48 protein-coding genes and 1 riboswitch are annotated in these 56,198 nt (G+C 42.5%); of the genes, 31 read left to right on the forward strand and 17 right to left on the reverse strand.

The window, feature by feature from the left end:
- The first annotated feature begins 230 nt into the window (after positions 1-230).
- Positions 231-656, forward strand: coding sequence for a BLUF domain-containing protein (locus tag ABMY41_RS12040; protein ID WP_289096877.1), 426 nt, complete (start codon positions 231-233; stop codon positions 654-656).
- 15 nt (positions 657-671) lie between these two features.
- On the opposite strand, the gene ABMY41_RS12045 is transcribed toward ABMY41_RS12040, so the two are convergent.
- Positions 672-1,763 carry an MBL fold metallo-hydrolase gene (locus tag ABMY41_RS12045; RefSeq protein WP_289096876.1) on the reverse strand — a complete coding sequence of 364 codons (1,092 nt, stop codon included), beginning with the start codon at positions 1,761-1,763 and terminating at the stop codon, positions 672-674.
- 133 nt (positions 1,764-1,896) lie between these two features.
- Positions 1,897-2,553, reverse strand: a complete 657-nt coding sequence (locus ABMY41_RS12050; protein ID WP_054563456.1) for a DUF2959 domain-containing protein — start codon at positions 2,551-2,553, stop codon at positions 1,897-1,899.
- A gap of 86 nt (positions 2,554-2,639) precedes the next feature.
- Between ABMY41_RS12050 and ABMY41_RS12055 the strand changes: the two genes are divergently transcribed.
- The 3 genes from ABMY41_RS12055 to dtd are packed head-to-tail and all read left to right on the forward strand — an operon-like array spanning position 2,640 to position 4,916.
- Positions 2,640-3,512: a virulence factor BrkB family protein gene (locus tag ABMY41_RS12055; protein WP_349274789.1), complete on the forward strand. Its 873-nt coding sequence runs from the start codon at positions 2,640-2,642 to the stop codon at positions 3,510-3,512.
- Between the two features lie 25 nt (positions 3,513-3,537).
- Positions 3,538-4,491: an alpha/beta fold hydrolase gene (locus ABMY41_RS12060; protein ID WP_175083062.1), complete on the forward strand. Its 954-nt coding sequence runs from the start codon at positions 3,538-3,540 to the stop codon at positions 4,489-4,491.
- On the forward strand, positions 4,479-4,916 hold the full coding sequence (gene dtd / locus ABMY41_RS12065) for a D-aminoacyl-tRNA deacylase (RefSeq protein ID WP_349274791.1): 438 nt from the start codon (positions 4,479-4,481) through the stop codon (positions 4,914-4,916). The genes ABMY41_RS12060 and dtd overlap by 13 nt, the downstream gene beginning before the upstream one ends.
- A 7-nt stretch (positions 4,917-4,923) precedes the next feature.
- Here the strand turns inward: dtd and ABMY41_RS12070 are convergent, their stop codons facing one another.
- Entirely contained in the window at positions 4,924-5,613 is a 690-nt protein-coding gene (locus ABMY41_RS12070; protein ID WP_349274793.1) for an SAM-dependent methyltransferase, read from the reverse strand.
- Positions 5,614-5,841: 228 nt separating this feature from the next.
- On the opposite strand from ABMY41_RS12070, the gene ABMY41_RS12075 reads away from it, so the two are divergent.
- On the forward strand, positions 5,842-6,735 hold the full coding sequence (locus tag ABMY41_RS12075; RefSeq protein ID WP_054563461.1) for a bifunctional GNAT family N-acetyltransferase/hotdog fold thioesterase: 894 nt from the start codon (positions 5,842-5,844) through the stop codon (positions 6,733-6,735).
- A gap of 48 nt (positions 6,736-6,783) precedes the next feature.
- On the opposite strand, the gene ABMY41_RS12080 is transcribed toward ABMY41_RS12075, so the two are convergent.
- The 5 genes from ABMY41_RS12080 to dapA all read right to left on the reverse strand — a co-directional run bounded on the left by ABMY41_RS12080 (position 6,784) and on the right by dapA (position 11,976).
- Positions 6,784-7,821: a phospholipase A gene (locus ABMY41_RS12080; RefSeq protein ID WP_349274795.1), complete on the reverse strand. Its 1,038-nt coding sequence runs from the start codon at positions 7,819-7,821 to the stop codon at positions 6,784-6,786.
- 186 nt (positions 7,822-8,007) lie between these two features.
- Positions 8,008-9,126, reverse strand: a complete 1,119-nt coding sequence (locus tag ABMY41_RS12085; RefSeq protein ID WP_349274797.1) for a succinylglutamate desuccinylase/aspartoacylase family protein — start codon at positions 9,124-9,126, stop codon at positions 8,008-8,010.
- Between the two features lie 5 nt (positions 9,127-9,131).
- A complete protein-coding gene (locus ABMY41_RS12090) occupies positions 9,132-10,337 on the reverse strand; it encodes a PLP-dependent decarboxylase (RefSeq protein ID WP_349274799.1) in 1,206 nt (401 codons plus the stop codon).
- Entirely contained in the window at positions 10,337-11,077 is a 741-nt protein-coding gene (locus ABMY41_RS12095; RefSeq protein ID WP_054552405.1) for a 2,3,4,5-tetrahydropyridine-2,6-dicarboxylate N-succinyltransferase, read from the reverse strand. Before ABMY41_RS12095 ends, ABMY41_RS12090 begins: the two co-directional genes overlap by 1 nt.
- Positions 11,078-11,091: 14 nt before the next feature.
- Positions 11,092-11,976 carry a 4-hydroxy-tetrahydrodipicolinate synthase gene (gene dapA / locus ABMY41_RS12100; RefSeq protein ID WP_175083060.1) on the reverse strand — a complete coding sequence of 295 codons (885 nt, stop codon included), beginning with the start codon at positions 11,974-11,976 and terminating at the stop codon, positions 11,092-11,094.
- A gap of 137 nt (positions 11,977-12,113) precedes the next feature.
- Positions 12,114-12,310: riboswitch (Lysine riboswitch) on the reverse strand.
- Between the two features lie 183 nt (positions 12,311-12,493).
- Between dapA and ABMY41_RS12105 the strand changes: the two genes are divergently transcribed.
- The 7 genes from ABMY41_RS12105 to ABMY41_RS12135 all read left to right on the forward strand — a co-directional run bounded on the left by ABMY41_RS12105 (position 12,494) and on the right by ABMY41_RS12135 (position 22,487).
- Positions 12,494-13,189: a DNA-3-methyladenine glycosylase I gene (locus tag ABMY41_RS12105; RefSeq protein ID WP_289096872.1), complete on the forward strand. Its 696-nt coding sequence runs from the start codon at positions 12,494-12,496 to the stop codon at positions 13,187-13,189.
- 8 nt (positions 13,190-13,197) lie between these two features.
- Positions 13,198-14,610: a protein adenylyltransferase SelO family protein gene (locus tag ABMY41_RS12110; protein WP_289096871.1), complete on the forward strand. Its 1,413-nt coding sequence runs from the start codon at positions 13,198-13,200 to the stop codon at positions 14,608-14,610.
- Between the two features lie 329 nt (positions 14,611-14,939).
- Positions 14,940-15,998: an OmpA family protein gene (locus ABMY41_RS12115; RefSeq protein ID WP_289096870.1), complete on the forward strand. Its 1,059-nt coding sequence runs from the start codon at positions 14,940-14,942 to the stop codon at positions 15,996-15,998.
- Between the two features lie 450 nt (positions 15,999-16,448).
- Complete coding sequence (locus ABMY41_RS12120; RefSeq protein ID WP_287241689.1) at positions 16,449-17,519, forward strand: OmpA family protein; 1,071 nt, start codon at positions 16,449-16,451, stop codon at positions 17,517-17,519.
- Between the two features lie 294 nt (positions 17,520-17,813).
- Positions 17,814-20,411, forward strand: coding sequence for a bifunctional aconitate hydratase 2/2-methylisocitrate dehydratase (acnB, locus tag ABMY41_RS12125; protein ID WP_289096869.1), 2,598 nt, complete (start codon positions 17,814-17,816; stop codon positions 20,409-20,411).
- Between the two features lie 195 nt (positions 20,412-20,606).
- A complete protein-coding gene (locus tag ABMY41_RS12130; RefSeq protein ID WP_289096868.1) occupies positions 20,607-21,239 on the forward strand; it encodes a 2OG-Fe dioxygenase family protein in 633 nt (210 codons plus the stop codon).
- 9 nt (positions 21,240-21,248) lie between these two features.
- Positions 21,249-22,487 (forward strand): cysteine desulfurase-like protein, encoded by a 1,239-nt coding sequence (locus ABMY41_RS12135; RefSeq protein WP_287241691.1) that lies wholly within the window; start codon positions 21,249-21,251, stop codon positions 22,485-22,487.
- A gap of 123 nt (positions 22,488-22,610) precedes the next feature.
- On the opposite strand, the gene ABMY41_RS12140 is transcribed toward ABMY41_RS12135, so the two are convergent.
- Positions 22,611-24,653 carry a glycoside hydrolase family 97 protein gene (locus tag ABMY41_RS12140; protein ID WP_349274803.1) on the reverse strand — a complete coding sequence of 681 codons (2,043 nt, stop codon included), beginning with the start codon at positions 24,651-24,653 and terminating at the stop codon, positions 22,611-22,613.
- A gap of 160 nt (positions 24,654-24,813) precedes the next feature.
- Here ABMY41_RS12140 and ABMY41_RS12145 point away from each other — a divergent pair, with 160 nt between their 5' ends.
- From ABMY41_RS12145 to ABMY41_RS12155, 3 genes are all read left to right on the forward strand, one after another.
- Positions 24,814-25,431: a methylamine utilization protein gene (locus ABMY41_RS12145; RefSeq protein ID WP_287241695.1), complete on the forward strand. Its 618-nt coding sequence runs from the start codon at positions 24,814-24,816 to the stop codon at positions 25,429-25,431.
- The gene (locus tag ABMY41_RS12150) at positions 25,418-26,647 is read left to right on the forward strand and encodes a hypothetical protein (RefSeq protein ID WP_175082994.1); all 1,230 of its coding nucleotides are present in this window, start codon (positions 25,418-25,420) and stop codon (positions 26,645-26,647) included. Before ABMY41_RS12145 ends, ABMY41_RS12150 begins: the two co-directional genes overlap by 14 nt.
- A gap of 74 nt (positions 26,648-26,721) precedes the next feature.
- Positions 26,722-28,323 carry a methyl-accepting chemotaxis protein gene (locus ABMY41_RS12155; protein WP_175082993.1) on the forward strand — a complete coding sequence of 534 codons (1,602 nt, stop codon included), beginning with the start codon at positions 26,722-26,724 and terminating at the stop codon, positions 28,321-28,323.
- Between the two features lie 56 nt (positions 28,324-28,379).
- Here ABMY41_RS12155 and speE read toward each other — a convergent pair whose 3' ends face one another.
- Positions 28,380-29,243, reverse strand: coding sequence for a polyamine aminopropyltransferase (speE, locus tag ABMY41_RS12160; protein WP_055198615.1), 864 nt, complete (start codon positions 29,241-29,243; stop codon positions 28,380-28,382).
- Between the two features lie 198 nt (positions 29,244-29,441).
- Here speE and speA point away from each other — a divergent pair, with 198 nt between their 5' ends.
- Genes speA through ABMY41_RS12180 form a run of 4 tightly spaced genes read left to right on the forward strand, consistent with a single transcriptional unit; the run spans position 29,442 to position 34,421 of the window.
- The gene (speA, locus tag ABMY41_RS12165) at positions 29,442-31,322 is read left to right on the forward strand and encodes a biosynthetic arginine decarboxylase (RefSeq protein WP_175078909.1); all 1,881 of its coding nucleotides are present in this window, start codon (positions 29,442-29,444) and stop codon (positions 31,320-31,322) included.
- 21 nt (positions 31,323-31,343) lie between these two features.
- Positions 31,344-32,222, forward strand: a complete 879-nt coding sequence (locus tag ABMY41_RS12170; RefSeq protein ID WP_251604055.1) for an acyltransferase — start codon at positions 31,344-31,346, stop codon at positions 32,220-32,222.
- A gap of 28 nt (positions 32,223-32,250) precedes the next feature.
- Complete coding sequence (locus ABMY41_RS12175; RefSeq protein WP_175082991.1) at positions 32,251-33,174, forward strand: acetyltransferase; 924 nt, start codon at positions 32,251-32,253, stop codon at positions 33,172-33,174.
- Positions 33,171-34,421, forward strand: a complete 1,251-nt coding sequence (locus ABMY41_RS12180) for a mechanosensitive ion channel domain-containing protein (protein WP_349274807.1) — start codon at positions 33,171-33,173, stop codon at positions 34,419-34,421. The genes ABMY41_RS12175 and ABMY41_RS12180 overlap by 4 nt, the downstream gene beginning before the upstream one ends.
- On the opposite strand, the gene chrA is transcribed toward ABMY41_RS12180, so the two are convergent.
- Positions 34,418-35,554: a chromate efflux transporter gene (chrA, locus tag ABMY41_RS12185; RefSeq protein ID WP_349274809.1), complete on the reverse strand. Its 1,137-nt coding sequence runs from the start codon at positions 35,552-35,554 to the stop codon at positions 34,418-34,420. The genes ABMY41_RS12180 and chrA overlap by 4 nt on opposite strands.
- 33 nt (positions 35,555-35,587) lie before the next feature.
- Between chrA and ABMY41_RS12190 the strand changes: the two genes are divergently transcribed.
- Both ABMY41_RS12190 and ABMY41_RS12195 read left to right on the forward strand, forming a co-directional pair.
- On the forward strand, positions 35,588-36,457 hold the full coding sequence (locus tag ABMY41_RS12190) for a transporter substrate-binding domain-containing protein (RefSeq protein ID WP_349274811.1): 870 nt from the start codon (positions 35,588-35,590) through the stop codon (positions 36,455-36,457).
- Positions 36,458-36,537: 80 nt separating this feature from the next.
- Positions 36,538-37,170, forward strand: a complete 633-nt coding sequence (locus ABMY41_RS12195; protein WP_054562840.1) for an OmpA family protein — start codon at positions 36,538-36,540, stop codon at positions 37,168-37,170.
- A 61-nt stretch (positions 37,171-37,231) separates the two neighbouring features.
- Here ABMY41_RS12195 and ABMY41_RS12200 read toward each other — a convergent pair whose 3' ends face one another.
- A complete protein-coding gene (locus tag ABMY41_RS12200; RefSeq protein ID WP_349274813.1) occupies positions 37,232-39,004 on the reverse strand; it encodes an ABC transporter transmembrane domain-containing protein in 1,773 nt (590 codons plus the stop codon).
- 77 nt (positions 39,005-39,081) lie between these two features.
- On the opposite strand from ABMY41_RS12200, the gene ABMY41_RS12205 reads away from it, so the two are divergent.
- The 6 genes from ABMY41_RS12205 to ABMY41_RS12230 all read left to right on the forward strand — a co-directional run bounded on the left by ABMY41_RS12205 (position 39,082) and on the right by ABMY41_RS12230 (position 48,335).
- Positions 39,082-39,486, forward strand: coding sequence for a DUF3224 domain-containing protein (locus ABMY41_RS12205; RefSeq protein ID WP_175082987.1), 405 nt, complete (start codon positions 39,082-39,084; stop codon positions 39,484-39,486).
- A 1-nt stretch (position 39,487) separates the two neighbouring features.
- Positions 39,488-39,667, forward strand: a complete 180-nt coding sequence (locus ABMY41_RS12210) for a DUF4177 domain-containing protein (protein ID WP_054554414.1) — start codon at positions 39,488-39,490, stop codon at positions 39,665-39,667.
- The gene (locus tag ABMY41_RS12215; RefSeq protein WP_175082986.1) at positions 39,667-40,284 is read left to right on the forward strand and encodes a LysE family translocator; all 618 of its coding nucleotides are present in this window, start codon (positions 39,667-39,669) and stop codon (positions 40,282-40,284) included. The genes ABMY41_RS12210 and ABMY41_RS12215 overlap by 1 nt, the downstream gene beginning before the upstream one ends.
- Positions 40,285-40,471: 187 nt before the next feature.
- Positions 40,472-43,366, forward strand: a complete 2,895-nt coding sequence (locus tag ABMY41_RS12220) for a TonB-dependent receptor (protein ID WP_349274816.1) — start codon at positions 40,472-40,474, stop codon at positions 43,364-43,366.
- Between the two features lie 22 nt (positions 43,367-43,388).
- Positions 43,389-47,693: an alpha-1,6-glucosidase domain-containing protein gene (locus tag ABMY41_RS12225; protein ID WP_349274818.1), complete on the forward strand. Its 4,305-nt coding sequence runs from the start codon at positions 43,389-43,391 to the stop codon at positions 47,691-47,693.
- Positions 47,694-47,792: 99 nt separating this feature from the next.
- Positions 47,793-48,335 (forward strand): PH domain-containing protein, encoded by a 543-nt coding sequence (locus tag ABMY41_RS12230; RefSeq protein WP_289096861.1) that lies wholly within the window; start codon positions 47,793-47,795, stop codon positions 48,333-48,335.
- On the opposite strand, the gene ABMY41_RS12235 is transcribed toward ABMY41_RS12230, so the two are convergent.
- Both ABMY41_RS12235 and ABMY41_RS12240 read right to left on the reverse strand, forming a co-directional pair.
- A complete protein-coding gene (locus tag ABMY41_RS12235) occupies positions 48,332-48,676 on the reverse strand; it encodes a rhodanese-like domain-containing protein (RefSeq protein WP_054562833.1) in 345 nt (114 codons plus the stop codon). The genes ABMY41_RS12230 and ABMY41_RS12235 overlap by 4 nt on opposite strands.
- Position 48,677: 1 nt before the next feature.
- Complete coding sequence (locus tag ABMY41_RS12240; protein ID WP_054562832.1) at positions 48,678-48,866, reverse strand: DUF2892 domain-containing protein; 189 nt, start codon at positions 48,864-48,866, stop codon at positions 48,678-48,680.
- Between the two features lie 133 nt (positions 48,867-48,999).
- On the opposite strand from ABMY41_RS12240, the gene ABMY41_RS12245 reads away from it, so the two are divergent.
- Genes ABMY41_RS12245 through ABMY41_RS12255 form a run of 3 tightly spaced genes read left to right on the forward strand, consistent with a single transcriptional unit; the run spans position 49,000 to position 53,648 of the window.
- On the forward strand, positions 49,000-49,302 hold the full coding sequence (locus ABMY41_RS12245) for a metalloregulator ArsR/SmtB family transcription factor (protein ID WP_062564815.1): 303 nt from the start codon (positions 49,000-49,002) through the stop codon (positions 49,300-49,302).
- A gap of 7 nt (positions 49,303-49,309) precedes the next feature.
- A complete protein-coding gene (locus ABMY41_RS12250) occupies positions 49,310-52,597 on the forward strand; it encodes an efflux RND transporter permease subunit (RefSeq protein WP_349274820.1) in 3,288 nt (1,095 codons plus the stop codon).
- Positions 52,587-53,648, forward strand: coding sequence for an efflux RND transporter periplasmic adaptor subunit (locus ABMY41_RS12255; protein WP_349274822.1), 1,062 nt, complete (start codon positions 52,587-52,589; stop codon positions 53,646-53,648). The genes ABMY41_RS12250 and ABMY41_RS12255 overlap by 11 nt, the downstream gene beginning before the upstream one ends.
- On the opposite strand, the gene ABMY41_RS12260 is transcribed toward ABMY41_RS12255, so the two are convergent.
- The 3 genes from ABMY41_RS12260 to ABMY41_RS12270 are packed head-to-tail and all read right to left on the reverse strand — an operon-like array spanning position 53,641 to position 55,573.
- Positions 53,641-54,318: a nitroreductase family protein gene (locus ABMY41_RS12260; RefSeq protein WP_055198623.1), complete on the reverse strand. Its 678-nt coding sequence runs from the start codon at positions 54,316-54,318 to the stop codon at positions 53,641-53,643. The genes ABMY41_RS12255 and ABMY41_RS12260 overlap by 8 nt on opposite strands.
- Before the next feature lie 29 nt (positions 54,319-54,347).
- On the reverse strand, positions 54,348-54,722 hold the full coding sequence (locus tag ABMY41_RS12265) for a DUF5329 domain-containing protein (protein WP_349274824.1): 375 nt from the start codon (positions 54,720-54,722) through the stop codon (positions 54,348-54,350).
- On the reverse strand, positions 54,719-55,573 hold the full coding sequence (locus ABMY41_RS12270; RefSeq protein ID WP_289096858.1) for an endonuclease/exonuclease/phosphatase family protein: 855 nt from the start codon (positions 55,571-55,573) through the stop codon (positions 54,719-54,721). Before ABMY41_RS12270 ends, ABMY41_RS12265 begins: the two co-directional genes overlap by 4 nt.
- Before the next feature lie 175 nt (positions 55,574-55,748).
- Between ABMY41_RS12270 and ABMY41_RS12275 the strand changes: the two genes are divergently transcribed.
- Entirely contained in the window at positions 55,749-56,063 is a 315-nt protein-coding gene (locus ABMY41_RS12275; protein ID WP_289096857.1) for a Bor family protein, read from the forward strand.
- Positions 56,064-56,198: the final 135 nt, after the last annotated feature.

The raw sequence follows: 56,198 nt of genomic DNA on the forward strand, positions 1-56,198 counted from the left end.
AATACAGTGGATTAAGCCATTCAGGTCTCGGGGTAGCTCCCCATAATAAGGCCGAATATACGTGAACTTGCTATTATCAAATTACACTTTGAATTTTCTTGCCTTACAGGGGGAGTCCATATACGCAACTCGCAACTCGCAACTCGCAACTCGCAACTCGCAACTCGCAACTTTTTACTAACTCCCCTATCTGTACTATCTTTTCTAAACCTACCTTGCAGGAGAGTAAGATGTATTTAGTTAGACTGATTTACACAAGTGAAATTAGCGATGGGTTTGGGCCCAATGACATCGAAGATATTCTCGAGAAAGCTAAGCAGAATAATGCAGAAAGTAATGTAACTGGGCTACTTTGTTTTAATAGCACCCACTTTATGCAATGCCTTGAGGGGTCACGAAAAGCGGTGAATGAAACTTATCATCGTATTCTTAATGACAAGAGACATCGCAATATAATTATGCTGAACTATTGTGAAATTTATGAAAGAGAGTTTGAAAACTGGTCTATGGGTTACATTCCTTACACTAAACAAGTGACCCCTATTAACCTTAAATACTCAGGTACCAGCGAATTTAATCCATTAGCCATGTCTGCAGGAAGCGCCCATAAACTTATGTTGGCTTTACGGGACTCATTGCTCAAACATACTATGTAGGGCTTGTAAGTGTCACTACAGTGACACTTGCTCACCTTCATTCAATATGTAAAGAGGGACTTGGCTGCTCATCTGTTTTTGCATATGCAGTAATCTTAATAATGCAGAGTGGCTTGAATGGTCACCCATTTGCCAGCTTGAGTTGCCATAACCCCACGGGATCATCACTTTACAGCTTAGCTCCTCCGCGGCGTTTAAGCTGTCTTCTGGCGTTGTATGAACATAGCGATACCACTTACCGTTTTCTTCATGGTAATATGAAGCGATAGGCATTAAACATACATCAATCTCGCCGTATTTTTGATTAATATCTTGAAAGTGTTTTGAGTAACCGGTATCACCAGCAAAAAATAAGGTTTTACCGTTTTGCTCAAGTAACCAACCATTCCATAAATCTTTATTGTGGTCGTCGTAAATGAAAGGCACCATTATACGACTGCTAAAATGATGAGCTGGCAGCGCATGAATCGTTAAATCATTAATTTGTGTACTTGCGTACCACGCCAATTCGGAAATATTAAAGCCACCCGTCGGGAAGTTATCTGCAAAGCCTAATGGCACTAAGTAGCGGGGGGCATTGCCAATCTCTTCTATATCCGCCTTGTTAAAATGGTCATAGTGAATGTGTGAGTACATTACTGCATCTAAGCCATTAAGTTCAGCTTGTGATGGCCAAAAACCAGGTTTGCGATACATGCCGCCAGCAAGCTTAAAGGCAAAGTCTACGGGCGAATCAAACTGATCTTTAACAGGGTCAAACAACAGCTGCTCACCATTTGGTGATTGAATATAAAACCCAGCATGACCTAACCAGCGCACCGTAAAACCTGAGTTGATTGCAGGCACATGTTGTTCTGCGTGAAACTCGCATTGTGAGTTGCTGTCATCGCACACAAGGAGTTCTGATGCTTCATAGCAATTGTCAGTGCAGGTTGTTGGGTATTCTTTATCACCCGGATAAAGGTTGTGGTAGCGACCTTCGTACTCACCCTCGGTTTTTAACGGAGTTATAGTGCCTTCACCGGCAATAACATTAACAGTGTTTGAATTACTGCATGCACTTAAAAGTGCTGCTGCAATAAGTGTTGAGAGTGTTTTTAAATGCATACCATGCTTACTTTTTATTCTTTGCAGTGAGTTTAGCAAAATAAAATTTAAGATAAATCATTAAAAAGTAACAAGAGGTTACATAAAAAAGCCTACGTTTTAGTAGGCTTTTGTTATTAATAGCTTGAGCTGATTAGCCCGCTTTGTTCATTTGCTCAATGAACTTATTAGAGTCTTCGATAGATTTGTTCATGTCGTCCATTAACACTTTTATATCGCGTTTTAGGCTTGTGAACTCACCTTTGATAGCCGTTACAGCTTGTGCGTTTAGATTATGTTTTAAGTACAAAACATTATCATGAAGTGATGATAATACTGGCTCCATTTTGCTTTCTGCGCTGCGCATTGAGCGAAGTAGTTGATCAAATTGGCGCTTAGTTGCATTGAGCTTTTTGCTGCTTTCACGTTTAAGAGAGGCGCTTTTGTATTGCTCTAGCTCATCGGCCCACTCATCAAATAGCGCTTCAGCTACATCTTCTACTTTATTGATATTGCTTGTTACGTCGTTTGCTGCCGCTAAGCTCGACTCGTAATCATCATTCAGTTGATTGTAGGCATCTTGTAGTTCACCACCATCAAAATTGATAAGCGTGGTTAATCTGTCTAATGCTGATTGAAACTCTTCTTGTGACTCTTGCTGTGCTTCTTTTGTTTCTTCTACGCGGTCTACTAAAATGTCGCGCTTATGCACACCGACAGACTCCATGGCTGAGTAGTAAGCTGACTGACAGCCTGATAATGCCATTGTTACTGCAAATAGTGGTGCACTTAAAAGTGTCAGTTTTTTCATTGAGAATCCTTTTTAGGTACCTTTCATTTCAAATTATGTGGTGGATTGCTATGATTATCAAAACATTTTAGCAGAAATTAGATTCTATGGATGAGAAGCTCAGTCGATATAAGTTGCAATTAAGCATTTTTTTAAAGCAACAACCTACTTGGTGGATGCAGTATCTTAATCGTTGTATTGACGATCAAATCACTGTTAATGCTGGGTACTTGGCTTATGTGACCTTATTATCAATCGTGCCTTTAGTGGCGGTTGGTGTGGCTATTTTTTCTGCTTTCCCAGGATTCGAAAGCACGTTAGTGACCATAGAAAATTTCTTGTTTACTAATCTTGTGCCGACCTCTACAGATGTAATTAAAGAGCATATCAGTGCTTTTGCCGGTAATGCGAATAAAATGACTGCCGTTGGTGTGGGTTTTTTAGCTGCAGTATCTTTGTTACTTATTCGCAATGTCGATGCTACATTAAATCGAATTTGGCGTATTAAGAAAAAGCGTCCAATGATGATTTCGTTTGCCGTTTATTGGATGGTGCTTAGTTTAGGCCCTGTGTTATTAGGGGCTAGTATTGGTGTTACTTCATACATAGTGTCGTTAGTGTCGTTTGCCGATCAAGGTATCCCCGGCTTTAGCGGCTTTTTATTGAAATTATTACCTTACATAATTTCAATGATTGGCTTCATTATGCTCTATACTTTAGTTCCTAACACACGAGTTCCATTTAGAGCGGCAATTCCGGGCGCTTTGTTTGCAGCTATGTTGTTTGAGCTGACAAAAAAAGGCTTTGCTTTGTACATCAGCCACTTCCCATCATACGAAGTTATTTATGGGGCGTTGGCGACAATCCCTATTTTATTTGTATGGGTGTATTTGTCGTGGATTGTCGTATTACTCGGTGCAGAATTTACTGTATGTATCAGCCCTGAGAATATCGAGGACACGCCTGATATAGAGGTTTAAATTCACTGCACCTAAGGAGAGCGAGGTGCAGTTACATCCACAATATGTTGCCAACCGTGATTATCACTTGAGTGTTGGCGATGGTCATCAAATCCATGTGCAAGAATATGGTGCGTCTACAGGGATTGCTGTGGTGTTATGCCATGGCGGGCCTGGTGCGGGTCTATGCCCTGAAAACTGCCGCTTTTTCGACTTAGAACGTTTTCGGGTGATCATGTTCAGTCAGCGCGGTTGCGGTCACTCAACCCCCCATGATAGTTCAACCAATACAACCTCAGAATTAGTCGCCGATCTCGAGTATTTACGCCAGCAACTGGGTATTGAAAAGTGGCTGGTGTGTGGTGAGTCATGGGGTGCCACTTTGGCACTTGTCTATGCTATTCATCACCAAGAGCATGTTGCAGGGCTTATTTTACGGGCTAGCTTTTTAGCATGTAACAGTGACTTCGAGTGGCTTTACACAACAAAAGGAGCCGGCGCGCATTTTTACCCTGAGTGCTTTAATGAATTTGCACATGATTACACTGATTGGCGTGCCTTACTCGACTTTTATCAGCAGCAACTAAACAATGATGATCAAATTAAAGCCAGTAAATTTGCCAAGTTATGGTGTCATTGGGAGCAGGTGCTATGTCATGGTGAGCCTTTGACAAACTGGAGTTTACAGGAGCCCCATGTCGGGTTAAATCAAGCAAAGTTAATGGTGCATTATTTTCGTCATCACTGTTTCATTGAAGAAGGCTTTATCGCAGAAAATGCACATCTGCTGACTCATTTACCTATTTGGTTTATTCATGGCCGCGCCGATTTGATTTGTCGATATAGTGCCGTACAGCAGCTTGCTGAACGGTTAAATGCACAATTATTGATTTTAGATGGCATTGGGCACAGCAGTGATAATCAGGTATATTTGGCGGCAATGCGACGTGCCGCAGATTTAATGTATATCAAGTTATCGAGGGATCAATGCAAGGCTTAATTCAAAGAGTAAAACAAGCAAAAGTAGAAGTGGCAGGCGAAGTGGTTGGTGAAATTTCACAAGGTATTTTGCTGCTATTAGGTGTTGAAAAACAGGACACCGAGCAAAGCGCCCAGAAGCTTTTACACAAAGTCAGCAATTACCGCATTTTTACCGATGAACAAGGAAAGATGAATTTAAGTTTGAATGATATCAAGGGCGAGCTGTTAGTTGTTTCGCAGTTTACCTTAGCAGCCGACACTAAAAAGGGTATGCGTCCAAGCTTTTCAAGTGCTGGCACGCCAGAACAAGCCAATACAATCTATGAGTATTTTATTGCAGAGGCTAAAAAAGCGGGCTTAACAGTGGCTACAGGGCAGTTTGGTGCTGATATGCAAGTAAGCCTATGTAACGATGGTCCCGTTACTTTTAATTTATCTGTTTAGCAGACAACTACTTTTTGATCATCACGATGTGATTCACGTAGTCGGGGATTTTTACAATGCTTGGGCGCTTGCCAAACTCGGTGATTAGCAGGTGCTCAAGTTGTTTTAGTTGCGATGGGTGATTAGATAAAAAATTAATGAACAACAAGCCATCTTTTGCCATCGCTGCTCTTAGTTTGGTGTAAAACTGGTGCTTGTATAAAAATAATGGCGCATCTACCTCACTGAAGAAATCTAGGATAATCCAATTGTATTCGTTGTTTTGCTCTAATACTTGCTGCGCATCAAAACAGTGCAGATTATTGGCATGATCGCCACCAAAATAGCGTTTATAGCAGTGAATTATGTCGGGGTTTTTATCAACCGATGTCAGTTGGCTGTCAGGGTAGGTGTGCTGTAAGTAATTACGAATAGCACCACCGCCTAGCCCTAGTTCTAAAATCTTTTTAGGTTCCTCTAAGTCTTGCCAAAGCTTTGCAAGATATTGTAAATGCGGGAAAAGTAATCTGGCAGGTCGGCGTTTTTCAATGACTGATTGCAGAGTTTCGTTGATCAGTAACCAGCGTAATTGGTTAAGTTGCCTAACTTGAATACTGTAATTGCCTTGTTTATGCCAATAGATGAGTTGCCCTAATCGGTGGCAGTCCTCAATAAAACTATGTTTTACTGCGCCACTGGGTTCAAGAAAATGTTCCATATTTCGGGCCTTTAGCTATTTGTTTACTAAAATAATACAATTATTTCAGCATAGACCAGCAGGCTTAAAGTGCAATTGTGCATTAGTTTTTACAGCTCAGAATAATAATTTAGGCTGGGTCACCAAAGTATTATTCCAACTTGTTAGAAGATCGCGTATCGTAATTCGCATTCCAAAGGCCACGACAGAAAAACAACAGACAGTGGCTGAATTATCACAGGAGTTTTTATGTTTAAAGTGACCACCCCACAAAGCAGCGAAGATTGGCAAGCGTACTATTCATTACGTTGGCAGGTTTTAAGAGCACCCTGGGGCGAGCCGCGTGGTTCTGAGCAAGATGACTTAGAACAAGACGCTGAGCACCGCTTTATCAAAAATAATGACGGCGAAGTATTAGGTGTAGCCCGCCTGCATTTTAACAATCATCAGCAAGCGCAAGTTCGTTATATGGCGGTCGCTGAAGGTAATCGTAACCAGCATATTGGTAGCCGTTTATTACATGAATTAGAAAAAATCGCATGGACTCAAGATGCTGACGAGCTGGTATTGTTTGCTCGTGAGCGAGCTCTTGATTTCTATAAACGTCATGGCTACGAATTAAAAGAAAAAGCGCACCTTGCCTATGACGATGTACAGCATTGGAAAATGGTAAAACAAAAGCCCTCTGAGCCGGGTTGGTTCCGTCATCCAAACTGGACACAAGTACTGCAAAACACGTGGCGTGAGTCGATCCCAATCAGTGATGCGATGGGCATTAAAGTTGAAAGCTATACCGATTGGCAGTTTACTACCCGCGCTGATTTAGATGCAAACTTAAACCTTCATAACACTATGTTTGCGGGTTCAATTTATAGTTTAGCAACCTTAACAGGGTGGGGCGCAACTTACCTAGCGCTGAAAGAAGCAGGTCTTGAAGGAAATATCGTGTTAGCTGATGCCAACATTAAATACCTTAAACCACTCAATAACGACCCTCGTGGTAGTGTTGAGCTGGCTGGTTGTAAAGGCAAATTAGCTGATTTAGAAGACAGTGGTAAAGCAAGCTACCATGTGCCAGTAAATGTATACGATGGCGATGTGTTAGTAGCAGAATTTGAAGGTCACTTCATCGTTAAAAAATAACGACTATTTAGAGCGAGCTAACTAAAGCTCGCTCTTCATCTATTGAAGTTAAAGCAAGTCAGTTAACAGAATACCCACACCAAAACGTTCAATATCGGCGTTGTAATCAATCAAGCTCTCACCATAACCATTAAAATATTGTGCGTAGCCACGTAATCGGCCCCAAAGAGGGAAAGACCAATCTAATTGGATTGCACCACGGTTATCTGAATTTAAGTTATTACGGGTCATAAAGCTAAATTCATGCTCGTTGTAACGGTATGCACCCGAAAGCTCAAAGTAACCCATGTATTTGTAGATATCTGGATTATCATCGCCACGGGCTTCTAGCTCATCGTCTTTTTTATCTTCAGGAATGCGATACCAAGGCTTAAAGCTAAAAACAAAGCCATCTTTTTCCCATAGGAAATCGGCATAGATACGGTTCCATGAACGTGAGTTAGGCTGGCTTCGGCCATTCGATTGGTGTGAGGCACCAATTGCAATTGCCATTTCATCACCCCAAAGCACATGCTCAGGATCAAGGTAGTTCACCCAGAAGATCTCTGGTTCGTAGTTTGTTTCACGAAACGGTGATGAAATATCTTTGTTATAAAACTGCCAAAACGATTGCATGGTAAACGCAAAGAATACGCCCTGATCTTTATCTGAAAAGCCTTCGAAAATAGGCACTTTAATTGAAAGTTGATATTTCACTTCAAGGTTATCAAGTGGCTCGCCATCAGTTTGCTCTGCAAGATCTTTTAAACCATCAAAAGGACGTTCATTCGGGTTAGATACGTATGAAAGCGGTAATATGTAGTTACGCTTATGTGGGGTGATCACATTACGGTTTTTCTTGCTCACTTCTTCACGGGCTTTACGCTTATCTAAAGCGGTGAGCTTTTTACTCTCGTCTAAGTCTGAGCATTTTTTACGAAGTTCTTCGAGTGTTTGTTTACCGTCACCGCCAATCGCTTCGTTCAAAATACACTGCTTTACGAGTTCTAGCGCGTCATCTTGTTCGTTAGTTTGTGGTTGTTCAGTTTGAGCAAATACAGGTACAGAAAATAAGCCAGCTGCTGCCAGCCAAATGCGCCATCCCATTGCAGTTCCCTTTCAGTAGACTTGTAAGTAGGTATAATTATAACGATTTTTACATAAGTAACCGTGAACTTGTACTGAATTGTTGAAATTTTAGGTAAATAGAGAGCCCCAAGCTAAGCTTGGAGCCCTGCTGTAACGGCCTAAGGGCATAAGCCGTTGACTCTCACGCAATGAGAAAGGATGAGCTTATAGCTCAAATACGTTGGTAAAAAACTTATAAAGTTCGGTACCTTGATTCACGCTTGCTGAAGCAAAATGCAAAATAGCAATGGCGTCTTTATCAAAACTTAATGTTTGTAGAGGCTGCTCAGAAAGGTAGCGCTCCATTCTTAAAATGCGGGCGATAGGCTCACCAGCTTTAATATGGCCACCCAGTGGGGCAAGATACTCGACCATGCCACCCATAGGTGCGTAGTAAGCTACATAATCTTCAAGCATGCAGGCATAACGTGTCATCGCTTTTGGATGATACGCAGCATCAACTAATACCTCTTTTTGATTGAGGTAACTTAAAATGCTATTTGCATCTTCAAAAGCCGCACTTAAATCGATTTTTTCTTGGCTACCAAGTTCAACAGTGAATGCTTCTACTTGGACAGCAAATTCACGGCCTTGTTTGGCAAGCTCTTCAGATAGTGACCACCATGGGCAGAAACTCGCTTCATCCATCGCGCCATCAAAATCACTTGGGATCAGTAACACATGCTCAATGTTGAAGTAGCTTGCGCTGTCTTTGGCGTATTCAGGGCAATATAAGTGCTTACTCGAGATAGGCCCCGTGTGAAGGTCTAAAACGATATCAGCCTGGTGGGCAAGCTTTTGCAAGTTAAGAGCAATGCGCTTACCCGTTGTTAGGCTGTAATCAGGACCCGTTAATTGACTGTCGATGTCAGCAACGAGTGCCTGTTTAAATGCAGCTTTAAGGGTCGCATCATCACTGTCTTTATGCTGTTCAGCAATCTGTGACGGTAACGCTTTATTAAAGCGGTACATGCGGTTCCAATTGGTGCCAGTAATTGGATCGAAGCGACCTAAAGTAAACTCACCTGATTTTTGGTTGCAACCAATAGGGTTAGCATAAGGAACTAGGGTAATATCGCCACGCAGCTTGAGTGATTTTAGCTGCTCAAGCAATTGATAAATTACTGCATTACCTTGTACTTCAGCACCATGCATATTGGCTTGTATATACACGTTAGGTCCTGTGCCATCGCCTTTTAAGCGATATACAGGAATTGCCAGTGGTAGGCCGTTGGCTATCTCGCCAACCACAATATTCTCTTGGCTGATTAACTCTTTGCTCATGGCGATTACCTTAAATAATAGCTGGCATCTTCAGCGCTACGGATACACTCAATATTGCCTTGTTCAAGGGTGTATTCAGCCGCTAATTCGTGGCATAAAAAGTACGGCATACTTTCGGTAAAGCCGTACGCACCACATTGGCTGAATACCAACCAGTCTTGCTCATTTAAATCGCTCGCTAATTGGTGCTCACCTAAGCAATCAAGGGCGGTGCAAAGAGGTCCGTATAAAGTCATTGCCGCAGGCTCAGCCGTCGATTCGCGAAGTAAGGCTGCAGGAAAATTTTGGCTTGTTACAGCAGGGCGAAGTAAATGGTTAATACCGCCTGATAAAATCACTTGTTGTTGATTGTAATTCTCTTTGCGCTCAACAACCGGCGTTGCGTAATGGCCGCATTCGCCCACCGCATAGCGGCCAAGTTCCATCCAAAGCTCTTTGACACCAGCATCTACTTTAATAGCCGCCAGAGTCTCGATAAGTGCAGACCAATCGAGTCGGTTAGCATCTTGCGTATAGGGAATACCTAAGCCACCCCCTAAATCGAGAATATTAAGGTTAATATTTATTGAGCTTGCTAGCTGTTGTAATGGCGCAATCATCGCACGCCATAGCTCGGCGAGCTTGTCAGTACTTAGCATATTGCCCCATTGGAAAATATGCAGACCATCAAAGCTAAGAGCTGGGTAATCACTTACAGTGAGTGCTTGCCACTCATCACAGCCCAAACCAAAAGGAGTAAGGCTATCGCCACCAAGAGGGTTCTTTTCGCTGTCTGGCCAACGAAGTTGTACGCGCAATAGAACTTGCAGCTGACAATTTGCTTTTGTTGCTTGTTCGTTTAACCAGCGAACTTGGTTAACGCTCTCGGCCACAAAAGTACGTACGCCGCGAGCAATGAAATGTGAAATTTGTGCAGGGCTCTTTGCAGGCCCTGTGTTGAGCACGCGCTCGCTATCGATGCCTTGAGCAAGTACTTGCTCAAGTTCACCTTTACTTGCAACATCAAAGTTAAACCCTGCGCTGTCTAAACATTGAATAATGCGAGACAGTGGGTTGGCCTTTACGGCATACCAAAGCTTCACATCGGTTTGCGCAGTCAGTTGATTTAAATGTGCAGTTAATTTATCTAAATCATAGATAAAAAATGGCGTATCAAGATGTGTTGAAACTTGTTCAACCGCTTGCTTGATGGGCGTGCTCAAAAAGCTCATTAACGTAAAACCTCTTCTAACAGTAATGATGCATCGCTTTGTTCATCACGGTATTTCACGATCAATGCACAAGACATGCTTAGACCTTGCTCGCGAGCCCATGCATTTGAAGCAGGGCGAGAGCCTGGGATCACAATCGCGTTTTCTGGGATGGCTTCACCTTTGTCTAGCTGGCGTTCGTTAACGCAATCGTAGACAGGAATAGTTGCAGATAAACGAACACCTGGCGCAAGTACAGCACCTTTTTTCACAACCACACCTTCAACAATAACGCAGCCTGCGCCGATGAATGCGTCATCTTCAATAACCACAGGGCTAGCACCAATTGGCTCTAGTACACCACCTAATTGTACTGCAGCACTTAGGTGAACATTTTTACCCACTTGTGCGCATGAACCCACTAATGCGTGGCTATCGACCATAGTACCTTCGTCGATGAACGCACCAATATTCACATATGCTGGTGGCATGATAATGGTGCCTTTGGCAACGTGTGCGCCACGGCGAACACTGCTACCACCTGGTACCATACGCACGCCTGCATCTGCTGCAAAGCCTTGTGGTGCTAAGTTGTGCTTATCAACAAAACCACCAGGGAACTCAGTATTAGTGCCGTTTTTAAAGGCTTCTAAAATGCCTTGTTTAACTTCAACATTGGCGTGCCAGTTGCCGTTCTCGTCTTGTGTTGCTGCGCGAACTGCGCCTGATTCTAAGTTGTTTAATAATTCTAACCAGCTCATGATAAAACCTGTTTTTAGTTCCAAGATAAAATTGTGTTGTTTGCGTGGGTGATGCTGTCTGTTTGCTCAAGCTCTAAATGCGTAAGCGGCGGACGTAAATGCGGGGTGTTTATTTTACCTTGCAGGTGCATCAGTACTTTTACGGGGATTGGGTTTGCCACAGCGAATAAACTTTGGATTGCTTGCGACCAATCGGTGAATAGATTTGGGTATTGACCACTTAAACTACGTTTAACAAACTCATGGGTTTGACTCGGCCAAGCATTCGCGGCAACCGAAACTAAACCTTTTGCACCAGCTTGAGCAAAATATGGCATAAGTGCATCATCGCCACTGAAAATAGCCAGTGTTGGTGATGCCGTTCTAAAGCCTTCAAATTTGCTAATGTCGCCACTGGCTTCTTTTAAAGCCCAAAGATTTCTGTGCTCAGCAAGGTTTTTGATCACCTGTGGTGAAATCTCAACTGCGCTGCGCCCTGGTACGTTATACAACATACAAGGGTGGTTACTTGCGTCTAATAGGCTTTCAAACCAATGTGTTTGCCCAACAACCCCAGGTTTTGCATACAGAGGTGAACCTAACAGGTAGCCATGAATAGGTAGTTGGTTGCAGTATTCAACCCAAGCAACTTGTTGCTTAAGGTTCATGCCGCCCACAGCAACCATGAGTGGTACACTCGGTGCTAATTGGCAAACATGCTCAACAATGGCTTGTTGCTCTTTGAGTGAAAGCGCCAGTCCTTCACCGGTACTGCCAAGCAATAAAATGCCGTTATTTGCATCTTGCTGCTCCGCGACCAGTTGTTCAAGGGCCGTGTAATCGACCTCGCCAGATTCAGAAAATGGCGTGACAAGCGCTGTCCACAATGGATAGTCGTTTAAATCAAAATTGTTGATCATCTCTCACGAACTTATAAGGTATTCGAAGAGTTTATGCGGGAACATTTGAATGGAGCCGCATGTCGTCGTTCGAACAAGGTATAATTCGAAGAGCGAATGGGCTTAAAATAATAAAGACGCGACGGCCTTATTATACTAAGACCAGAAGCTCTCCACCAAACTAATCAATAGCGCTATGCTATTGTTGGTGACAGTCGCTGGGATTCAGCCCAGTCGCCCGAAATAAGCACCTCACAAACGGTGTTATTTCTCGGCGTTAATTCCCCTCACGTATGATCAACAGAGTCTGTGCTCTTCCCATACGCTACCTGAATAACGCACCTCTTCCAGCCCTTTATGCTCGCTTTAAAGGTTAAAGCCAACATAGTTAAATAGGGTATTGGCGGCGATTAAAGCATTTTAGCCATCTAGGTGTCAAGGCGAAGGATTTGTTTTTTAGTGACCGATTTTGCAACATGGTTACGTATAAGCGTGTTTTTACGTACACTTAGCGTTAACCAAATAAATTGGAAAAATGATGGAAAAATTTAACGATATTTATCAGCGAGCCGTATCTCGAAAAGGCAGCGAAGAAATGCTGCATGCATTGTTATCAAACCCGCTCGATGATACTGATATTGCCAAAATGCATGACGATTTATGGTTAGAAGAGTTTACGCGTAAAGTCTTTCAAAGCGGTTTTTATTGGTCTGTTATCAATAATAAATGGGCTGGTTTTCGTGATGTGTTTTGGGATTTCAGCGTAGAAAAGTTGTTGATGATGCCGCCAGATATGCTTGAGCAAAAAGCCAGTGATGAGCGAATTGTTCGTAATTTTAAAAAAGTACAAACGATCCCAGAAAATGCGTACATGATCCACGAAGTTGCCGAGAAACATGGCAGTTTTAGCCAATTTATTGCAGATTGGCCAACTGACAATATTATTGGTTTGTGGGCCTATCTTAAAAAGCATGGTGCGCGTCTAGGGGGAAATACTGGCCCTTACGCTTTGCGAGCGCTTGGTAAAGATACCTTTTTGCTTTCTCGCGATGTAGAAGCCTACTTGCGTGCCCATGAGTTGATTGATGGCGGCTTACAAACTAAAAAGTCATTACAAGCAGCACAAGATTTTTTCAATGAATTACAACAGCAAAGCGGTTACAGCCTGCAGGCTCTAAGCCAACTAGTGGCCTATGGTGTAGGCGATAATCGTGTAGGTATAGCGACATCTTAAGGACAGTTATGAAACTGCAAACCCGATACACAGATATTAGTGAACTGCTTGCTATTAAAGATATGCCGAGTGCCGTTGCTAAGCCGCAATTACTGCTATTTAATGACAAGCTCGCTGATAATTTTGCGATTAATCACGACAGCGAATTTTTAGCTAAATTACTATCTGGTTCAACAATAGATAAAGATGTTGCACCGGTTGCACTTGGTTACTCAGGTCATCAATTTGGTCATTTTTCACCGCGTCTTGGTGATGGCAGAGCACATTTGCTTGGTGCTATTGCAGATCAAAATGGCATATTGTGGGATTTACAGTTAAAAGGTGCAGGAGCAACGGTATTCTCACGTGGTGGTGATGGTCGCTGTGCAATTGGTCCGGCTGTACGTGAGTACATCATGAGTGAGGCACTTCATGCGCTTGGTATCGCGACTACGCGTTGTTTAGCTGTAGTTACAACTGGCGAAACGGTATATCGCCAGCCACCTCGCCCGGGTGCAGTTGTCACTCGTTTAGCTAAGAGTCATATCCGTGTTGGCTCATTTCAATACTTAGCTACACAAGGTGATATAGAAGGGTTAGAAAAGCTAGTCGACTACGCAATAAATTGCCACTTTCCTGACATTAGCAGTACGGGTGAGCGGCGTTATATTGAATTTTTAACCGCCGTGTTAGATAAGCAAATAGAGCTCGTTATCAGCTGGATGAGAATTGGCTTTATACATGGCGTTATGAATACAGATAATACCTTGATTAGCGGTGAAACCATTGACTATGGCCCCTGCGCGATGATGAATCAGTTTGACTTAGACACTGTGTTTAGTTCGATTGACCATCAAGGGCGCTATGCATTTGGTAATCAGCCGAACATTGCCAATTGGAATATTGCGCGATTAGCTGAAAGCTTAATTCCTTTATTTGCTGATCAAGATGCTGCCGTTGAGCAACTCTCATCGGTTGTGAATGGTTTTGCTGCTAAATTTAATGATGCATTTAATGCTATGTGGCAGCAGAAATTAGGATTAGCAGGTCAGCAAGAAGGCGATCACGCTTTAGTTTCAGAGTTACTGGGTTTAATGAAACAACATCAACTTGATTATACCAATACTTTCAATGCGCTTACTGAATCTTTAGTGAAAGACTTTGTGATTGATTCTAGTCTTAAAGAATGGGTTTTAAGGTGGAGGGTAAGAATATCTGCTGAAAGTTACAGCACAATGCGAGCTGTTAATCCTGCAGTCATTCCACGCAATCATAATATTGAACAAATAATAGCTGAATTTGAAAAAACAGGTGATAGCTTATTGTTAAGTGATTTTTTTGAAGCTATTTCAAAGCCATACACGTACAGTAAAGAGCATCAACGTTGGTATGAGCCGCCAAATGACGGTGACAAAAACTATCAAACCTTCTGCGGTACATAAGTGAAAGTTACATCGTTGAAAGAAAACGAGTTATTTATCGCTTTTGAATGTTCGTAGATTGAGCAGAATAATCAGTGATGGTATCATTGATTTTAGGTAAATTATTGCTTTAAGTAGTGTTCTACTACTATTTTGGTGGTTTGAAGGCTTCTTATCAGAGTAAGTTACCACTAGACAGAGTTGCTTTTATTGAGTGTAAAATCTTAATAAAAATTAAATGTAGCCGCCTATAAAATGCCATTAAGTTAGTTTTTTTAGCTGCTATATAGTTTTAAGTACTCAAAATACATTAGCTTTAATAGCTTTATTGTGAAAATGGGAAGGAAATAATGAAACTAAAATCACTTACTATTGCAATAGCACTTGCTGCAACTAGTACAACAGGCTTCGCTGCTGAAAAAGAAGGTTTTTATATCGGCGCATTCGGCGATTACTATGACAACTCTTGGGAAAATGTTCGTGACTACGCGCCAGGCGGTCTTGATGTTGATGATTCAACAGGCTGGGGTCTAGAATTAGGTTACCGCTTCAGCGATTATTGGAGTGCTCGCTTAGAGTATGCTGATATGGATTTTGACTGGAAAGCTGAACTAAACGACGGTACGTCTGTGAGCGGCTCAGAAAGTGGCAAGCGTTACGGTATCGATGCCTTGTACCATTTAGGCGGCGGTCCATTCTACGGTATTTTCGGTCTTAAAAATCTGGATGCGGTTGATGAAGATCTAATGTTCGCAAACGTAGGTGCTGGTTACCAACACTACTTCACAGATAACTTTGCGTTTAACGCTGAAACATCTTTATATCAAGGTCTTGATCGTGGTTACACAGATGTTGGTGCGAAGCTAGGTATTAGCTATATCTTTGGCGACCAGAGTGCTCCAGCTGCTGTAGAACCAGCGCCTGTGGTTGCAGCTCCAACTGACAGTGATAATGACGGTGTAATGGATGCAGATGATCAATGTGCAAACACACCGATGACAGATGCTGTTGATAGCAAAGGTTGTACTCTTTATGAAGAAAAAGAGGCAACAATCACATTACTTGTTACGTTCCCGCATGATGTTGCAGAAGTACCAAACAAATACTTCAGCGACATTGCTGATGTTGCAGCATTTATGAAAGAAAATGAAGGCACTTCAGTTGTACTTGAAGGTCATGCATCAGCAGTTGGTGACGCAGACTACAATATGATGCTTTCTGAAAAACGTGCGAAAGATGTTGCTGAAGAGCTAGTTAAAGACGGTATTTCTTCAGATAGAATCTCTACAGTTGGCTACGGTGAAGAGCGTTTGAAAAACGAAGCGTATACACTTGAAGCGCATGCACAAAATCGTCGCGTAGAAGCTCAAATCACAAGTATTGAGAAAGTTAAAGTAATGCGTAAGTAAGTTATGATATTCAAGGTAGCAATACCTTAAGTAATGAATAACATATAACGAGGTCGGACTAATTTTATTAGTCCGACCTTTTTTTTAATAAAAATCAATATTTACTTTCTACAGAAACACGTTAACCTTAGTTTGTACCAATTTCGGCTGTAATAGTCATCGTATCTTGATATGAATCACCTAATCAAAGATCAAAATATTGTAGTATGGTACTTAATTACCTTGTTGAATTATCATTAGGTAATATAATTATTTTTAATGATGTGTAATTTGCACCAGTCCGACATGGATTATTAAGTTGCTTCATGTTGTAGTGTTCGGTTGATGCTACGGAACTATAAAAATTTACTAGTTGTTGGGTTTATTAAGTTTGGATTAATTAGTCATCATCTATCTTGACTGAGTGTAGGCTGCACAGCCTTTAGTTACTTAAATGGAAGGGAATGAAACATGAAACTAAAATCACTTACTATTGCTTTAGCGCTTGCTGCAACAAGTGCTTCAGGTATCGCTGCTGAAAAACAAGGTTTTTATATTGGTGCGTTTGGCGACTACTATGATAATTCTTGGGAAAATGTTCGTGACTACGCGCCAGGTGGTCTTGATGTTGATGATTCAACAGGCTGGGGTCTAGAGTTAGGTTACCGCTTCAGTGATTACTGGAGTGCGCGTTTAGAATACGCTGATATGGATTTTGACTGGAAAGCTGAATTAAACGACGGTACTTCTGTGAGCGGCTCAGAAAGTGGTAAGCGTTATGGTATCGATGGCCTATACCACTTTGGTGGTGGCCCATTTTACGGTATTTTTGGTTTGAAAAACCTTGATGCCGTTGATGAAGATCTAATGTTCGCCAACGTAGGTGCTGGTTACCAACACTACTTTACTGATAATTTTGCATTTAATGCTGAAACGTCTTTATATCAAGGTCTTGACCGTGGTTACACAGATGTTGGCGCTAAATTAGGCTTAAGCTACATCTTTGGTGCACAAAGCTCAGCTTCTGAGCCAGTTGAACCAGCTCCAACAGTTGTTCCTGTTCCAGTTGAGCCAGTAGACAGCGATGGTGATAACATCCCTGATGCTGATGACCAATGTGCAAACACACCAATGACTGATGCTGTTGACGGCACAGGCTGTACGCTTTATGAAGATCGTGAAGTTACTAAGAGCCTACTAATTACGTTCCCTAATAATACATCTAAAGTATCTCAACAATACCTAGATGATATTGACCGCGCTGCTGCGTTCTTAAAAGAGCACCCAGGTACAGACGTAGTACTTGAGGGCCACTCTTCATCAGTTGGTAAAGCTGATTACAACAAGTGGTTATCTAAGAAACGTGCTGATGCGGTAGCTAAGAAACTAATTGAAGATGGCATTGATCCAATGCGTTTAACTACTGTTGGTATGGGTGAAGAGCGCCTTAAAAACCCTGCAAATACGCCAGAAGCTCACGCTGAAAACCGTCGTGTAGAAGCGAAAGTAACTGTAATTGAGCGTGTAAAAGTAGAGCGTTAATCTAACTCTTTACGCAAATTTGAAAACCCAGCCTAGTGCTGGGTTTTTCTTATCTAAGCACTAGGCATTGGTTAGATAGGAATGATTCTTAATAAATATTCATTTGAATAGCGTTTTTTTCTAGTACTATTCATGTTATTTATAGTGAATATTAAACTCCTTACTTACAGCATGGATTTTCATCTATACTTAAAAGCTTTATAATTAACCGTCAGAATACTATAAGTGCTGGGTCTTAATTGGTATTTAGCTTAATACTACCGAGTACTTTCACGTCACCAAGAGGGCAATATTGTGCTACAAGAATATCGTAAACACGTAGAAGAACGTGCCGCGTTAGGTATCGTACCAGCGCCATTAGATGCTCAGCAAACGGCTGATCTTATTGAATTAATCAAAAACCCACCGGCAGGCGAAGAAGAGTTTATCGTTGATCTTCTAGTTAACCGCGTACCGCCGGGTGTTGATGATGCTGCTTACATCAAAGCAGGTTTCTTAGCTGCAGTTGCAAAAGGTGAAGCGAGCTCTCCACTTGTATCAAAAGAAAAAGCAGCTGAGCTACTTGGTACTATGCTAGGTGGTTACAACATCGCACCTATGATTGATCTTCTAGATGACGAAGCGTTGGCGCCGATCGTTGTTAAAGGTTTATCAAACACATTATTAATGTTCGATGCTTTCTATGATGTAGAAGAAAAAGCGAAAGCAGGTAACGAATTTGCTAAGCAAGTAATCGAATCGTGGGCAAATGCAGAATGGTTTGTAAACAAGCCTGCAGTTGCTGAAAAAATCTCAGTTACCGTATTCAAAGTAACTGGCGAAACAAATACAGATGACCTTTCTCCTGCACCAGATGCATGGTCTCGCCCTGATATTCCACTACACGCTTTGGCAATGCTGAAGAACGAACGTGATGGTATCAATCCTGAAAAACCAGGTGAAGTTGGTCCAATCTCACAACTAGAAGAGCTTAAAACGAAAGGTTTACCTCTTGCATACGTTGGTGATGTAGTTGGTACGGGTTCTTCTCGTAAATCTGCAACTAACTCTGTACTTTGGTTCATGGGTGATGATATTCCTCACGTACCAAACAAACGCGTTGGTGGTGTATGTTTAGGCGGTAAAATCGCTCCTATCTTCTTCAATACAATGGAAGACTCTGGTGCATTACCAATCGAACTTCCTGTTGATGAGTTAAACATGGGTGACCAAATCGATATCTTCCCATACGAAGGTGTTGTTAAGCGTCACGGTACTGATGAAGTAATCTCTACTTTCTCTCTTAAATCAGACGTAATTCTTGATGAAGTGCGTGCTGGTGGTCGTATTCCACTAATCATCGGTCGTGGTTTAACTGATAAAGCGCGTGCATCACTAGGTATGGAAGCTGAAGATATCTTCCGCAAGCCTGCTCTTGTAACTGATTCTGGTAAAGGCTTCACATTAGCTCAGAAGATGGTTGGTAAAGCATGTAACATGCCTGGCGTACGTCCTGGCCAATACTGTGAGCCGAAAATGACAACTGTTGGTTCGCAAGATACAACAGGTCCTATGACGCGTGACGAACTTAAAGATCTAGCATGTTTAGGCTTCTCTGCAGATTTAACAATGCAGTCTTTCTGTCATACATCAGCTTATCCTAAGCCAATCGACGTAAACACTCACCACACACTTCCTGATTTCATCATGAACCGTGGCGGTGTATCACTCCGTCCAGGTGACGGTGTAATCCACTCATGGTTAAACCGTATGTTATTACCAGATACAGTAGGTACTGGTGGTGACTCGCATACTCGTTTCCCTCTAGGTATTTCATTCCCAGCGGGTTCAGGTGCGGTAGCATTCGCAGCAGCAACTGGTGTAATGCCTCTTGATATGCCTGAGTCAATCTTAGTACGTTTCAAAGGTGAAATGCAGCCAGGTATCACATTACGTGATCTAGTACATGCTATCCCGTACTACGGTATTAAAGAAGGTCTTCTTACTGTTGAAAAGAAAGGTAAGATCAACGAATTCTCTGGTCGTGTACTAGAAATCGAAGGTGTTGAGCACCTAACAGTTGAGCAAGCTTTCGAGCTTTCTGATGCGTCAGCTGAGCGTTCAGCGGCAGGTTGTACAGTTAAACTTTCTAAAGAGTCTATCGCTGAATACCTAGAGTCAAACATCGTAATGCTTAAATGGATGATCTCTGAAGGTTACGGTGATGTTCGTACTATTGAGCGTCGTATCAATGCAATGCAAGAGTGGTTAGCTAACCCTGAACTTATGGAAGCTGACGCTGATGCAGAGTACAAGCATGTAATCGAGATCGATCTTGCAGACATCAAAGAGCCAATTCTTTGTGCTCCAAATGACCCTGATGATGCACGTCTTCTTTCAGACGTAACAGGCGAGAAAATCGACGAAGTATTCATCGGTTCTTGTATGACTAACATCGGTCACTTCCGTGCTGCAGGTAAACTACTAGATGGTTTCAGTGGTCGTATCCCAACTCAACTTTGGGTTGCACCACCAACGAAGATGGATAAAGACCAGCTTACTGACGAAGGTTACTACGGTATTTTTGGTCGCGTAGGTGCGCGTATTGAAACTCCAGGGTGTTCACTATGTATGGGTAACCAAGCACGTGTTGCTGATAAAGCAACTGTTGTATCTACCTCTACGCGTAACTTCCCTAACCGTCTAGGTACTGGCGCTAACGTATTCTTAGCATCAGCAGAGCTTGCAGCAGTAGCGGCAATCTTAGGTAAACTTCCTACACCTGCTGAGTACCAAGAGTATTCAGATAAGATCAATGCAACTGCAGCTGATACTTATCGTTACCTGAACTTCCACCGTATGCCTCAATACACTAAAAAGGCAGACCAAGTAATCGTTCAGCAAGCTGTTTAATTTTAGATAAATTAAATGACAAGAAAGCCCGCATGTAGCGGGCTTTTTATTTTAGATAAAAAATCTAAAATATTTCTCTATTCGATCTTAAAACTACATAAACCATCAATGCTGTTTACATAATAACGCAAAAATTTCCCACCAATTGCATTAAAATCCTCGCCAATATTCTCAACGTATTAAGGCGAGATCTAAATGACTACATTAAACAACCAGAACCTTCTACAACTTCGTTTTGTAAGCCAAGCGCAAATTGACGCAGTTAAGCCCTCTTTTGCTAACCTACCTGCTAATCCATACGCAGATGGTGAATTTCGTAAGCGTCGTTATTCAGTAATCAAAGTTGTTGATGGTGAATTAAAACTACAACCAACAAAAGCATTTGTGCAAGATGACTCAATCAATACCTTCCAAGGTAATGTTGAGCGTACCTACGAAAATCTAGAAGATAGCTTATTAGCGACTGATGGTATGAAGCAAATCGTTAATCAGTTCCGCGATATGACGGGTATAAGCGATGATCGCGTTATTGAAATTCACCAATTCAGAATGCTTGCGATCGACAGTGACACTCCAGCTGCACCTGAAGGTGTTCACCAAGATGGTTTTGATCACGTATGTGTATGTGGTGTATCACACGAAAACTTAGAAGGTGGTGAGCTACTTGTCTATGAACACCAACAAGCTGAGCCATGTTTCAAGATGGAAATTAAAGACGGCATGTTCGCACTGATTAATGACCGTGAAGTATGGCACAACGCTACACCAATGAATAAATTAGATGCAAGCAAAGAAGGTTACCTTGATTGCTTCGTACTAACTGCGTAAGGGTAAATCATGAACTTAACGCAATTACGTCGCCAGTTCCCTGCACTTATGCAACAAGTTGCAGGTCAGTCACCGGTTTTCCTTGATGGTCCGGGAGGCTCGCAAGTACCACAGTCAGTGCTAAGCGCTATGAGTGCATATTTGGGTTACTTCAACTCAAACTTAGGCGGCGCATTTTTCTCAAGTGATAAAACGGTAGAGTTAATGGCAAATGCTCGCCAAGCTGCAGCCGATTTATTAAATGCGCCATCTAAAGAGCAAATCGTGTTTGGTGCAAACATGACAAGCTTAACGTTTAGCTTTAGCCGTGCCATCTCGCGTGGTTGGACTGCTGATGATGAAATTATTGTCACTAATGCAGATCACTTCTCAAACGTATCATCTTGGCAGCAAGCTGCTGAAGATAAAGGCGCGACAGTAAAAACTACCCTTATCAACGAAGCTGATTGCAGCCTAGATATGGCACACTTTGAAAGCCTTTTATCTAGCAAAACAAAGCTTGTTGCTGTGACATATGCATCAAACACGACGGGTTCAATTAATGACATTAAACGCATCGTAGAGCTTGCACATGCTGTTGGTGCGCTAGTGTATGTTGATGCCGTTCATTACGCACCTCATGAGCTTGTAGACGTACAAGCACTTGATTGTGACTTCTTAGCCTGCTCGGCATATAAGTTCTTTGGTCCTCACCTTGGTATTGTCTATGGCAAACGTGAGCACCTTGAAGGTTTCACACCATATAAAGTTGAACCTGCAAAAGATGTTGCGCCAGGTCGCTGGGAAACGGGTACACAAAGCTTTGAAGCGCTAGCTGGCTTAATTGCTGCTGTTGATTACATTGCTGCAATTAGTGAGCTTGATGACAGCCATTCACGCCGAGAAAAACTTGCGGATGCATTTGCTATTACTAAACAACACGAAATGGCATTAAGTAAGCATTTCTTAACGCGTTTAGCAGATTACTCACGCATCAAGTTATTTGGTATTGATGATCTAGAGCGTGTAGCTTACCGCACACCGACTTTTGCTTTAACGTTTGAAGGTATCGAACCACGTGTTGTGTCTGAATTTTTAGGTAAGCAACATATTTGTGTGTGGGATGGAAACTTCTACGCCCAAGGCTTATGTAAGCAGCTAGGTGTATTAGAAACCGGCGGCGTAGTACGCATTGGTTGTATGCACTACAACACTATTGAAGAGCTTGATAAAGTCTTTGATTTATTTGATCAATTACTAGCAGATTAAAGCCGGGTTTTTAGCTTCAAATCTTAAGTTATAAGCAGCCCGAGTGGGCTGCTTTTTTATGACAATAAAAAAGCGCGACATCAAATACCGCGCTCTTTTTTCTTGAAGCTTAAAACTTACAGCTTAGATTGCTTTAAATCGAATCGCTGTGCCGCCGCTGGTGGCAAGCTTTAACGTTAGCTTATCATCAGCAGTCACTATGCGTTTTTCTACTTTTAAGTCGTAAGGGTTATTTACCCATTCAGCTTTGTCACCGTCACGGTAGATTTGCGCTTCAAACTTTTTACCTTTATCTAAGAAGTCTAACTTCACTTCTAAAGTGCGAGCTTTTTCGTCTGTAACAGCACCTAGATACCAGTCGTTACCTGAGTATTGATCACGCTTGCGTTCTTTACGTGCAAATACAACGAAATCGCCAACTTCACCTTGTAGTGCAATACTTTGTTGCCAATCAGTTGGTACATCCTGAATAAACTGGAATGCATCTGGCTTCGCTAAATAATTACGTGGTAAATCTGCGGCCATTTGAATAGGGCTGTACATTACAACGTATAGCGCTAATTGCTTCGCTAGGGTCGTTTGTGGGCGGTTGGTATCAGCACCTAAACCGTTAAAGCCCATATCAAAAATACCTGGAGTAAAGTCCATTGGGCCTGCAAGCATACGGGTGAAAGCTAGCATTGGAATGTGCTCTGGTGGGTTCGGCGGTGTACCCCATGCGTTAAACTCTTGACCACGGGCACCTTCACGAGCAATCCAGTTCGGGTATGTACGACGTAGGCCGGTATCTTTCACAGGCTCATGAGTGTTGATACTAATTTTATGTTTTGCAGCAAGTTTTACGTTGTGTAGGTATTCATTAACCATGAACTGACCATCGTGCCACTCTTTGCGTACAATACCGTTTTCATCGATGCGCTTGATGTTACCACCGTCAGCGACATAACCTGTTTTAACTTGGCTTACATTTGATTTTTCGTATAACGCAAATGCATCTTCCATTTGGTTACGGTAGTTGGTCACGTTGCCCGACGTTTCGTGGTGACCAATTAATTGTACGCCTTTTTCTTTGCCGTAACGTGTCAGCTCTTCAATATCAAAGTCGTCGTAAGGTTGTGTGAAGCTAAATACGTCACCGTTATAAAACCAGTCGCCATCCCAGCCAATATTCCAGCCTTCGACTAGCACGCCATCGAAGCCATATTTAGCAGCGAAGTCCATGTAATATTTAGTGTTTGCAGTGGTTGCACCATGAATTTTACCGCTACCCCAAGAATTTTCTTTGATGTGCATACCCCACCAAATACCTACGTATTTACCCGGTTTAACCCAAGATACATCATCCAGTTTATTTGGTTCGTTTAAGTTTAAGATGATATCTGAGTTGATTAAATCAACGGCTTCATCACCAATTTGAATTGTACGCCAAGGAGTATTAAATGCGCCTTGTTTTTTGACCGCTACACCGTCTGACCAAGGTGTTAGATCGGCTTGGAAGGTACCATCACGACGTTGATTTAAAACCATGCCTGCATAATCAACAAGGGCAGCTTCGTGAATACTGATATGCACACCCTCTTTATTTTTTATAGTAAATGGTGTGTGCACAAGTGCCGCTTTATGAAGTGGGGTGGTGTTATAAACATATTCATAACGGTTCCAACCACGAGCGGGGATCCACCAAGCTGTTGCATCTGATGAATCTGTAATAGCAAACTCTGTAAGCTCTTTAGTGATTTCTACATCATCATAACCAGCTTGTTTTGGTAATTCGTATCGAAAGCCGACACCATCATTAAAAGCACGAAAACGTACCGTAAACGTGCCACCTTGTGGTTGTGGCTTTTTAAAGGTAACAGCGACTTCGTTATGGTTATCAACCACAGTTTGGCGTTCACCCCAAGGTTGCTCCCAGCTACTTTTTACCGAATCAGTGGTTTGGCTGCTAATTTTGTAACCTTCGCTCATTGCTGGTTGTTGTTTAAAAACAAGGCCTAACGAAGAGTTAGCAATGACTTGTTTACCGGCAAAGCTGATTTCGTAGCTAGGTGTGTGTTGCTCATCTGAGATAGTTACTTTGATCTGCCCATCAGGTGAACTGACGGTTGTGGTTTGTGCTAGGCAAGTACCTGAAAAGGCTGCTAACATTAAGGCAGTTAATCGCATTGTTGTTCCTTGGCGGCTTATGGTTATGGATTGTTGTCATGTATTCACATATATCCTTAAAGCATAAAGTGACTTGCTGGTTAATACGAGAGAACTGCATACGTATTCAACAAAGTGAACGCGGCGATATCCAGCTCAGCACCTAAAAAGGTCTAGCAAAATGACAAGAATTACCCTGTTGCTACTACTATTGTTTAGTCAATGTTTATTGGCGCAGCAAATACAGATAGTTGATAAGCAGAATCAACCTGTCAAAAATGCCGTGGTTTGGCTTAAAGGCTCTAAACAACTTACATCTCTTGATAGTCATTACACTATGAGCCAAAAAAAACGTGCCTTTGTGCCTCATGTGTTGGCAGTGCCACAAGGGGCTAATGTTGAGTTTCCTAACCTTGATTCAATCATGCACCACGTTTATTCATTTTCTAAAACAAAGCAATTTGAGTTAAAGCTTTACCACGATAAACCAGAAAAGCCGATTAAATTTGCACAATCGGGGGTTGTTGAGCTTGGCTGTAACATTCATGACTGGATGCTGGGTTACATTGTGGTTGTCGATGGTGGGATTTATGGGCAAACAGATGAGCAAGGTATGGTTGAGTTGAGCTTACCAGAAGGTAAGTTTACTTTGGCAGTTTGGCATGACCGCTTTAATGATATCAGCACACCAGAAACCATCGATATTACTAACAATGCAAAGCCATTGAGCTACCAGCTAAAACAAGCCTTATTACCAAAACTAGAATTAAGCAGTGACGAGTTTGATGATTATGAATAAATGGCAAGCTTTAGCATTGGCGAGTGTTTTTGGGTTGCCCGCAGTGGCATATGCTGAGCATGATGGGCAGGTAACTGTTTCGGCTGTGCGTGGAGACCAACTAGCGAGCTATCAACGCAAAGGAATTGGCTTATACCGTTATGACCAAGAGCATGATGGTGTTGTGATATCCCAAGCTATGCTGAGTAGCCGTTTTGAGTTAACGAGTGATTGGTCTGCGCATACAGTGCTTAACGCCCATCCTGATCCTGAACTAACAGTCGGTTTTACTCAGGCTTATTTACAATATCAACCGCTCACTGCAAGTCGTTACAAATGGGCTGTTAAAGCGGGTGGCTTTTATCCAAAAATGTCACTTGAAAACCCACAAAGTGGTTGGATGTCACCTTATAACTACACTAATTCTGCTATTAATAGCTGGATTGGCGAGGAGGTGCGGGCCTTTGGTTTAGAGACAAGCATCAAGCGCCCAGGTAGAAAATTTAGAAGTAACCATAGCTTTGAAGGCTTTGCGGCGGTTTTTAAAGGTAACGATCCTGCTGGAACACTCCTGTCATGGCGAGGATTCGCTATGCATGACAGGCAAACCACGTTCAATGAACAAATCGACTTTGCTATTCCACATTCTTTTGAGTGGACGCAGTTAGATAAGCAAGCTGAGTATGTGGAGCCTTTCGAAGAAGTCGATGGGCGCTTTGGTTATTACGTCGGTGCACATTGGGATTATCAAAAAAAATCGCAATTACGTGTTTATTATTATGACAACAATGGCGATCCAGGTGCTTTGAATACCCGTACTGGTCAATATGCGTGGGATACACGTTTTTTAAGCGCGGCATGGTTGTATAAGTTTAATAAGCAAACCCGCATTATTGTACAGATCCTTAATGGTAAAACAGCGATGGGTACAAATCGTGGGGTAGACAATGATTTTTATAGTCATTTTGTTCTATTAAGTCACAAGTTGGACCAGCATCGTCTCACAATTAGGTATGATTATTTTAAGGTTAGCGATCATGATGATTGGCAATTTGATCCTAACCAAAGTCGTGGAGAAGCTTTAACCGCAAGTTGGCGTTATCAACTGTCGACCAAGTGGCAAGTAGGTGCTGAATATTCAGTGCTGAGCAGTGACGCTCAAAATAGACCCGGTATGGGATTTAATGAGCATAATTCGCAGCAGCAATTGCAACTTTCAGCGAGTTGGCACTTTTAATTTCATACACTTTTTCAGTTTTTCTACTAACATTCTAATGAACGTGCTGATTAGAATTTAAATTAGGATAATGTATGAAGTTACAAAGCATTCGCGTCAAAAGTTCTTTGCCTATTGTGCTACTCGGCATTGCTATCGTCATTTTAATTGCTGGCTATACCTATCTAATTAACCTTCAAAAAGAAGCGATTGATGCACAGTCAGAACGCTTCTTAAATGCGGTTTCTGTGGTTGTTAATGCTGACCGAGACCTGTACCAAGCTAAAGTGGCAGAGCTGCAACTGGTTACCCAAATGAAAGGGAATAAGGGCCAACTCACTGACCATCAAGAAAATGCCGAGCAAGTTAAAGAGCGATTTAAGCAATATTTATCTTACATGTCGCCATACTCTGAGGTGACTGGTCAGTTTCGTAACTTTGATAGCGCATTTGATGCTTGGTATGGAGCATCAACAGCTTATATTAATAACCCAGCAAATGCTTCACAAAAACAAGCGTCGGAGCAAAGCTTTTCGGCACTACGTGATATTTTAGATAAAGCCGGAGAAGCGGCAGACAAAACCTCTCAAGCAGAAACAGAAAAGCTGATGGATAAAGTAATGGGCTTTAAAGTGATGCTTATGGTGATGATTGCAGTGGTTTTAGCTGTTGCTGGTTGGTTTAGTTATTTTGTGCCGCGCCAGCTTACAAAACAAATTAACTTTGTCACAGAGCGGATTAACGAAATAGCCTCTGGAGATGGTGATTTAACAGGTCGTATCAATGTTAAAACGCAAGATGAATTTGCCGAGTTAGCAACCGCATTTAATCGCTTTTTAGATAATTTGCAGCAGTTAATCAAAGACATTTTAGAGCAAGCGAAAGAGCTACATAATCTAGGTAACGATTTAGATAACTTTGCAAATCAAAACCATCAAGTTAACCAAAAGCTTAGTCAAGCTTCTGAGTCGATAGTCAGTGCTGTACATGAAATGAGTGTAGCAAGTCGCGAAGTGGCTAATGTGGCGCAAAACTCATCTCATGAAGCTGATAATTCTCAGCAGCTAGCTAAACAAGGCTTAGCTGCGGTTGATAATTCAAGCCGTAAAATTATTGCGCTGTCAGACAATATGGAGCATGCCAGCCAGCGTTCAACTGAGTTACAACAAAGCTCAGACAACATTGCTAAAGTACTTGAAGTTATTCGTGCTATAGCCGAGCAAACTAACTTACTTGCACTGAATGCAGCAATTGAAGCGGCCCGAGCCGGAGAGCAAGGGCGAGGTTTTGCGGTAGTAGCTGATGAGGTTCGTACCCTTGCGACTCGCACGCAAGAGAGTACTAATGACATTCAAACTATGGTGGAGCAGTTTGCAACCAGCGTTGAGCAGTCACTGCAAGCTATTAACAGTGGTAAGCGCTATGCCGATGAAGCGGTTGAGTCATTCACACAAACTAATGATGTGCTTAACTCAATGCAAGAGTCATCAGTTAAGGTAAATGATATGGCGATGCAGACAGCGCAAGCGACTGAAGAGCAAACTGCTGTAGCAGATGAAATTAGCCAGAATTTATCAGACCTAAATGACCAAACACAACAAGGGGGCGGCTTAGCAAGTTCAACACAAGAAGTGGCTAATCGTATGAACCAACTCACTGATGAGCTCAATCATTTAGTGAATCGATTTAAAGTCTAATCATAAGCCAACAAAAAAGGGCTCAATGAGCCCTTTTTTACATCTAACTAAAACGCTTACTTTTTCTCAAAAGCACGTTTCATATAATTTGGTGTCGCTAATGCGCCGTGGTGAATACCTGCATTATAGTACTCAGTGCTTTGTGCAAGTGTATTTGCATCATCTTCACGAAACCCTGCGAATTCTTCTGACTTACGAGCAAGGGTTACTGACCATAAACCGCTTGGGTAAATTGGCTGTGGGAAAGGCAGCGTTTGTAGGTCAACAAAACCCACTTCTGTCATTGCATCACGCATTTCTACTAATAGTGGCATATGCATAAGTGGTGATTCACTTTGCTGAATTAAGATGCCACCCGGGCGAAGTGCAGTTAAACAGCTAGTATAGAAAGCGTGGTTGAATAAACCTTCGCCCGGACCAACTGGGTCTGTTCCATCAACAATTACTACATCGATTGATTCTGGCGCTGCTTCACGCATGTACTTGATGCCGTCGTCAAACATCACTGTTGCGCGAGGATCTTGGTTTGATTCACACAGCTCAGGGAAGTATTTAAGTGACATTTGTGTCACGACTTCGTCGATATCAATTTGCGTTACGCTCTCAACACCTGGGTGTTTTAAAACTTCGCGTAAAGTACCGCAGTCACCACCACCAATGATCACCACATTTTTTGGATTTGGGTGTGCAAGCAATGCCGGATGGCTGATCATCTCGTGATAAAAAAAGTTTTCACGGCTACTTACCATAGTACAACCGTCAATAATCATCAGATTACCGAAGTCAGTTGTTTCGTACATTTCTACTTTTTGAAATGGCGATTGCTGTTCATCAAGCTTTTTAGTAATGCGTAATGAAAAGGCACTACCATCACGGTCACTAATTTCAGTGAACCAGTTGTTTTGATCTAAATTAGCCATCTTGCTTATACACTTTTGGTTAATGGTAAAAAAGGGGGGCAATTTTGCCAGTGCTTGACCAATTGCTCAATCAAATTTTAATCAGTATAGCGAATATTTTTTATCACTTTGGCATATAGCGCAATTTTTGTTAGCGTGGTCAGCCCTAGCGTATTAAAATGTGCGTTTATATTTAATGAAATTACAGAAGACATTGCCATGACTTGGGGTTTAGACAAAGCACGCGATACATACAATGTTGCTCATTGGAGTGACGGTTACTTTGACATTAACGCACAAGGTGAGCTGGTGGCTTATCCTGATGGCGATCAAACAAAAGCTGCGGTGTCTTTATCTGAACTAACCGAGCAATTCAAAAAGCAAGGTCTTACTTTACCTGTACTAGTACGCTTTACCGACATTTTACAAAATCGTGTTGATACCCTAACGAGTGCTTTTACCAAAGCCTGTAATGCCCGTGAATACCAAGGTAGTTATACCTGTGTTTACCCAATCAAGGTTAATCAGCAGCGCTCTGTGGTTAGTAAACTACTTGCTCATCCAAGTGGTTTAGTCGGCCTTGAAGCCGGCTCAAAGCCTGAGCTTATGGCGATTTTAGGTGTAGCACAAGAGCCAATTACCATTGTTTGTAATGGCTACAAAGACAGTGAGTTTTTACGTTTAGCCTGTATCGGTCAAGGCATGGGCCATAAGGTTCATATTGTTGTAGAAAAACTGTCTGAACTAACCACCTTATTGGCTGAAATTGACGACTTAGGTATTGAACCATCAATCGGTATTCGCATTCGCTTAAACTCGGTAGGCAAAGGTAAATGGCAAAACACCGGTGGTGAAAAAGGCAAATTTGGTTTAACTGCAGGCCAAGTACTTTCTGCGGTTGAGCTACTTAAGTCACGTAATAAACTCCATTTAATGCAACTTGTGCATTTTCATATCGGCTCTCAAATTGCCAATATTCGTGATATTCATCGAGCACTGCGTGAATGTGCCCGCCATTTTGCAGAGTTAACGCAGTTAGGCGTGCCACTTAATACAGTTGATGTTGGTGGCGGTTTAGGTGTTGACTATGAAGGGTCTGGTTCACGTAGTTCGTGTTCAATGAACTACAGTGTTGATGAATATGCACGTAATGTAGTGAATGCATTTGCTGAAGTATGCCAACAACATGATCTTAAGCACCCAGCCATTATTACTGAATCTGGCCGTGCGTTAACTGCGCACCACGCAGTATTAATTACAGATGTTATTGATGTTGAGCGTGCACCTAACCATGCGAATCCAACGGCGCCTGAGGCTGACAGCGTATTAGTGTTAGATGAAATGTGGCAGTGCTTACAGCGTTTAACACCACGTATGGCACTAGAAATTTATCATGATGCAATGCATCTATTTAGTGAAGCCCATGACCAATATGTGCATGGCCTACTCACTATGCTTGAATGGGCGAAGCTTGAGCAGCTGTATTTCACCATTTTACACCGCGTTCGTGCATCCCTCAGCGAGAATGCTCGTGCCCACCGTGAAGTGTTAGATGATCTAAACGAAAAACTGGCCGATAAGCTATTCGTTAATTTCTCATTATTTCAATCACTGCCAGATGTTTGGGGTATTCAGCAACTTTTCCCTGTGATGCCAGTAGAAAACCTTCATCAGCCATTAACGCAACGCGCTATTATTCAAGACATTACCTGTGACTCTGATGGACAAATTCGTAACTATGTTGAAGGTACAGGTATTGAGAGTAGTTTACCTATTCCTGAGTACAAGCAAGGTCAGCAATACCACATTGCCATGTTCTTAGTGGGCGCGTATCAAGAAATTTTAGGTGATTTACATAACCTGTTCGGCGACACAGATTCAGTGCATGTTGAGCTTACTGAAGCGGGTTACCAGCTGACTAACGCAATTAAAGGTGATAGCGTTAAGGACGTATTAAAGTTTGTTGATTATGATAGCGACATTCTCGCTGAAAACTTTGCAAAACGGGTTAACTCACTGGCAATTGATGAGCAATCTAAGGCACAATATTTGTCAGAACTAAATGCAGGCCTTGCTGGCTATACGTATTTTGAAGATTAAGCATTAAAGGAATAAGTAGTAATGTCCATGATCCGTTGTGTGTTCAGTTTTATATTTTACACCCTCAATACACTTTTTTGGTTTGTGCCCATCTTTATTTGTGGCGTGATTAAACTGATCCCAATTAAGCCTCTACAAAAAGCAATGAGTTGGATAGCTAAGCAATGCGCCACTATGTGGGTGAGTTGCAACAGCATCAACCAAAACATATTTGCTTCATATAAGCTAAACGTGACAGGTCTTGAGCAACTAAAAGCGAAAGACTGGTACTTGGTGATCGCAAATCATCAAAGCTGGGTAGATATCGTTGTAATGCAACGCGTGTTTAATCGCCGCATACCGTTTTTAAACTTTTTCTTGAAAAAAGAGCTAATCTACGTTCCTTTTTTAGGCCTGGCTTGGTGGGCATTGGATTTCCCATTTATGACTCGCACGAGTAAAGCTCAGTTAAAGAAAAACCCTAAATTGCGTGGTAAAGACTTAGAAACCACGCGCAAAGCCTGTGAAAAATTCAAAGAAATGCCAGTAAGTATCGTTAACTTTGTTGAAGGTACGCGTTTTACACCGCAAAAGCACTCGCGCCAAAATAGTCCTTTTGAGCACTTATTAAAGCCAAAAGCGGGTGGTGTTGCGTTTGTTATGCAAGCAATGGGTGAGCAAATTTCCAAAGTGGTCAATGTCACTATTCATTACCCTGGTGGTATTCCTAGCTTTGTAGATTTTGCCAGTGGTCGTGTAAAAGAAGTCGAAGTGCGAGTAGAAGTGATGGAAGTAAGCTCTAATTTAATCGGTGATTACACCGGTGATGCTGAGTTTAGGGTTAACTTTCAAGCTGAATTAAACCGCATTTGGAATGAAAAAAACCAGCAGCTAGCCGAGTTAGAAGCAAAATCGCAGTAGTATTGCTAACGCAGTCGAGAGCACACTTATGTTAAAGAAATTTTTACCAAATTGGTTAACAGGCGTTCTAGTTAGCATTGTCTTGTTTGCTAATGTAATCATTTGGGGCACGCTTGTGCTGCTCTTTGGTGTGCTTAAATTATTACTGCCATTTAAAGTGGTTAGCGATATTCTTCATGCGGCTTATCGCGGTTGGTGTAAAGGTAACCGCTTAGCTTTGTGGTTAGGTTGCCCTACAATAGATGTTGATATTAAAGGCAAAGTCAGTACAGATGGTTGGTACTTACTTATCTCTAATCATATGAGTTGGCTAGATATTGTTGTTCTAAGTGCGATTGATGTTTTACCTGCGCCAAAATTCTTTTTAAAAGATGAGCTGAAGTATGTGCCATTCATTGGCACCGGTGCGTGGGCGATGGGCATGCCTTTTATGAAACGTGTTAGCAAAGCGCAGCTGGCAAAAAATCCTAAGCTGAAAGGTCTCGATGTTGAACGTACCAAGCGCAGTTGCCGCGACTTTCGTAATCACCCGACAACCATTATCAACTTTGTTGAAGGTACGCGCTTTACATGCCAAAAACACAAAAAGCAAAATAGTCCGTTTACTTATCTTTTAAAACCTAAAGCGGGCGGTATTGCATTTGCCCTTGAGGTGTTAGGCGAACAGTTTGATGCATTATTAAATACCTCGATTATTTACCAAGGCGAGGGTGATCATATTTGCCGTAACCTGATGCGTGGCCGCCTTAATGTGATCAAAGTTGAAATGCACGTACAAGCAATTAGCGCAGAGATGATTGGTGATTATCAGCATGACCGTGCATTTAGAACGGCTTTTCAACAACATATTAATGAGTTATGGTTGCAAAAAGACGCTCAGCTACTAACTTATCATCAAGCCCAACAAGCTGAGTACCTTGCCAACATCAATAAAGAGGTTGAAGCACCATGAAGCAAACTCACCTGCAAGAGCTGGTGATGCCTTGGTTTGAATCAATGCCAGATGCGGCGCTGTTAAGTGCATTAACGGCTACAGCGATTGGCGTTGGCTCATTACTATTAATTTATATGTTTACTCGTCGACTGCTGCTGCCGGGTATTCAAAAGGTTGTTACACGCCTGTCTCCAGAGCGCATTGGTGCGCTTACTCCAATGCTCAATAAACTGAATCGTCGTTTTGCGGGTATATTGTGCTGCGTACTGTATTTGGCAACCTTTGATTATGTTTACCCAGTTCATGATGTTGCAGCGTTGGTTTTGAAAACCGTAGGCCAAGTTGCATTGATCATTTATGGTGGCTTCATTTTAAGTAGTGTCGTGAGCATTGCTGGTGGCATTTATAACCAACTTGATTTTGCCCGCGATATTCCGATTCAGGGTTTGATCCAAGTTGTAAAACTTATCACTTTTATGGTTTGCGCCATTCTCATTGTGAGCATTTTGCTAGAGAAGTCGCCAACTTATATTTTGTCTGGCTTTGGTGCGATAGCGGCGGTGACCTTACTCGTATTTAAAGATACCATTTTGGGATTTGTCGCCAGTATTCAAATTGCAGCTAACCGATTAGTGACTTATGGTGATTGGATCCAAGTGGATAGCTATGGCGCGGATGGCGAGGTTATCGACCTTGGCTTAAATACGGTAAAAGTACGTAACTGGGATAACACTATCACAACCATTCCAACCTATATGCTGGTTGCTGGGTCATTTAAAAACTGGCGTGGTATGCAAGAGTCGGGTGGTCGTCGTATCAAGCGTGCTTTAAACATTGATATGAACAGTATTCGTTTGGTTGATGATGCGTTTCGAGAGCAAATTGATGCTGCTATTCCACTTAACGACTATATTCGTGTTTCAAGCTTGCCCGATCCGGTGACAAACCTTGGTTTGTTCCGTCGTTATGCTGAAGGTTACTTAAAACAACACGAAAAAATTAATCGTGATTTGACCTTAATGGTGCGTGAGCTACAACCGATGAATCACGGCTTACCTATTGAGTTTTACTGCTTTAGTGAAGATAAGCGCTGGATTTCATACGAGCACTTGCAAGCAGAGATTATGGATCATCTACTTGCTGTGCTACCAATCTTTGGACTCAGACCATATCAAAGTGTTACTGGGCAGTTAAGTACAAGCGAAGCTCAAACAGGGCTAAAACCAAGTATCAAGGTCGCTAACCCTGTGCGCGGAAAAACTTAAAACTGACTAACTAGCACGCTCAGTGCAATAAAGCTTAACAATAGCCACCAAATAGGTGGCTTTGCCATTCTTAGCCACGTAAATGCCGCAATGACTAAAGCTACTTGCCACAGGTTTTGCACTGCCGATTGCCAAATAGGTGAATAAAGAGCGGCAGCTAAAAAACCCACAACAGCGGCATTTAGCCCTGCAATACTACCCGCAAAGCGAGGCTTATCAGCTAGTTGTAGCCAGCTTTTCATAAAGGCTAACATCAATAAAAAGCCCGGTAAGAAAATCATGATGGTCGCGACAATGGCACCTAAAAGTGGTGTATTTGGCGACACTTGTGCGCCTAAGTATGTGGCGATAGTGAACATCGGTCCAGGTATGGCCTGAGCACTGGCATAAGCTGATAAAAACTGCTCGGTTTCAAGGCTCGGCACGCCAGCTTGTAAAATGGGTAACACAACGTGGCCGCCACCAAAGACCATAGCGCCAGTTTGGTAAAATGGGGCAAACAAAGAAAACCCTTCGCCTAAAGGCAAAAAGCTAATCAGTAACAAGACGGTAAATAAACAAAGCGGTAACCAAGCAATTTTCACAGGTTTATGTTCTTGGTTCTCTGGCAGTTTAAGCTGAGGATAAAACCAACCTATGGCTGCAGCTGCAATCAGTACTAAAATTTGACTTGATAGCTGTGAGAATACAATCAGTGCAATCGTGCTCAATACCGCGATTAGCTTATGTAAGTGGCTTTTGCAAAAGCTCATTGCCATACTGTAGGTCGCATCGGCAACAATCACCACAGCAAAGAGTTTAAGCCCGGCAATTACCGCAAAGTAAATATCACCAAACTGGTGAGCACTAAGAGCCAAAAAAAACATAATTAAAAATGAGGGCAGGGTAAAGCCAACAAATGCACACAGGCCTCCCAGTACTCCTCCTTTTTCAACCCCCATAGCAAAGCTAACTTGGCTTGAACCAGGGCCTGGTAATGCTTGGCTTAGGCTTATCAATTGCGCATAGCGCTCAGCAGTGAGCCATTTTAAATTATCAACAAAGTGGCGCTTAAAATAACCAAGGTGTGCCGCAGGACCGCCAAAGCTCATACAGCCTAATAAAAAGAATTGTTTAAAGATGATAAATAACATTACTGTTGCCGTTACAGGATGATTGTTTCTATTATGACAAAATTGTATGACATTTTTGTGGTTTTTATGACACAAGGCCGTCTACAATATAGAGAACGAGTGAACGTAGTTATGAGTATCACTATGAAACGCTATATTATCAGTTTATTGTTATTACTATGCAGCAGCTTTGCATTTGCAACCTCTTTTGACAAAGTTGTGGTGGCTGTTGATCATGCGCCTCCTTATGGCATGGTCTCTGAAGATGGTAGAGTCAGTGGCGCAATAGTGGATATTATGCGTGAAATACAGCGTACCTTGCCAATTAAGCTTGAGTATGTCGCTTGCCCGTTTTCTCGTTGTTTAAAAATGCTTGAGCAAAATGAACTAGATGTGATGGGCGGGCTTATTCGCACAGAAGAGCGCGAGCAAAAAATGCAGTTTCTTACTCCACCATACATGATGCTGTCATCTTCTTTTGTGTTTTATGCCAGAGCTGATAGCGAGCTTAAAATAAACAATTATCAAGACCTAGTCGGTAAGCGTATTGCGGTAATGCGAGGCGCTGCGCACTTCCCTCGTTTCGATAATGATAAAACGCTCACCAAAGTCGAAGCATTAAGCGAACATAATGCGTTTGATATGTTATTAAAGAGCCGCGTTGAGCTGGTAATTGCTGTTGAAACCACAGCTGATCATGCCTCAGTGTTTTTGCAGCGACCTTCGCAAGATATCGTAAAAATGCCTTATCGCTATAAAGATGTTATTTATGGTCACATTGCCCTTAGTAAGCAGTTTGCAAGCTCGGGTTTAGCCGAAAAAATTCAAGACCGCCTCAATACGTTAGTCCTCAATGGCCGTTTAACAGAATTGGTCAAAAGTTATAACTTACCTCCGGTTAGTGCTGTAGCAATCGATAAGTAACCCTTTCTTCATCGTTTGTTCATAGATGTTCATTCATAATTGTTAACAATTCAATTTGAATAATTGCCATGGAGAGACACATGACTTTTACAAAATCAGTTTTAACAGTGGGCGTATTAGCCGTTCTATTAACAGGTTGTGAGACAACGAATACAGGTAAAGGCGCTGCGATTGGTGCTGCTACAGGTGCAGTACTAGGTAAAGCAACTGGCGACCACGACGATAAACGTATTTTCATTGGTGCGGCTATTGGTGCATTAGCAGGTGCAGCCGTTGGCGATTATATGGATAAGCAAGAAGAAGCATTTCGCGATGAGCTAGCAGGATCAGGTGTTGAAGTGGTTCGTGAAGGCGACAATATTCGTCTAGTGATGCCATCAAATATTACTTTTGCAACTGACCAATCTTATATTTCGTCTGGCTTTCATAGCACCTTAGATGCGATTGCTAAAGTAATGAATAAATACGAAAAAACCTACTTAAGCGTTGAAGGTCATACCGACAGCACAGGTAAAGATAGCTACAATATGACGTTATCGCAACAACGTGCGCAAAGCGTAAAAGATTACTTAGTTAATCATCAGATTATGTCTGCACGCATCAGCACACGAGGTTATGGCGAAACACGTCCTGTGGCGAGCAATGACTCAGCAAATGGCCGAGCTTTAAACCGCCGCGTAGAAATTCAGATCGTACCGAATACACAAGGTTAGATTTTATATCTAGATTTGTGGTCAGGTTTGATATGCCCTTTCAAACCTGACATTTCCCTTCTTAATCTCGATTAAACTGTAATTCGCACAATTGTTTATACAATGGGTTAGTCTCAAACAATTGCTGATGCGTACCCGTTGCAATAATTTCTCCTTTATCCATCACGACAATCACATCGGCGTGTTTAACTGTGGCTAAACGATGGGCAATAATCAGTGTTGTTCTGTCTTTCATTAGATGCTCAAGGGCAGCTTGTACATGAAACTCACTTTGTGCGTCGAGTGCACTGGTTGCTTCATCAAGCAATAAAATGGCAGGGTCTTTTAATATTGCGCGCGCTAGTACTATACGTTGTTTTTGCCCACCTGAGAGCCTAACACCTTGCTCCCCTAAAAAGCTGTGGTAACCATCTGGTAGTTGCTTAATAAACTCATCGGCATGGGCATATTTAGCCGCAGCATATACTTGCTCGTCGCTGGCGCTTGGGTTGCCATAACGTATGTTATGCATCACATCTGAGCTAAATAAAATAGGGTTTTGTGCCACCATCCCCATTTGCTGGCGTAAGCAATCTAGAGAGAGTGCTTTAATGTCTATTCCTGCCAGCGAAATACTCCCAGAGCTTGGGTCGTAAAAGCGCTGCAGTAACTCAAACAACGTTGTTTTACCAGCCCCTGATGGGCCAACGATGGCAACAGTTTGCCCTTGTTTTACTTGTAAATTAAGCGCATTTAAAGCGGCTTTATCTGGCCTTGAAGGGTAATGAAAAGATACATCATTAAACTGAATAGCAGGGTGATTAAGCTTGTTTTCCTCAAGTTGTGCATCATAATTTGTATCTGGACTTTTGATCATGCTTTCAACGGCAAGTAGCTCTAACAACCGTGCTGCTGCACCTGCTGCTCTTTGCAACTCACCGTACACTTCGGCAACGGTTGCTACAGACATCGCCACCATAATCGCATAGAACACGAAAGCACCTAGCTCACCACCAGTCATGGTGCCAGCTAATACGTCGCTGCCGCCAACCCAAAGCATCACGCTAATAGCACTAAAGGTCAGAAATATAACCGCTGCAATCAAAAGCGAGCGCTGTTTGATTCGGCTCTTCGCTACTTGAAACGCTTTGTTGGTTTCTTCGCTAAATGCTGCTTTTTCACGCTCTTCGTGACTATAACTTTGCACGACTTTGATATTTTGAATGATCTCACCAGCATAGGTGCTGATATCGGCAATGGCATCTTGGCTTGAGCTTGCCAGTTTTCTTACTTTTCGACCAAAAATCATCATTGGCAGTAATACCACTGGCACGCAGGCAACAACGACAAGGGTTAGCTTTAGGTTGGTGATAAGTAGCATAGCCAAGCCACCAATCAGCATTAGGCTACTGCGTAATGCCATCGAAAAAGAGGAACCAATGATAGATTGCAACAAGGTGGTGTCGGTGGTCAGTCGCGACATTAGCTCGCCGCTGCGGTTTTCTTCAAAGTAGCTTGGGTGTAATGTAACGATACGAGCAAACACGGCTTTACGGATATCGTTACTGACTCGCTCACCAATCCACGACATCAAATAAAAGCGACAAAAAGTACCTACCGCTAATAAGCTAATCAAACCAATCAGCACCATCACCGCTTGCTGAAGCTGAGCTTGCGAGCCTGCAATAAAGCCATGGTCGATAACAAATTTAACACCTTGTCCGAGTGATAAGTTAACACCGGCCGTAAGCAACAAGGCGCCAAGGGCTGCAAACACCACCCATTTATAGGGTTTTATAAAAGCTAAAATCGGTAACAGGCTACTAAATGCGGCCTTTTCTTTGTTGTTAGGCATGCTAGATTCTTGTTGGTGAATAGGGTATAGATATGGTTATCAATGCTCTAAAATTCAACAGTTATTAAGGGATTAGTATGGAATCTACAACGATCAGTGGTCAATTCACCGTAAAATTAAACCCAATTGGTGGCTATGCCACAGGTAAAAATGGCGTAAATTTAGGACGCATGTCGATTGATAAACAGTTTTCAGGTCCATTAGAGGCAACAAGCCAAGGCGAAATGCTCAGTGCCATGACTGCAACTCAGGGCAGTGCAGGTTATGTAGCGATTGAACAGGTCGTCGGTAGCTTAGAAGGTAAGCAAGGCAGTTTTGTGCTGCAACATTTTGGCACTATGGATAAGGGGACTGATCGATTGATTTTAGAAGTGGTGCCTGACTCTGGCGCAGGAGAGCTTGAAGGTCTCTGTGGTAAAATGGCAATTCGAATTGAATCGGGTATTCATCATTATGACTTTGAATACCAACTGATGGACTAACATGCAAAAAGTAGTTGAGTTTAAAAAGAAGCGCTTTTTCGGCGGCATCGATATTGATGCATTAAATCAACGGGTGTTTGAATTAGGTCAAGCTGGCTGGCAAGTGAAAACAATCACCACTGCCACTGGGGTTTATGGTCAGATAACATCCGTTTTATTACTAATTGAGAATAACGAATAATGACACTAACTGAGTGGTTGAGTTTAGTTTTAATTTGCGTGATGGGGGCAATGTCGCCGGGGCCGAGTTTAGCAGTGGTTTTAAAACATAGTTTACATGGCGGTATGAAGAACGGCATGTTAGCGGCGTTGAGCCACGGTATTGGGGTTGGCTTTTATGCATGTGCCTCGTTACTAGGCTTAGGTGCGCTGATGACTCAGTTACCAATGCTTTATCAAGTACTGGTCTATGGTGGTGCAGCCTATCTCGCATATTTGGGTATTCGTATTCTGTTATCTAAACCCAGCTCGCAAACACTGAATGTTGAGCAGACTAAGCCGAGCCCTCGCATCGCACTGCAAGATGGCTTTGCTATTGCCTTTTTAAACCCAAAACTTGCGGTGTTCTTTTTAGCGTTGTTTTCGCAATTTATTGACCCAGAAAACCTGACTTTGCAAGTTGGTTTAATCATGTGTTTAACGGTATTTGTGCTTGATACAGGCTGGTATCTACTTGTTGCACTGTTAACCGAAATATCAAAAAAGCGTTTTGGTTTCACCAAGACAAATCCATGGCTCGAAAAATTGCTAGGGGTGATCTTTATTGCCTTAGCTGTTCGTGTCGTTATTACTCTATAAATCCCTCTATATTGCGATTACATCACTAATAAAAAAGGGTTGTGATCGCTGCTCTCCCCAGCAAGCTCCTATTGCATACGTATTCATCACACAATATTTACCTTTTGGTTACACTTTATTGGTTGTTTTTTGACAACAACAATAACCACAAATACAACACCTCCAACGACAACAGGGTGGAAATCCAATGGGGAAATTCAAGCTAAGTGCGCTTATGCTGGCTTTAGTGGCAGCAAATAGTGCAATAGCGGCGACGGAAGAAGAACGCACATCAGCAAAGGAAATCGATCCTGAGCTAGAAGTAATCGAAGTGCGCGGCTTTAGTCGCAGCTTAATTCAATCATTAAATCAAAAACGCTTTAGCGACACTGTCTCTGAGCAACTATCAGCTGATGACTTAGGGGCATTACCTGATGTGTCTATGGCAGATGCATTAACACGTCTACCGGGGATCTCGGCGGTACGTACCGGTGGCCAAGCTGCCGAAATCAACATTCGCGGTTTATCTGGTGGATTTGTTTTTTCGACATTAAATGGTCGAGAGCAAGTATCTACTAGTGGTAGTCGCAGTATTGAGTTTGACCAGTACCCGTCTGAGTTAATCAGTTCCGCGGCGGTCTACAAGTCGCCAAAAGCCTCACTTATTGAAGGGGGCGTAGCTGGGACGGTAGAGCTACAAACAGCCAGCCCATTGGACAATGACCAGCAACACAAATTTACTGCGAATGTGCGTGGTATGTATAACGACCGTGCTTCAGAGGTATTTGATGCCACGGAGTATGGCGATCGTATTAGCTTTTCTTACCAAGGTAAGTTTCTTGACGATACGCTAGGTGTCGCAGTCGGTTACGCGCGCTTATTCCAACCAAGTGTGGCGACTCAGTTTATTGGTTTAGCATATAACGGTAATAAAGACGTTGATGGGCTAGCAAATGATACCGATGGCCCTGCTGATAATCCTGCTAATGAATACATTAGTGAAGGGTTTGAGCTTCAGCACTTAGGTGGGGAAGAAACCCGTAATGGTTATTTAACCTCAATTGAATGGGTGCCAACCGATAACTTTAAACTAAAAGGTGATGCGTTTTTATCACGTTTTGATAGCGAATCATTTGCCCGTGGTTTTCGGGTTAAGTTTGGTGGTCCGTCTGCGGTGTATGCTAACCCAGTGCTTGACGGTAATGCGGTGATTGGTGGTGCAATTAACCGCACATCAAATAGCTTTACCCGTGTTGAAATCGTTAATGATGATAACCAAGACTTTGATGAAGTAGACAGCTATGGCATTAATGCCGATTGGCAAGTTACTGAGCGTTTAAACGTCAATGCTGACGTGTCGCTTTCACGTGCTAAGAGTAATTTCCGCAATGGTTTACTTTGGGCATTGGTAGCAGAAGATGCCACTGTTGAAAACCCTGTGTTCGATACCAATGTATCGCTTAACTATCAATTGAACGGCTTAAACTTGCCTGATGTAGGTTTTAACCAAGCCGACGCATTTAGCGATATTGACCGAGTTATGGTCAGTAAATACGGTATTTACCCGTATGAAAATGAAGATGAAGTCAAAGCGTTCCGACTCGATTTTAAATATGAGTTAGAGAATAACTGGTTTAGCTCCATTGAATTTGGCGCTCGTTATTCAGACCGTGAGTACAGCAATAATCGCTCTGTTTTTGAATACGGTAACGATGGGGCATTTTCTTCGACTCAACCACCGCTTCGTCTTACCGATGACATGACCACCGTGGTTGATTGGCAAGGTGAGTTTAGTTATTTCCCATCATACCTAGCGATCGATTTAGATAAAGCACTCAACGCATGGTTTCCTGATGGGACTCCGCAGCCAGTACAGACCTGGGGTAACGCCGATGGTGTTGTGGATTTAGATGGTGATGGTGAGCCAGATGCGCAAGGCTATACCACTAACTACTCATGGACCATGTTACAAAGTGGCTCAGTGTATGAAGAAGTAGTGTCAGCCTATCTTATGCTTAACATTGATACCGAAATCGGCTCTCTACCCGTTACAGGTAATATTGGTATTCGCCGAGTAGATACTGATCAATCAGCGACGGTACTCGAAAACGTCGGTGGCGATCCGCAGCTCGGAGCGCAGTATATTGTCGATGACAATGGCATTGTTAACAACCTTTATGTACCAAGCGTGTTAGGCATTAAATACACTGACTACCTGCCTTCATTAAATTTGAACTTTAAAGTCAGTGACGCGACACAAATTCGTTTTGCTGCGGCAAAAGTGATGGCGCGCGCTCCGATTAACCGTTTAGCGGGTGATGCCAGTGCATCGGTTAACAATGACGGCGAAATTAACGGTTCAAGTACTAATAACCCATTCTTAAAACCTTTCTATGCTGATCAATACGATATCTCCTACGAGCAATACTTTGAAGACACCGATGGTGCACTGGTTGTGGCTGCGTTTTATAAGAATATCGACTCATTCATAGATACGGTAGCCATAGAGAACTTTGACTTTAAAGGTAATGGTTTTAACGTACCAGAATACATTGTTGACCCTGTCAGCGGTGAGCAAATCGAAACCACGAATGGGGTGTACACAACTGCGGTTAACAATGCCAAAGGCGGTTATATTCGCGGTATTGAGCTTGCCTATACGCAAGTTTTCTCTTTCTTACCCTCGCCGTTTGAAGGTTTAGGTATTAACGCCAGTTACTCGTATACCGAGAGTGAGGTGCAATCTATTACCGATTTAGGTGGTGATTCTGTGTCGCAAGACTTGCCTGGCCTTTCAAACAATGTCTTTAACGGCACACTTTTTTACAGCTATGAAAACTTTGAAACACGTTTGAATGTGCGTTATCGCGATGATTTCGTTTCAGAGCAAGTTGCTGTCAATGAGCAAGTGGTGAATTTTGATGCAGAAACGGTTGTCGATTTCCAAACGTCGTATCAGTTCACAGATTCATTCGGCATGTTATTACAAGTGAATAACTTAACCGATGAACCAACACAAAGCTACTTTGGAACAACCAGTAAAACAGGCACCACGCAATTTTTTGGTCGTCAGTTTTATCTAGGTTTTACCTATAACCATTGATCAGTAAGCTGGAGATAATAATATGAAAATAATAGCTAATTTAAACCGCTTACTGATTGCATGTAGCATGGTATTGCTAACTGCATGTGGTGGTGGCGCAAGTAACGATATAGATTCTGGGCAAGTTTTATTGACCTGTAGTGTCCCGCAAGTTCCCAATGAAGCAGGGACTGAGTGTATAGATCCACCACCAATTAGTTGTAAAGGCAATTCCGTACCAGATGAAAATAATGAGAGCTGCGTAGTAGGCGCTGATCCCACTTTGCCTGATCCTGTGGTTTTCCCTGCAGACGACGAAGCCATCTTATTCTATAACCGCACAGATAAAATCTATGAAGGATACCGTTTACACTCATGGAATAACGATGACTGTGATGCTTACGCTGCACCGTTTGATGCAACTGATTGGGCAAATGGTCATGAATACGATGGTGTTGACCCTAACTACGGCGCGTATTGGATTGTAAAACTAAAAGAGGGTTACAACGAGTGTGCTAACTTCATTGTGCATATTGGAACCGAAGGGTCCGGCAAAGCGTTTGGTGATGTTGACTTAAAAATGCCATTGATGCAGGACGATGAAAAGTTTCAACGTATGAACTTTACTTTTCATGGTGAACCGTCTGTTTTTGAATTCCCAATTTTGAGTTTAGGAGTGAGTCTTTCAGGTGCCTCAGCACATTGGCTTGACCTCTCAACATTTGTCTATAATCCAAGTAATGAACTGACTAGTATCATTAAATTACACTCATCAAACAATGCAGATTTAGCAATAGATGAAGACACCGAAGAGCTAAATGGTCAAGTGGTTGAGCTTACATCGACATCTTTAAGCGATGAGCAAATCGCTAAAGTGCCGCACCTTGCTGGATGGAATGCATACAGAGGTAACTGGGATGCTGCGGCTGCAAAAGAGCTTATTAAACAACAACTGGTTGTGGCAGGCTATGACGCTGATGGCAAGCTAACAGAAGCCACTTATGTGCAAGCCGCTAAAGCCCTCGATGACTTATACACCAGTGGCGAAAATGATGCTAATGAAGCACGACTAGGTGTACATTACGCCAATAATGGCATTGATGTGTCGGTATGGGCGCCGACTGCAAGCAATATGAAATTAGCGCTGTATGATGCTGATAAAACAGAGCTTGAACAACTTGCTATGACCTTTGATAGCACAACGGGTATTTGGTCTAGCAATGTCGATATTAGTCACGATCGCCATTACTACCGCTTTATGTTTGATGTTTATCACCCAGCGACTAAGCAAATTGAAAGCTTATGGAGCACAGATCCTTATTCATTAAACGTTTCGACCAATGGTTTATATAGCCAATTGATTAACCTTGATGATGAAGATACTAAACCAACCGGCTGGGATGAGCGTATGGTGCCAACGGTTGATTACCCAGAGCAAGCGGTTATTTACGAAGGTCATGTACGTGATTTTAGTGTGCGTGATGAAACTGTCAGTGAAGCAAACCGTGGTAAGTATCTTGCGTTTACTGAGCTTGATAGCGCACCAATGCAACATCTTAAAAAGCTAGCAGATAATGGCTTAACTCATTTCCATTTACTGCCACTGACTGATATCGGCACCATAGATGAAGATGCTAGTCAGCGTGTTGATATTACTGCAACCTTAGGTGATTTATGTACCCGCATTGACGATGATGCCGATGCATGTAAAACCGAAGATAAGAGTGCATTGATAGTTGATTTAATGGCGTCTTACCTGCCTGGTTCTGATGATGCTCAAGCACTCGCAAATGCTATGCGTGGTGTTGATAGCTTTAATTGGGGTTATGATCCGCATCATTTTATTGCGCCTGAAGGCTCTTACGCTTCATCGCCTGAAGGTATTGCACGAGTTAAAGAAACGCGTGCGATGATCCAGTCTTTACAAGAAATTGGTTTACGTGTCGTGCTTGATGTTGTTTACAACCACACGACCTCATCAGGTGTTTGGGATAAATCTGTGTTTGATAAACTCGTACCTGGTTATTACCACAGATATCACGAAACAACAGGCGTAATGGAACGCTCAACATGTTGTGAGAATACTGCAACAGAACATGTCATGATGGATAAGTTCGTTACGGACTCTATGGTGATATTAGCCCGCGACTTTGGTTACGATAGCTTCCGCTTTGATGTGATGGGGCATATGCCAAAAGCCTCAATTATGGCAGCGCTTAATGCAGTGCAAGCAGTTGATCCTGATACCTACTTCTACGGTGAAGGATGGAACTTTGATGAAGTCGCAGATAACCGTTTATTTGTGCAAGCTAAACAAATGGATATGGCTGGCACTGAAGTAGGTACCTTTAATGACCGTATTCGTGAAGCAATTCGTGGTGGTGCATTCTTTAGCAATAATGCCACAGATGGCAATTTATCTGAGCAAGATACGTTGCGTTTATCACTGGCAGGTAACTTACAAAACTACATTCTTAAAGACTTCAAAGGTAATTCAGCAAAAGGCAGCAGCTTTAGTTGGGGTGGTCAGCCAGCAGCTTATGCACTCGACCCAGCTGATAGCATTAACTATGTCTCTAAGCATGATAACGAAACACTATGGGATCAGCTGCAATATAAGCATGGTACTAACTTAAGTATTGAAGAGCGTGTGCGTGTTCACAATATGGCTTTAGCTATGCCGCTGATGAGCCAAGGTATTCCATTTATGCAAATGGGTGCTGATATGCTGCGTTCTAAATCAATGGATCGTAACAGCTATGATTCTGGTGATTGGTTCAACTTTGTTGATTTCAGTATGGATACCAATAACTGGAATGTAGGCCTACCTCCTGCGCAAGATAACCAAGCGAAGTGGGGCGAAATTGCACCTATTTCAGCAAATCCTAACGCACAAGCGATGGCAAGCGATATTGAGTACGCAAGTAATGTATTTACTGAATTCTTAGCAATTCGTAGTGCCAGCCCACTATTTAGTTTAACCACAGAGCAAGACATTTTAGACCGCGTTGGCTTCCACAATATTGGTAAGCGTCAACAGCAAGGTTTAGTGGTGATGAGTATCGATGATGGTGTTGGGTTGACTGACCTAGATAGCCAATACGATGCCATTGTGGTGGTGATGAACGGTACGGAGCAAAGCTTATCACATACGGTATCAACGGCTGCGGGTTTTGAGCTTCACCCTGTTTTAAAAGCGAGTGTTGACTCAAGTATGTCAGCAGCAAGTTTTATGGCTGGTGAAGGCGAAGGTACCTTTAATGTTCCGCCATATACTGTTGCTGTGTTTGTGAAACCACAAGGTGATGCACAAGGTGAAGGCTTAAGTGCCGATGCGACTGTGGGTGCGCCAGATATTGTGCCATTTGGTAGCACAACAGTTTATGTTCGTGGCTCGTTAAATGACTGGGGTACGACAAATAGCTTTGAATATGTAGGTAATGGCGAGTACAAAATTGCGATTCCTCTAACAGCAGGTAGCTATGAATTTAAAGTGGCTTCTGAAGATTGGTCTACTGTTGATTTTGGCGCGCTTTCTGCCGATGTTGCTGAAGTGATCGAAGGCGAAGATGAGTTGCTAACACGCAGTGGCGCTAATATGACCTTTACGGCGGCAATGGATGCTGTTTATGTGTTCTCATTCGATGCCACAGACACCGATAACCCAGTACTTAAGATCTATAATGAAGAGCCATTTGTTGGCACGCCAATTTATGTACGCGGTGACTTCAATAGTTGGGATACCAGTGATGAGTTAATGTACCAAGGCAAAGGTGTTTATACTTTCACTAAACAATTAACTGCAGGTAGCTATAGCTTTAAGTTTGCTTCAAGTGATTGGAATACAGTCGATTATGGCTCAGGTGAAAGTAGTGCAGCAGTAACTGTAGGTACAGAAAAATTACTCGCAGTAAAAGGTTCAAACATGACCATTGATATTGCCAGCGATGGTCAATATCAGTTTGTGTTTGATGCTAGTAACCTTGAAGAGCCACTCATGACCGTATTTAATGCAGAAATGTTTGGGGACACTCAAGTCTATTTGCGAGGCAGCATGAATAATTGGGATCCAGTGGATCCGTTAATTTATACTGGCGATGCTTTATATAGTACGACACTGGCACTTGAAGTGGGAGAATATGGATTCAAAGTCGCTTCAAGCGACTGGAACACCATAAATTATGGCGGTAGTGGTGATTCACCCATCGCTATTATTGGTGAAGCGACCTTATTAGAAGCCGTTGGTGGCGATATCACCTTGAGTATTGCTGTAGCGGGGGATTATCGTTTTACAGTGCAAGGACCTGATCTGAGTAAATTAACAGTGACGGTTGAAGCAGTAGAATAGCTTTCCCTGAAGTACCCTTAAGCCGGGCTTTTGCTCGGCTTTTTTTGTATTTAATGAAAAGTTTGTATATTGTCATAACTCTCTATCAAGGAGCCTAAGATGACAGAAACCAGTTTAACGAGTGCCAGCTTTGATCCAAAAGTAAAACAGTATTGGTTATTACTGGGTATTTTTACCTGTGTGATTAGTATGGTAGGTATCCCTTTCATTCCCATTGTTGCGTTAATAATCTGGCTGGTGGCAGGGCGTATTTTAGCGGCGATGTCAGCCACGTTGCTAACGCGTAAGTTAGTGGTAAAACGCGGTGTATTCTTTAAAGAAGAAAAATCGATCCCACTTGAAAAAATAACCGATGTGGCACTTAGCCAAGGCCCTTTGATGCGTCAATTTGGTCTTTATCGACTGAGTTTTGAAACGGCAGGTCAATCAGGGCAAGGTGCATTGGTATCATTACTCGGAGTGGTTGATGCTGAGAAGTTTCGCGAGGCAATCTTGAAACAAAAAGATGAAATGACTCAAAGCAGCAGTGCAAAACATGAGCATCAACCTGAAGATACTCAGTTAGAACTGCTGCGTTCACTTACCTACAGCGTAAAAAACATTGAGCAAATGTTAGTTACGCTATTAGATGAAAAGCGTTAAAACACCTGACAAATTTGTTCGGCATTACAGGTGATTACAGTGACATTTTCGTAACCAACACGAGTCAGAGCTTCGGCACTGAGTGTGGCGCGGGCACTACTTGCGCAGTGTAAGTAAATGGGTCTTGCAGGATCTTTTTCAATTTCCATTAATTTCATTTCAAGTACACCACGTGGGATATTAATTGCACCAGTTGCTGCTTTAGTTGCGTGTTCAGCAGGTTCTCGTACGTCTATTAATAAACCGTGGTTTTCGCTTAATTCTTGTTTTGCTTGGTCAGCGCTAATACGGCGCTGGTTTGGGGCAATAATTTTCATTAAGTCAGGAATTGGGGTCAGCATACTAATCCTCCATGCCAAGTTTGCGTAAAATGGTGATCATTGGGCACCACTTAGTGAATGCCGATTGAATTAAGTTTAGAGCAATAAATACCGTAAACCAAATCCACAGCGGACTGTGAAATTGTTGTAGCAACAATGAAATACAGATCATTACACCAGCAATTAAGCGAAGCGCGTCATTTAGTTTCATAATAAGACCTCGATAACAGAGTGATGTATTTAATATATTAGATAATACTACATTAGTAAATTCTAATATTAGACTTTTCTAATATATCAATCTATACTTTAGCGGTATTTTAAGAATATAGAGTAGTGTGATTATGAACATCGATTTTGCGGCTATGGCCGACAATGTGGAACAAGCAGAGCAAATGCTAAAGATATTGGCGAATAAAAATCGTTTGATGATCTTATGTTCGCTGCAAGATGGTGAAATGAGCGTGAGCGAATTAAACGAAGCTGTGCCATTGGCGCAGTCAGCATTATCGCAACACTTAGCGGCGCTGAGAAAAGTTCAGATAGTTGCTACTCGACGTGAAAGCCAAACTATCTATTATCGCGTGGTCGATAAAAGTGTTATGGCAATCCTTGAAACCCTTCATGGTTTATTTTGCAAAAGGTAGTTAAGCAATGAATGCTATCGATAATGCAGTAAAAAACAGCTTGAGCGGCCGCCTCCCTGTCATTATTTTTATTATGTCGGTGCTGCTTGGTTTAATGGCATTAAAGCAAACCCCTCGTGAAGAAGAGCCGCAAATTGTGGTTCCTATGCTTGATATATATGTGGCAGCACCAAACGTTGAAGCGCCAGAAGTAGCAAGGCTGGTAACTGAACCTTTGGAGAAGTTATTGGCGCAGTTAACGGGCGTTGAGCATATTTACTCGACCACACAAAGTAATGCTGCTGTTGTTACTCTTCGCTTTGAAGTTGGTCACGACCGTGAGCAAGCCATCCTCGACACTTACGCTAAACTCTATAGCTATCAACACACGATGGCGTCAGTGATCAGCTCATGGCAAATACGTCCGGTTGAAGTGAACGACGTGCCAATAGTAATGCTGGGCTTATTTAGTAAAGATCCAAAACTTTACGATGATTATCAACTAACTCGCTTTGCCAACGAAATCGCTAACAGTTTACAGCGCATCGAAAATACCAGCGAAGTGAAAGTGATTGCAGGTAGAACTCGTCAATTAACGATTAACCTTGATGCAAGTGCCCTTGCTGCACATCAAACAACCCTAACTGATGTGTATTATGCGCTTAGCGTATCTAACCAATTAGTGAATGTGGGCAGCGTTGTTGAGGGTAAGCAGCAAATTGCCTTACAAGTGGGTGATGTTTTACGCTCTCAATCTGCGATTGAACGGCTTGTTGTCAATGTGGTTAATGGTAAGAGTGTTTACCTAAGTGATGTCGCCGAGGTGAGTGATGGGCCAAGCGAAGCACAAAGTTATCAATGGTTGGCTAAATCAGATAATCAGCAACAGCTTCCTTTAGTCACTATTAGTGTCGCTAAACAAGCAGGTACCAATGCGGTAGCTGTAGCCAATGAAGTGCACAGCATGATGGATAACTTATCGGCTAATCTACTACCAGATGAACTGGGCTACACCGTACTGCGTGACTATGGCCAAACCGCGAATGAAAAAGTAAATAACCTTACATCGAGCTTAGTATTTGCGGTATTTACCGTGGTTATTTTTGTTGGCGTATTTTTAGGTTGGCGACCAGCGATTGTTGTGGGGCTAGCGGTACCTATTTGCTACGGCATCACCCTGACACTTGATTTTGCCTTTGGCTATACGATTAACCGAGTCACGCTGTTTGCATTAATACTTTCTTTAGGTCTATTGGTTGATGATCCCATTACTGGGATAGACAACATAAGTCGCTTTTTAACAAAAAAAGGCGATAAAAAACAACGCATAGTTGATGCCATGAGCGAAATTCGTGTGGCGCTGTTTATGTCTACATTGACCATTATGGTGGCATTTATCCCACTTGCGTTTATCACCGGCATGATGGGGCCGTATATGGCACCGATGGCATTCAATGTGCCGGTCAGTGTGATGGTTTCAACCATAGTGGCATTTTTTGTTACGCCATGGTTAGCCATGAAATTACTTAAAGCGCCAGTCGATGACAGCATGCAACTAGAAGCTAATCCCCATAGCTTATACGAGCGCATATTGTCACCATTACTTGAGTCTAAAGGCCGCGCCAAACTCGTTCTATGGACCACATTAGCTTTGTTTGTCGCTAGTGCCATGCTACCCGTAATGCGTGCAGTACCTCTAAAGCTATTACCGTTTGATAATAAAAACGAGTTGCAAGTTTTAATTGATATGCCAGAAGGCACAAGCCTTGAGCAAACCGCCGCTTTCACTCGACAAGTACAAACCATCACTTGGCAATTAAATGAAGTAAGCGAGGCGGCAGCCTACGTTGGTCAGCCATCAAGCATGGACTTTAATGGCATGGTGCGTGGCTATTATCGACGTGAAGCTGCTAATTTAGCTGAGCTCAGAGTATTACTGCTCGATAAAACTGAGCGTGATCATCAATCTCATGGCGTGGTCATGCGCTTGCGAGCGGCATTAGCGCCACTGGCAACCGATGGCATTGTAATTAAAGTGGTTGAAGTGCCACCAGGTCCGCCGGTTTTAAGTACCTTAGTGGCCGAAGTTTACAGTGAGCCATTTGTTGATACAGACACTCACTATCAAGCAGCCCTTGCCGTTGCAGCAAGATTAAAGCAAGAGCCGCATGTGGTTGAGGTTGATACCAGTATTGCTGCCAATGCGCCGTTACAACGTTTTGTTACTGATAAAAGTAAAGCGTCATTGTCGGCGGTCTCTACGCAAGATATTGCCCAGACCTTAGCCATTGCCTCGCATGGGCAAAATGCTGGGGTGTTATATGTTAGCGGCGAAACAGATCCTGTCGATATTAAACTGCAACTACCATATCAAGACCGTAACCAATTTGCTCAATTGCTGGCATTACAAGTTCGTGGTGATAGGGAGCTTGCAAAAACCAGTGACGAATTTGGGCTGCAAAGTGCACCGCGTCCGCTGGTGGCGCTATCTGAGTTAGGTGAATTTCAGCATCAAGATGTTGCTAAGCCAATTATGCGTAAAGATCAGCGTAATGTTGTGTATGTTATGGCTGAGCTAAATGGCCGTACACCCGCTGAAATTATTGCTGACGTCAATGCCGACTTAGGCATCAGCGCTGACGAATTTAGCCAAACAGATTGGCAAAGTAGGCACTTTTTCAACAATGGTGGTAGCCAAGCTTGGCAATTACCTGCTGGCACTGACGTGACCTTTAGTGGTGAAGGTGAATGGCGAATTACCATTGATGTATTCAGAGATATGGGGATTGCCTTTGCGTTTGCGCTCACTGCAATTTTCATCATCTTACGCATTCAAACAAACTCTGCGAGTTTGTCACTGATCATCATGTCGGCTATTCCATTAACCGTAATAGGGATCATGCCGGGCTTTTGGCTATTAAATCAATTTGGAGAGCGCACTATTGCTGGTGCTCCAGAGCCGGTGCTATTCACCGCAACAGCCATGATTGGCATGATTGCACTTGCCGGTATTGTGGTTCGTAACTCACTTATTTTAGTTGAGTTTATTAATCAAGCTCGTGACCAAGGTATGGCAATTAAGCAAGCTTTAATCGCCGCAGGTACGGTGCGTATGCGCCCTGTGTTACTCACAGCGGGAACCACCTTATTAGGTAACTTGGTGATCACCCTAGATCCGGTATTCAGCGGTCTAGCAATCGCAATTATTTTTGGTATTGTGGCATCAACATTGTTCTCATTATTTGTTGTGCCGCTGGTTTATTATTTAGTGTTTGCAAAGGATGCAGCCAAAGAGGAACAAGCTCATGCAGGGTAAATCAAAACTTATTGGTTCAATTGTCGCGTTATCAGTGATTATTGTGGCGGTACTTTACATGGCAGGCAGTTTTTCTGATAAGCAAGCTGCAGGCATAAAAAACCCATCGGCAAATGATTACACTGGTCAGTTAGTGACAGTGACACTGGCAAATATTGCTCGTGATGAAGTTGTACCGGGCACCGTGATTGCAAAACAAAATACGCAAATCTCTTCTCGTGTAATGGCACAAGTTGAGCGTTTAAATGTACGCGCTGGCGATACTGTAAAACAAGGTGACGTGCTAATTACCTTGCAGCAAGATGACTTTAAAGCAGGGCTTGCTCAAAGCGAAGCACAAATAAATGCTATTAATGCATCGCTGACTCAAGCTGAGAAACAACTAAAGCGTATTAACGATTTATACAAGCAAGGCTTGGTATCTGTTAGCGAATACGACGATGCAAAAGCAAGGTTCGATAATTTAACGGCGAACCTTGCGATTGCTAAGCAGCAGCAAACACAAGCGCAAGTTGCATTGAGTTTTACGCAAATTAAAGCGCCGATTTCAGGTGTTGTGGTTGAACGTTTTGCTGAGCCTGGCGATACCGCAACTCCTGGCACGCCATTACTCGCACTGTATAACCCACAACAATTGCAATTAGCATTTAATGTCAGAGAACAACAGGCAATTAAGTTGAATGTTGGTCAAACTCTAACGGTTAAACTACCTGCTTTATCAACATCAATGCCTGCCACAGTGACAGAAATTGTGCCGGTTGCTGATAGTGCTGCGCGTAGTATGGAAATCCGTTTAGAAACAGATGCGCAAACTGGGTTAATGCCTGGTCTTTATGCACAATTAGAATTACCACTAGCCACTGAAAAAGGGGTGTTGATTGAGTCAAGCTGGGTGCATCAATATGGCCAATTGAGTATGGTCTATTTACTTGAAAATAATCAGATAGTGCGTCGCTATGTGCGCCTTGGCGAAATGCTCGATGGCAAGCAGCACATCGTTTCAGGTTTAAACCCAGGTGATGTGCTGGCTGTTGATTTTAAAACTAAATAAAGGTCGCTATTTCGTCTAGCGACTTTTTCACTAAGGCATGCTCAGGGATGGTTGCATCTGTGCCTGGGTAGCCTGCAATAAGTAGCATATAAGGGCGCTCATTATCTTTATCACGGCCACAAATTTCGGTTAAAAAGCTCATTGGTTTTGGTGTATGCGTAAGGGTTGCAAGGCCAGCTCGGTGTAGTGCTTGAATTAAAAAGCCGGTTGCTAGGCCAACAGATTCATGAACATAGTAATTGGTATTTTTGTCATCGGCAGAAATACCGCCTTTCTTTTGACTAAACACGGCAATTAGCCAAGGCGCATGCTCAAGGTAGGGCTTACTGGCATCTGTGCCAAGTGGTTTTAAGGCATCTAACCATTCTTCACCTGCGCGACCTTCATAAAATGAGCGCTCTAGTTTTTCAGCGGCTTCTCGAATTTGTTTTTTCACATCGCTGCTGTGTATTGCTACAAAGTGCCAAGGTTGATGATTGGCACCGCTCGGTGCAGTGCCAGCCGCTCTAATACAGGTTTCGATTATTTCTTTTGGCACTGGGCGGTCGCTAAAGCTGCGAATACTGTGGCGACGCTGACTCACGGCTAAAAACTCTTCGGCGCGTTTTAGCATCTCGTCATGAGGGTACTCAATAAAGTCATTGAGTGGCTGATTTTTGTGTTCTTGCATGGCTTTTCGCTTCTTGTGTGTTGATGATTTTAATTTTGAATATGTTGGTTTCGGCGGTACTCTTTTAATTCATTGCTCAACCAATCTTTTGCATTGAGTAACGACCCATTGCTGAGTCTTACTTTATAGGGCTTACCGCTCCATGAGCTTTTACTCGCTAGGTTTTCGATAAATTTTTCTGCAGTTTTTGCATAGCGGGTCGCTTTTCGATACTTCATAGCAAGGTGTTCGGCAGCATCTTTGCTTGAGTGCTCTGTGCCGTTGCGAATAAATACGGCATCGCTTTTAGCAACAAAATCAATGAGGTGATTTATCTCTTGTTCGGGTGTGGCTGCATCACTGAATTGGCTAATGCTCAATAATATTAACGCGATAAACCAATATCCTCTTATACATAATCTCATAGCGTTTGATGCTCTATCGTTAGGGTTGCAATAATTGGGTTATGATCTGAGCTTGCAAGCTCAGGTACTATGGTTGTCTCTATTTTGACACCGCGCACCCACACTTGGTCAAGTGCTAATCCAAATGCTTTGGTACGTTTATCATCTAAATAGATAGCTTCGTGCAAACCTAGCTGGGTCAATGTTTGCTGTAATAAGGCTTGGCGTTCATCACTCCAGGTATTGAGATCACCGGCAAATACGATTGGACCCTTATGCGTTCGGATAATAGCGGCGGCATCGTCTAGCTGTTGTTTAAAGTCACTAACGCCAATCGTAAAGTTAATGGCATGTAGGTTAATACTGAGTAATAACTGTTGTTCAGGCAGCGCATACTCCACAATATTGGTGGCTTTTGGGCTACGTAGCCAAGGCTCTTTATGGGTGAGTGTACAATGCACAGTAGCTGGCCAGCGGCTGAGTGTCATAACCCCTGATTGCACGCTGCCGCTCTTATACCCTTTAGCAAAGCGCCAGTAGGGTTTGAGCTTTGTAAACGAAGGTTCTTCGATAGCTTCTTGTAGTAACACAATATCAGCATCGGCATTTAGCTTTTGCAAATCTGTGAGTAAGCCATCTATTTGTGCTTTGTAGATATTCCAACTCAATAACTTGAACTGATAGGGCAAAATATAGTGTTCAGCGTAAGTTTGCATGCGGCTTTGCGCTAATTGCTGTTGGCAATTAGCAAGGTTCACAGCGGTTTTGGTTATACCTTGTTGCTCATCAGAGCTAGGATCGCTTGAAAAGCTATACCAAGACAGCACACTCAAACACACAAGTAATAAAAATATACGCAGATATGCCCTCATAATGACCTTTAGTTACTTTTCTCAAGAGTTAGTCGTCGATAGCCCCAGTTTAGTTCAAAGGCTAAATGTTAGAAACTGTAGTATTTCCTACAATTTCTATACGCTTTCTTACCCAAAATGAGTACTCATATTCTTATACTTACTGAGCTTAACAACTCAGACAAAGGAACTACTCATGAAACAAATGGCCAGTATGCTGCTTGCCTTATCGGTGACAGCGTGTTCATCAGTCACCATAGTGCCAGAAAAAACAACCAATAAATTAGCCACTAAAGCTGATTACCAAGATAGCCGCCCATTCTTTTTGTGGGGCCTTGTTGGTGAAGAGCGCGTTGATGTAAAGGCTATTTGCCAAGATAAAAAAGTTGCCCAAATGCAATCGCAACAAACATTCGCTGATGGCGCATTAGGACTCGTTACACTCGGAATTTATGCTCCTCACACAGTAAAAGTATGGTGTGAGCAACAAGCACAGGAGCAACAACTATGAAAAGCCTACTAGTACTCTTTCACATATATTTTGATCAGTTGCCCTTACTTAAATTCAGGTAACTGATCTTTTTCAATCAATAATTCAATACTCCTGCTTTTTCCAGTAACTGATGTTATAAATTTCTTCTTCTTA

The organism is Pseudoalteromonas sp. BZA4 (genome assembly GCF_040104395.1).
Taxonomy (GTDB): domain Bacteria; phylum Pseudomonadota; class Gammaproteobacteria; order Enterobacterales; family Alteromonadaceae; genus Pseudoalteromonas.

Excerpts from the sequence above, each read along its gene's own strand:
- ABMY41_RS12040 (WP_289096877.1), top strand. The coding sequence starts at position 231 with ATGTATTTAGTTAGACTGATTTACACAAGTGAAATTAGCGATGGGTTT.
- ABMY41_RS12045 (WP_289096876.1), bottom strand. The coding sequence starts at position 1,763 with ATGCATTTAAAAACACTCTCAACACTTATTGCAGCAGCACTTTTAAGT.
- ABMY41_RS12050 (WP_054563456.1), bottom strand. The coding sequence starts at position 2,553 with ATGAAAAAACTGACACTTTTAAGTGCACCACTATTTGCAGTAACAATG.
- ABMY41_RS12055 (WP_349274789.1), top strand. The coding sequence starts at position 2,640 with ATGGATGAGAAGCTCAGTCGATATAAGTTGCAATTAAGCATTTTTTTA.
- dtd (WP_349274791.1), top strand. The coding sequence starts at position 4,479 with ATGCAAGGCTTAATTCAAAGAGTAAAACAAGCAAAAGTAGAAGTGGCA.
- ABMY41_RS12070 (WP_349274793.1), bottom strand. The coding sequence starts at position 5,613 with ATGGAACATTTTCTTGAACCCAGTGGCGCAGTAAAACATAGTTTTATT.
- ABMY41_RS12075 (WP_054563461.1), top strand. The coding sequence starts at position 5,842 with ATGTTTAAAGTGACCACCCCACAAAGCAGCGAAGATTGGCAAGCGTAC.
- ABMY41_RS12080 (WP_349274795.1), bottom strand. The coding sequence starts at position 7,821 with ATGGGATGGCGCATTTGGCTGGCAGCAGCTGGCTTATTTTCTGTACCT.
- ABMY41_RS12085 (WP_349274797.1), bottom strand. The coding sequence starts at position 9,126 with ATGAGCAAAGAGTTAATCAGCCAAGAGAATATTGTGGTTGGCGAGATA.
- ABMY41_RS12090 (WP_349274799.1), bottom strand. The coding sequence starts at position 10,337 with ATGAGCTTTTTGAGCACGCCCATCAAGCAAGCGGTTGAACAAGTTTCA.
- ABMY41_RS12095 (WP_054552405.1), bottom strand. The coding sequence starts at position 11,077 with ATGAGCTGGTTAGAATTATTAAACAACTTAGAATCAGGCGCAGTTCGC.
- dapA (WP_175083060.1), bottom strand. The coding sequence starts at position 11,976 with ATGATCAACAATTTTGATTTAAACGACTATCCATTGTGGACAGCGCTT.
- ABMY41_RS12105 (WP_289096872.1), top strand. The coding sequence starts at position 12,494 with ATGGAAAAATTTAACGATATTTATCAGCGAGCCGTATCTCGAAAAGGC.
- ABMY41_RS12110 (WP_289096871.1), top strand. The coding sequence starts at position 13,198 with ATGAAACTGCAAACCCGATACACAGATATTAGTGAACTGCTTGCTATT.
- ABMY41_RS12115 (WP_289096870.1), top strand. The coding sequence starts at position 14,940 with ATGAAACTAAAATCACTTACTATTGCAATAGCACTTGCTGCAACTAGT.
- ABMY41_RS12120 (WP_287241689.1), top strand. The coding sequence starts at position 16,449 with ATGAAACTAAAATCACTTACTATTGCTTTAGCGCTTGCTGCAACAAGT.
- ABMY41_RS12130 (WP_289096868.1), top strand. The coding sequence starts at position 20,607 with ATGACTACATTAAACAACCAGAACCTTCTACAACTTCGTTTTGTAAGC.
- ABMY41_RS12135 (WP_287241691.1), top strand. The coding sequence starts at position 21,249 with ATGAACTTAACGCAATTACGTCGCCAGTTCCCTGCACTTATGCAACAA.
- ABMY41_RS12140 (WP_349274803.1), bottom strand. The coding sequence starts at position 24,653 with ATGCGATTAACTGCCTTAATGTTAGCAGCCTTTTCAGGTACTTGCCTA.
- ABMY41_RS12145 (WP_287241695.1), top strand. The coding sequence starts at position 24,814 with ATGACAAGAATTACCCTGTTGCTACTACTATTGTTTAGTCAATGTTTA.
- ABMY41_RS12150 (WP_175082994.1), top strand. The coding sequence starts at position 25,418 with ATGATTATGAATAAATGGCAAGCTTTAGCATTGGCGAGTGTTTTTGGG.
- ABMY41_RS12155 (WP_175082993.1), top strand. The coding sequence starts at position 26,722 with ATGAAGTTACAAAGCATTCGCGTCAAAAGTTCTTTGCCTATTGTGCTA.
- speE (WP_055198615.1), bottom strand. The coding sequence starts at position 29,243 with ATGGCTAATTTAGATCAAAACAACTGGTTCACTGAAATTAGTGACCGT.
- speA (WP_175078909.1), top strand. The coding sequence starts at position 29,442 with ATGACTTGGGGTTTAGACAAAGCACGCGATACATACAATGTTGCTCAT.
- ABMY41_RS12170 (WP_251604055.1), top strand. The coding sequence starts at position 31,344 with ATGTCCATGATCCGTTGTGTGTTCAGTTTTATATTTTACACCCTCAAT.
- ABMY41_RS12175 (WP_175082991.1), top strand. The coding sequence starts at position 32,251 with ATGTTAAAGAAATTTTTACCAAATTGGTTAACAGGCGTTCTAGTTAGC.
- ABMY41_RS12180 (WP_349274807.1), top strand. The coding sequence starts at position 33,171 with ATGAAGCAAACTCACCTGCAAGAGCTGGTGATGCCTTGGTTTGAATCA.
- chrA (WP_349274809.1), bottom strand. The coding sequence starts at position 35,554 with ATGTTATTTATCATCTTTAAACAATTCTTTTTATTAGGCTGTATGAGC.
- ABMY41_RS12190 (WP_349274811.1), top strand. The coding sequence starts at position 35,588 with ATGACAAAATTGTATGACATTTTTGTGGTTTTTATGACACAAGGCCGT.
- ABMY41_RS12195 (WP_054562840.1), top strand. The coding sequence starts at position 36,538 with ATGACTTTTACAAAATCAGTTTTAACAGTGGGCGTATTAGCCGTTCTA.
- ABMY41_RS12200 (WP_349274813.1), bottom strand. The coding sequence starts at position 39,004 with ATGCCTAACAACAAAGAAAAGGCCGCATTTAGTAGCCTGTTACCGATT.
- ABMY41_RS12205 (WP_175082987.1), top strand. The coding sequence starts at position 39,082 with ATGGAATCTACAACGATCAGTGGTCAATTCACCGTAAAATTAAACCCA.
- ABMY41_RS12210 (WP_054554414.1), top strand. The coding sequence starts at position 39,488 with ATGCAAAAAGTAGTTGAGTTTAAAAAGAAGCGCTTTTTCGGCGGCATC.
- ABMY41_RS12215 (WP_175082986.1), top strand. The coding sequence starts at position 39,667 with ATGACACTAACTGAGTGGTTGAGTTTAGTTTTAATTTGCGTGATGGGG.
- ABMY41_RS12220 (WP_349274816.1), top strand. The coding sequence starts at position 40,472 with ATGGGGAAATTCAAGCTAAGTGCGCTTATGCTGGCTTTAGTGGCAGCA.
- ABMY41_RS12225 (WP_349274818.1), top strand. The coding sequence starts at position 43,389 with ATGAAAATAATAGCTAATTTAAACCGCTTACTGATTGCATGTAGCATG.
- ABMY41_RS12230 (WP_289096861.1), top strand. The coding sequence starts at position 47,793 with ATGACAGAAACCAGTTTAACGAGTGCCAGCTTTGATCCAAAAGTAAAA.
- ABMY41_RS12235 (WP_054562833.1), bottom strand. The coding sequence starts at position 48,676 with ATGCTGACCCCAATTCCTGACTTAATGAAAATTATTGCCCCAAACCAG.
- ABMY41_RS12240 (WP_054562832.1), bottom strand. The coding sequence starts at position 48,866 with ATGAAACTAAATGACGCGCTTCGCTTAATTGCTGGTGTAATGATCTGT.
- ABMY41_RS12245 (WP_062564815.1), top strand. The coding sequence starts at position 49,000 with ATGAACATCGATTTTGCGGCTATGGCCGACAATGTGGAACAAGCAGAG.
- ABMY41_RS12250 (WP_349274820.1), top strand. The coding sequence starts at position 49,310 with ATGAATGCTATCGATAATGCAGTAAAAAACAGCTTGAGCGGCCGCCTC.
- ABMY41_RS12255 (WP_349274822.1), top strand. The coding sequence starts at position 52,587 with ATGCAGGGTAAATCAAAACTTATTGGTTCAATTGTCGCGTTATCAGTG.
- ABMY41_RS12260 (WP_055198623.1), bottom strand. The coding sequence starts at position 54,318 with ATGCAAGAACACAAAAATCAGCCACTCAATGACTTTATTGAGTACCCT.
- ABMY41_RS12265 (WP_349274824.1), bottom strand. The coding sequence starts at position 54,722 with ATGAGATTATGTATAAGAGGATATTGGTTTATCGCGTTAATATTATTG.
- ABMY41_RS12270 (WP_289096858.1), bottom strand. The coding sequence starts at position 55,573 with ATGAGGGCATATCTGCGTATATTTTTATTACTTGTGTGTTTGAGTGTG.
- ABMY41_RS12275 (WP_289096857.1), top strand. The coding sequence starts at position 55,749 with ATGAAACAAATGGCCAGTATGCTGCTTGCCTTATCGGTGACAGCGTGT.